The sequence below is a fragment of the Streptomyces sp. NPDC000348 genome (assembly GCF_042898795.1).
GTDB lineage: Bacteria > Actinomycetota > Actinomycetes > Streptomycetales > Streptomycetaceae > Streptomyces.
Genome location: NZ_JBIAZD010000015.1, coordinates 127,061 through 184,731 on the forward strand (window position 1 = coordinate 127,061; position 57,671 = coordinate 184,731).

Below are 57,671 nucleotides of genomic sequence, written 5' to 3' on the forward strand. Positions count from 1 at the left end.
GCCTCGGCCTTCTCCTTCTCGGCCTGGGCCTTGGCGGCCGCCGCTTCGGCCGCCGCCTTCTTCTTCTCGGCGTCGGCCTCCACCTTGGCGGAGATCTCGGAGAGGGGGCGGTCGTCCTTGTCGGTGATGCTGGTGTCGAACGCCTTCTCGGCCGCCTTGAACGCCTTGTGGATCTCGACGATGGCCTCGGCGCCCGCCGTGCTGAGCCAGTCCTGCACGGACTGCTCCCACCGGCGCACCGCCTCGTCGGCGATCGCCTTCCACGTGGTCATCTCGCTCGGCTTGCCGTACGACTTGCCCTCGATGACGATGTTGTTCTGGAAGCCGTCGGTCGACACCACGTAGTTGTGCCAGGAGGTGTACGGACCTGAGCCGCTGGAGACCGTCTCGATGTCCGTCTTGTCGTACTGGGTGTCGAAGAGGGTGAGCCGGGCGTTCTGCAGCATGTCGTAGAGCCAGCGCTGCGGATTGCTCTCGGCCTTCCACGCGTTCCAGGCGTTGTAGAGCTTCTGCGCCTGGGCGAGGAGGACCCCCTGGGCCTCGGCCAGCGCCCGGGCCGGCTCGGAGGTCACCGTCACGCCGTCGATGGTGACGGCGCTGCTGTCGCCGCCCTTGCCGTTGAGCTGGTCGGCGTAGCCCTCGTAGTTCCGGGCCAGCTTGTGGATGAGCGCCTTGAAGATGGCGGCCGACGTGCCGTCCCAGGCGTCGCTGCCCTCTCCGATGTTCTCGGTGTCCCACTTGCCGACGGTGACCGCGCTGTCCTCGAAGAACTTGACGACCCGGTCGAAGGCCTTGGCCGTTTCCGTGAAGGTGCGCAGGTCGACGTAGTCGGCGTCGTTCACCGAGTAGCTGCGGTTGCTGTACCCGTGGGTCGAGTAGGGCCACATGGTGAGCTGCGCGAGGGCGTCCCTGGATCCGTAGATGTACCGGACCAGCGCGTTGGTGTTCCAGTCGAGCTTCTCGCCCTCGTTGTTCCAGCCGCCCTTGTCCTTCAGGCGCTCGCTCGTCTTCGTGTAGTCCGGGATCACGTCGTCCCCGCCGGGCGGCCAGGACTGGCCGGACGCGAGGAAGGTGATGTAGGCGCGGTACCGGTAGAGGTACTTCCCCGGGGACACGTCCTGGGAGTCGTCGCTGGGGCGGTAGAACGGAATGGTGTAGTCGGTGTTGTGCGTCTTCCATCCGCTCGAGGACAGGAAACCCGACGAGTACTCCGGGCCGCCGTGATCGTCCAGCCGGACATGGATCAGCGGGATGCCGTCGTTACCCTTCAGATCGTCGAACAACGTTTTCCGCTCCGGCAGTACATAGCCGGTGAGCATGTCAACCGCTTTTTTCCAGTTGTCGTTGTTGTTGTCCTCGGGGCTGGCCATCGCCGAACTCCGCTACTCTTCCTCTTGGTTGCCACCGGGATTGCCGAGATCACTGTCGACATCCTCGAAGATGTCCATGAAATCGTCCGGGGTGATGTTTTCGAGATTCTTGCCCTGCGCCTTGGCGAGCTTGTCGATCGTCTCCCACAAGGCCTGTTCGAGGTCCTCGAAGAGGATCGTCTGGTCCTCCAGGATGCGCACGACCTCGCCCGCGCCCTGCTGGATGACCTTGTTCAGGGCGCCCCCGCCGGCCGCGCTGTTCTCGCCGGCCATGAGGCCGATGACGAGCGGCTTCGCGGAGTCGATCGTCGTGGTCGAGATGCTGTCCGCGATGAACGTGATGGCCGGGCCGGCGGTCGGGCTGTCCTTGAGGATGTTCTCCAGGGTCGTCCGGAAGCCGTCGACCTGGTTGTTGATGAAGTTCTTCAGGAATGTGCTGTCGAGGACCGTGACGGCCACGTGATCACCCTTCCGTCACCGGCCGGCGTCAGCGGCTGCCGATCCTGATGTCGCCCCACCGCTGCGACAGGTTCTGCTCCGTGTACCGGTAGTTGGTGGAGATGTCGGTGAGCAGGTGGGAGTGCTTGGCGAGCAGGTCCTTGATGTTCTGGACGGCGTTGTCCCACTTCGCCTGGACCTCGCTGTAGACGTCCCGGTCGTCACCGATCCAGCTGTTGCGCAGTTCGGCCAGCTCCATCTCCAGGTTGGCCAGGATGCTCATGATCGACTGGGACTGGCTGACCATGTCGTCCGCCGCGCCTTCGGCATGGTTGTAGTCGACGTAGATGTAGCCGTCGGAGAAGTCCATCGGATTCCTCTATTCACCGGGAGAACGAAGAGAGTGGAAGGGCTTGAGGTCTTGCCGGGTGCGCGGGGGTCAGTTCGACGACGTGTTGGTGCCGTTGAGCTCGTCGAACACCTGCGTGGAGCGCGAGTACTCCGCGTCGATGGCGTCGTTGCTGGATCCCTGCACCAGCCCGTGCTCCCGCAGGGTGCCGTTGAGTTCGTCGACCATCCGGTCCAGGTTGATCAGGATGGTGTCGACGTGCTCGTCCCACTGCTCCAGCAGCTTCTTGTACTTGCCGCCGTCCACGCCGCCGTAATTCGAGGCGAGCGTGTGCGACGTGGTCTGGACGTCCTGCTGGCAGCGCTGAACGCCGGAGAAGGCCTGCTCCAGCGCCAGGATCCCGTTGCGGGTAGCGCGTTCTTCGGACTGCTGCATGGCCATGAGAGAACTCCCTTTTCGGCGACACTCACCGGGCTGCGGCCCCCGTCCCACTCCGTGGGCAGACGGAGCGCCCCTTGGATCACGACTGACTCACCGGGGGCATGGGGTGGCCAGATGCTATGCAGGCCGCAACTTGTTTGGCAATTATCGGCGGAACCGCGAACTCCCCCATTCGTAAGCTCAATTGAGCAATGAACCGGAATTCACGCCGCTCAAGTGAGCGGCACGGTGATTCCGGTCGGACAGATCGGGCATCGGCGCCGTCCGCCGGAGGCCGCCGGGTGTCCGGCTTAACAGAGGGTGACCACGCGGGTGCCAAGAATTTCCCTTCCGGACTCCCGCCGGCGGGGCCCGGTCGTCCCCTCCCGCCCGCCGTCGCCCGCTACCGCCCGGGGCACCGCAGCGTCACCCGTGCCTCGCCCTCGGACGCCGCCTCGGGGGTCAGGTCCGGGCCGCTGGGCAGCATGGCCAGCATCGGGGACGGCATCGTCCGCGCCTCGACGCCCTCGTAGCCCAGCGCCTTCACCGCCTCCTGGGACAGCAGGCGGTACTTCACGCCCTCGTCCGTCACCAGGTACGTGGTGTCGCCCAGTGCGCTGCCGCTCGCGCTCAACGCCCTGACCAGCGCGCCCTTTCCGGCCCGTACGGCGATGGAGTCGACCTTCAGGCAGCCCGGTTCGACCTCGGGCGCCGGCGGCTGCACGGCCTGGGGCAGGGCGCTCACGGGCAGCACCGAGGTGCCCACCCGTACGCCGGAGTCCGCGGAGTCGACCTCGGCGCAGGCCACGGAGCCGGTGGCGACGGTGACCGCCGTCGGCGGCTTCGCGGGCAGCTTCGCCTGCTCCGAGCTCTGCGCGTCGGGCGCGAGGTGCCCGGCCAGGGTGTCCGCGCCGAGCGTCGCCACGGTCGCGGCGCCCCCGCCGTACGCCTTCTCCCGGGTCAGCGGGTCGCCCAGCAGAAGGGTCGCCCCGGTGTCGGTGAGGGGGACCAGCCCCTTCCGCGTGAGCAGGTGGTAGCGGGCGGCGGAGCCGGGCACGTCGACCTTGAAGAGCTGCCCGATCCTGGTGCTCCGCCCGGCCAGTTCGGGGCCCTCGGCGCCCCGGCCGGGCACCTCGGCGGGGGCCAGGTCGGGTCCCAGCGGGAAGGAGTCGAGGAACGCCGCGGAGACGGGCCGCGGGGTGACGTCGCCGTACCCGAGGGCCTCGGCCGCCTTCGCCCGCTCGTCCAGGCGCAGCCGGCTGCCCTGCCACAGCAGGTACGTGGCCTTGTCCGGTCCTGCGACCAGCACGCCCTCGTTCTCGCCCAGTTGCCTGCCGCCGGACACGTCCTGCGGGGCCTCGGCGCCGAGGGCGAGCGTCGTGGTCGCCGTGACGACGCCCGTCGTCCGCGGGAGGACGCCGGAGCAGACCAGCCACGGAGTGCGGTCCAGGTCACCCGTTCCCGGCAGCGCCTCGGGCCCGTCGGGGATGCCGACGGGCGTGCCGTGCGGGGTGCCGGCCAGCGAGGACGTGCCCACCGTGGTGACGCCGACCGCGCCGCCGGTGACCAGCCGGGCCGAGGCGTAGTTGCGCACCGGGCGCAGCCGCCCGTCCAGGTACAGGTAGCGCGCGCCGGTCTGCTTGTCGACGATCAGGTTCTCCCCCGAGCGCCACGAGTCGTTGCCGCCGGGCTTGATGAGTCCGAAGACGAAGGCGCCGGCGCACACCAGCACGGCGATGATCACGCCGATCGCGGCGCCGCGGTTGGTCCTGCCCAGCGGGCTCTCCGGGGCGTCGGGCTCCGAGCGCAGCATGGCCGAGGCCAGCCGCCCCATGATGAAGAGGTGCGCCTGTACTTGGTCGCGCTTGCTGTGCATGTCGCCGTTCTCCCGGGTCAGCCGTTGATGCCGCGGAGCCAGCCGTAGACGCCCATCGACCAGAGCGTCAGCGGCAGGATGCTGATGGCGGCGAGTGAGTGCAGCAGTTCGGCCGCGCGTCCCCAGTACGGGACGAGCCGCCGGCCGGGCACGGTCCACGACGCGATGGTGATCGCGGCGGCCAGCCCCATCAGACCGGCCGTCAGGGTCAGCCGGTCCGCCGGGCCGAGGGAGCGCGCGGAGACGAACAGCAGCAGGGCCACGCCCCAGGCCCCGGCGCAGGTCAGCGCCAGTCGCTGCCAGACGTTGCCCAGCCCCCGGCTGTGCAGCAGCAGGAGGAGGGAGAGGGCCACGACGGTGAGGACCTCGGCGAGGCCCGGCGCGGCCATGAGCGCCACCTGGCAGGGCAGGCAGACCAGGCCGATGGCGCCGTAGAGGGCGGTCATCCAGCCGTCCGCCAGGGCGGAGCGCGCGTCGACGTCCGAGGAGGAGTACGGGTCGATGCCCTGCTGCAGCTGCTGGACGTTGGTCGGCAGGGGCGGCATCCGCATGCCGGCCAGCCGGAACGACAGGGACGGGACGAACCCGCCGAAGAGCACCACCACGACGGCCACCACGCCGGCCGCCTGTTCCGGCGCCAGGTCCAGGGTCATCAGGGCGGCGCCGAGCGCGCCCGCCGCCGCGACGCAGGCCGCGCCGATGAACAGCGCCGGGTACACGCCGACCGCCGCCAGGGCGAGCACCGCGCCCGCGCCGCCGGCCGCGGACGCCGCCAGCAGCCGCGCGCCGAGGACGGCCTCGCCGTCGGCGCCGCCCAGGTCGCCGCCCGGCAGCAGCCAGCCGGCCAGGGCGAAGTAGGGGGCCGCCATCAGGCCGAGCACCGAGCCGGCCCCGGCGTCCCCGACGGCACGGGAGGCGGAGCCCGCTCCGGCGATCAGCAGCAGTCCGGCGGCCGAGGCGGCCACGGCCCGCATCCAGCCCGCCGTCCCCGGCATGGCCAGGAACACGATGCCCAGTGCGAGGGTGGCCGCGGCCAGTCCGCGCAGCAGCCGCCGGCCGGCCTCCGGGCTCCAGCCGTGCGGCCTGCGGCCCATGCCGTCGGCGATGCCGTCGACCAGGTCGTCGATGTGCACCTCGGGCAGCGCCTCGGTGCGCGGCCGCAGATAAAGCTCCTCTCCGTCCCGCAGACCGAGGGAGTCCAAGGTACTCTCGGGGTCGAGCGGTGGACCGCCGAGGCGTTGGAGCACCCAACCTCCGTGCTCCAGGCCGGACTCCTCCAGGTCGTCCCCTCCGTAGCCGATCACCGTGGGCAGCAGATCGGCGACGGGGACGTCGGAGGGCACGGCCAGGTCGACGGTCCTGGCCGGAGCACGTACGGTGACGCGGCACAGGCTTGCCGTCTGAATCTCACTCATGGGCTCGGGGTTCACACTTTCTGGCGGGCCACGCCATACACGGTGGCTGGAAGGTGGCAGCGGCACACCGGTCGGTCGCCGAACGCGACGGAAAAGCCGGACGGGGCATGCGCCGACGAGTTTGACCGTACACCGGGCTTTTCGCAACACCACTCAGGGAGTTCAGCGTTACGGAACCCCACGGCAATTCTCCCGCCGCCGTCGCGCGGGACTCTGACCCTTTACGGAAAACCCGCGACGTTCCCGCGAGGTTCCCCGGAATTCCTTCCGAAATCGTTGAGGAGGACGTTCGTTGAGCGTGATCCTGTTCCGCCGGCCGGCCCGCCGCAAAGGGCCGGAAATGCCGTCGGGGGAACTGAGTCTTCAGGAGCCGCCGACACTTCCGGAAGTCGTGCCGGACAGCTCCGCGGTGTGGACGTACCTGCCGATGGCGCTGATGTCGGTCTCCATGATGCTGATGTTCATGCGGCCGGGGATGAGCCGGGACAGCGGCGGATTCATCTACATCGCGCTCGGTGTGATGGTGATCGCGTCGGCGGGCATGATGCTCGGTCAGGTCATGCGCCGCAACGGCGAGCGCAAGCAGCGGATGAAGGGTGAGCGCCGCGACTACCTGCGGTACCTGCGGCAGACCCGGCGCATGGTGCGGGCGTCCATCGTCGAGCAGCAGCGCGCCCTCGCCTGGCGCCACCCGGAGCCCGACGCGCTGTCGTCGCTGGTGCGCAGCACCCGGCTGTGGGAGCGGCGGTCGTCGGACGACGACTTCGCCGAGGTGCGGATGGGCGTGGGCGACCAGCGGCTGGCGATGAAGCTGACGCCGCTGTCGACCAAGCCCGTCGAGGACCTGGAGCCGCTGTCGGCGCACGCGCTGCGCAGCTTCACCCGGGCCTACTCCACCGTCCGGGACCAGCCCATCGCGATCTATCTGCGGGCCTGGTCGAAGGTGCTGTTCCGCGGGGACGAGGAGCGGATACGCGCCCAGGTCAGGGCCCTGCTCGCACAGTTGGCGGTGTTCCACTCCCCCGACGACCTGTGGATCGCGCTGTGCGTCTCGGACGAGCGGCGCTCCGAGTGGGAGTGGGCGAAGTGGCTGCCGCACAGTCTGCACCGGCACGAGGAGGACGGCGCCGGACCGGCCCGTCTGATCGCCTCGGCCTTCACCGAACTGGAGAACCTGCTCGGCGCCGAGTTCCTGGAACGGCCGGGCGCCGACCCCGACGCGGTCCCGGGGCGTGAGGAGCCGTACACGGTCGTCGTCATCGACGGCTGCACGGTGCCGACGGGGCACCGCTTCGACGGCCACGGGTTCCGCAACGCGGTGGTGCTCGACCTCACCGGGGCGCTCGCCTGGAAGCCCGGGCGGACCACGCTGCGCCTGGAGGTGGACGAGGGCGGCGTCGCGCTGGTGCGCACCGACCGCGACCGCAAGGAGCAGTCGACGGTGCTCGGCCGGCCCGACCGGCTGGGCACGGCGGGGGCGCTGGCGCTCGCCCGGCTGCTGGCCCCGTACCGGATGAGTGTGGGCGGCGACGACTCCAGGCCGCTCGCCAACGACGTCGAGCTGACCTCGCTGCTGAACATCCCCGACCTGCACCGGCACGACCCCGCCACGCTGTGGGCGCGGGCGACCGGCAGTGCCCGGCTGCGGGTGCCGATCGCGGTGAGCGGCGAGGGCAGGCCGGTGGAGCTGGACATCAAGGAGTCGGCGCAGGGCGGTACGGGACCGCACGGCATGCTGATCGGCGCGACCGGTTCCGGCAAGAGCGAGCTGCTGCGCACGCTGGTGCTGGGACTGGCGCTGACCAACTCCTCCGAGACGCTGAACTTCGTCCTCGTCGACTTCAAGGGCGGCGCCACCTTCCTCGGGCTCGACGAGCTGCCGCACACCTCGGCGGTCATCACCAACCTCGCGGACGAGGTGGCGCTGGTCGCCCGGATGCAGGACGCCCTGCACGGGGAGCTGATCCGGCGGCAGGAGCTGCTGCGCGCCGCCGGGAACTACACCTCCGCGCTGGAGTACGAGAAGGCGCGGCAGTCCGGGACGCCGCTGCAGCCGCTGCCCAGCCTGTTCGTGGTGGTCGACGAGTTCAGCGAACTGCTGGCCTCGCACCGCGACTTCATGGAGCTGTTCGTGATGATCGGCCGGCTCGGGCGCAGCCTCGGGGTCCATCTGCTGCTCGCCTCGCAGCGGCTGGACGAGGGCCGCATGCACCAGCTGGAGAGCCACCTGTCGTACCGGATCGGTCTGCGGACGTTCTCCGCGATGGAGAGCCGGGGCGTGCTGGGCGTGCCGGACGCCTACGAGCTGCCCGCGCAGCCGGGTGCCGGTTTCCTCAAGAGCGGCGTCGACGCGCTCACCCGGTTCCGGGCCGCGTACGTCTCGGGGCCGTACCAGCGGCGCCGGGCCGTCGTGCAGGCGCAGGTGGCGCGTCAGGTGGTGCCGTGGACGGCGGAGTGGGTGGTGCCGCGCGCGCCCGCGGCCCCGGACCCGGCGGGCGAGCCCGACGCGCCGGAGCCCGAGCCGGGTGGCGAGGGGGACGGCGGGGAGACGCTGCTGTCGGTGGCGCTCGACCGGCTGCGCGGGGCGGGACCGCCCGCCCACCAGGTGTGGCTGCCGCCGCTGGGCCGGCCGGCCACCCTGGACCAGATCCTGCCTCCGCTGGCACCCGATCCGCGGTACGGCCTGACCACGGCGGACTGGCCGCTGCGGGGACGGCTCACGGTGCCGGTGGGCGTCGTGGACCGGCCCTTCGACCAGCTGCGCGACCTGCTGACCGTGGACCTGTCGGCGGCCGGCGGCCACGTGGCCATCGCCGGCGGGCCGCAGAGCGGCAAGAGCACGCTGCTGCGGACCCTCATCACCGCGCTGGCCCTCACCCACACACCGCGCGAAGTGCAGTTCTACTGCCTGGACTTCGGCGGCGGCACGCTGGCCTCGCTGGACGAGCTGCCCCATATGAGCGGGGTCGCGGCGCGGGTGGACACCGAGCGGGTGGGCCGTACGATCTCGGAGGTCACCACGCTGCTCGCCCGGCGGGAGCGGTTCTTCCTGGAGCACGGCATCGACTCCATGGCGACGTACCGCAAGCGGCGCGCGGCGGGCGAGTTCCCCGACGAGCCGCACGGGGACGTCTTCCTGGCCATCGACGGCTGGGCCACCGTGCGCCAGGACTTCGACCGGCACATCCCCACCTTCAACGCGCTGGCCGCCCGCGGGCTCAACTACGGGGTCCACCTGATCGTCACCACCGCCCGCTGGGTGGAGCTGTCGTCCTCGGTCCGCGACCAGACCGGGACCCGGCTGGAGCTGCGGATGGGTGATCCGATGGACTCGCAGATCGACTCCCGGAAGGCGGCGACGATCCCGCGCAGCGCGGGGCGGGGGCTGACCTCGGACAAGCTGCACTACCTGTCGGCGCTGCCGCGCGTCGACGGGGTCGAGGACGCCGACGACCTCGCGGACGGGGTCGCCGGGCTGGTCGCCGCGATCGGCGAGAACTGGACGGGGCCCACCGCGCCGCGGGTGCGGATGCTGCCGTCGAACCTGCCGGTCGAGGAGCTGCCGGAGCCGGAGGGCGAGAACGGCCTGCGGATCGCCATCGGCCTGGACGAGAACGAACTGGCCCCGGTGTGGCACGACTTCACCGAGAACCCGCACCTGATCGTGGTGGGCGACACGGAGAGCGGCAAGACGAACCTGCTGAAGCTGGTCGCGCGCGGCATCACCGAGCGGTACACGCCCGCCGAGGCGCGGATCATGACGGTGGACTACCGGCGGGAGCTGGTGGAGAGCGTTCCCGAGCCGTACCGGCTCGGACACGCGGTGTCCCTGGACATGCTGCGGGACCTGGTGGACGGGGCGGCGCGGGCGGTCAAGCAGCGGGTGCCCGGTGAGGACATCGCCCCGTCGCGGATGCGGCTGTGCGACTGGTGGCAGGGGCCGCGGCTGTTCATCCTGGTCGACGACTACGACATGGTGGGCGGCGGGCCGATGACGCAGCCGTTCGCTCCGCTGCTGGACCATCTGGCACTGGGGCACGAGGTGGGGCTGCACCTGGTGGTGGCGCGGTCGTCGGCGGGCGCCGGGCGCGGGCTCAACGAGGCGTTGCTGCGGAGGCTGCAGGAGGTCAACACGCCCGGGCTGCTGATGTCGTGCCCGCCGAGCGAGGGGTACCTCTTCGGGAGTGTGAAGGGACGGGAGCTGATTCCGGGGCGGGCGGTCCGGATCGCCCGCCGGAAGACCCTGCAGGTGCAGACGGGGTTCGTGGGGGACGCGTCGTGAGGCGTCCGTCCCTCACGGGTGAGGAGCTGCCCCCTGCGGGGCCGGCCGGTCACGGGGGTGGTGCGGCCCGGGGTTCGCGGGGTGCGGCGTGTCGGTGTGGGACGGGGGGTGGTCGCGCGGCCCGGGGCTCGCGGGGTGCTTCCCCCACTCTCGGCTCCGCTCGAGCGGGGGGACCCCCATCGCCCACCCTCCCCCGCTCTCGGCTCCTCCCCCACTCTCGACTCCTCCCCCACTCTCGGCTTCGCTCGAGCGGGGGGACCCCCATCGCCCCTGGGGGTGCCTCCCAGGCCCTTCAGGCACTGGGGGAGGCACGACTGCCCGCGGGAACGGGGCTGTGGCTGCCCGCGGGAGCGGCGGCGTGGCTAGAGGGCCGTCGGGGGGCGCCAGTTGCGGGCGCGGCCGCGGGGAATGACCGCGGCCAGGGCCGCGAGCAGGAGAACCGTCGTCAGGCCCACGGCCGCGATCGTCAGGGAGCGGTGGTGGGGGGCGGGGTCGGCGGGGGCCGGCATGTGGGCGGGGACCGCGCTCGGCGCCGGGTGTTCCGTGCGGTCCTGGATCAGGGACAGGGCGGCGTACGGGTCCAGGCGGGGGGTGTCCGACGGATAGGCGGTGTCGAGGAGGCGGCGGGTGACCTCGGCCGCCGTGAGGTCGGGGTGGTAGGCGCGGACGAGCGCGGCGGTGCCGGCGACGCCCGCCGCGGCCAGCGAGGCCCCGGAACCGATGTAGTGGCCGGTGCCCTCGGGGCCGACGCTGACCATCTGGCTGCCGGGCGCGGACAGGTCGGGCCGGTGGGCGGGCGGCGCGTTCTGCTGCCGTACGCCGCCGGGGCCGAAGTCCACGACGGCGAGCGCGCCGGGCGCGGCGGCCGGCCAGTACGGCCCCTCCGGCATCTCGCCGTCGGGCCCCTGCTCCTCGCGGGGCACGGCGTCCGGGGCGGCCGGCGCGACGACCAGTGCGTCGCGCCGGGTGGCGTGGGCGACGGCATCGGTGAGTTCGGCCCTGCCGGTGGACAGGACCTGGCCGACGTAGATGACCTGTGCGCCGCGGTCCGCCGCCGTCCGGATGCCGGCGGCCACGCGTTCCACGGAGGGGACTCCGCGGTCGTCGGTGCCGGACAGGGCGAGGATCTCCGCCTGCGGGGCGACCCCGGTGATGCCGCTGCCCTTCTGCGGCGCGGCGGCGATCAGGCCGGCGGCGAACGTGCCGTGGCCGACGCAGTCCTCGGCCGCCCCGCCGACGGCCTCCACCCTGCCGGACAGGCTGGGGACGCCGGTGGCGACACCGGTGTCGACCACCGCGACGGTCACACCGCCGCCCCGGGAGATCCGCTGGGCGCGGGAGAGTCCGAGCGCCGTCTGCGACCACGCCGCCCCGGTGGCCGTCTGCTCCGAGGCCCCGGTGCAGGGGTTGCCCTCGCCGAGCCGGACGGGCAGCGGGGGCAGCAGTGTGGCCCCCGGATCGCCGGCCTCCGGACTTCCCGACGGCGCGGCCGGGGCGGCGGGGAGGGCGAGGGCCGGCCCGCCGGTGACCGGCAGGACCACGGCGATCGCCAGCACGAGGCCCGCACCCCGGCCTTTCATGACATTCCGCATAGCCCGCATGATATGCACACAAGATGTACGGCGCACAACGCCAACTACCGCAGCAGCACAAGGAGGTTCGAGGCGTGGCACGGCAAATACTCACGGTCGGCCCGGAACGGTCGGACGGCTTCCAGACGATCGGTGAGGCACTGGCCCAGGCCCGCACCGGGGCGGTGATCCGGGTCCGTCCCGGCCGCTACGCCGAGAACCTCGTCATCCGGCACCGGGTGACGATCGTCGGCGAGGGCGAGCCGGGCACCGTGGAGCTCTGCCCGCGGGACGGCACCGCCGTCACCCTCATGGCCGACGCCGTGATGCTCAGCGCCCTGACCCTCCGGGGCCGCGACAAGGAGGCCGCGGTCGTGGACGTGCCGGCCGGTCAGGCCGCCCTCGACGGATGCACCGTGACCGGCGCCGGATGGACGGCGCTGCTGGTCCGGGGCAAGGGCTCGCTGGCCGCCCGCGGCTGCCGGATCGGCAACCCCGGCGGCGCCGGACTCGTCGACTCCTCGGAGTCCGAGAGCGTCGTCGAGGACTGCGTGTTCGAGAACTTCGGCACCTCCGCGGTGGTCATCGGCGAGAGCGCCGGCCCCCTCGTCCGCGACTGCCGCATCCGCGGCGCGCGGGCCAACGGCGTCCTGGCGAGCGGCGAGGCCCGGGGCACCGTGGAGGGCTGCGACATCTCCGGCACCGACAAGCCGGCCATCGCCCTGGAGGGTCACAGCTCGACGCGCGTGCTGCGGTGCGCCGTGCACCACACCTCGGTGGGCCTGCTGGTGACCAGCATGTCCCGCCCGGAGATCGAGGAGACCTCCTTCGAGTCCATCGCGCAGAGCGGCATCGTCATCTCCGGCGGGGCCGACCCGATGCTGCGCGGGTGCGTCACCCGGCGCACCAAGACCAGCGGGCTGCTCGTCCTGGACCGCTCGCGCGGAACCCTGGAGGGGTGCTCGTTCCACGGCTCCACCGAGGCCGCCGTGCGGGTCGTCGAGGGCAGCGCCCCGCTGCTGCGGGACACCGTGGTGAGCGACTGCGCCGACACCGCCGGGGCGGTGCAGCTCGCGGACGACTCCACGGCCGAGTTCGAGCGCCTGGAGGTCCTGGACGCGGCGGGCGTCGGCATCTCGGTGCGCTCCGCCGCCAACCCCCTGCTGCGCCGCGCCCGGGTCACCGGCGCGGGCGGTCACGGCATCGAGTTCACCGACGACGGGCGCGGCCGGCTCGAGCACTGCGAGGTCGAGTCCGCCGGCGGCTGCGCGCTGAGCATCGACGACGACTCCGACCCCGAGATCAGCGACACCGTACTGAGCTCCGCCGCCCGCTCGGGCCTGCTCGTCGGCGAACGCGGCCGGGGCACCCTGCGGGACTGCGAGATCGGCGACAGCGCCGACGCCGGGGTCGGTGTGCGGGACGGCGCGGAGATCACCCTGGAGCGGGTCCGGGTGCACGGCTCCAGGGCCCACGGCGTCCAGGTGTCGCGCGGCGGCCGGGCCGTCCTCAACGCCTGTGAGATCACGGGCAGTACGGGCGACGGCGTGCGGATCGACAGCGCCGAACCGGTCGACGTCACCCGGTGCGTCGTACGCGACAACCGCGGCGCGGGACTGCGCCAGAGCCGTGCGAGCGAGCGGCTCACGGTCGAGCTGCTGACCAGCGCGGACAACGGCCTGCCGGACAGCTGGGGCGAGTCGGCCGAAACGGCCGGCGAGGACGGCGCCCCGGGCGGGTCCGGCAAGGAGCCGGAGCCCCAGGGCCCGCTCGCCGAACTGGAGTCGCTGGTCGGCCTGGAGAACGTCAAGCACCAGGTGAACACGCTGGTCAACCTGAACCAGCTCGCGGAGCGCCGGCGCCGGCTCGGCATGCCGGTCCCCTCCATGAGCCGGCACCTGATCTTCGCCGGGCCGCCCGGCACCGGCAAGACCACCGTCGCCCGCCTCTACGGCAGCATCCTCGCGGACCTGGGCGTGCTCAGGAGCGGGCACCTGGTCGAGGTCGCCCGCGCCGACCTGGTCGCGCAGGTCATCGGCGGTACGGCCATCAAGACCACCGAGGCGTTCAACAGCGCGCTGGGCGGGGTGCTGTTCATCGACGAGGCCTACACCCTCACCGTCGAGGGGACGTCCAACGACTTCGGCCGCGAAGCCGTCGACACCCTGCTGAAACTCATGGAGGACCACCGCGACGACGTGGTCGTGGTGGCGGCCGGCTACTCCGAGCAGATGGAGTCGTTCCTGACCGCCAACCCGGGTCTCGCCTCCCGGTTCACCCGCACCATCGAGTTCGGCAACTACGCGGTGGAGGAGCTGGTGACGATCACCGAGAGCCTCTGCCACCGGCACCAGTTCGAGCTCGGGCCGCTGACCCGGGAGGCCCTCGCCGTACGCTTCGAGCAGATGACGCGCGACGCGACCTTCGGCAACGGCCGCGCGGCCCGCGGCGTGTTCGAGGACATGGTGGACCGGCAGGCGTTCCGGCTCGCGGCCATGACCGACCCGGCGGAGAACGACCTGACGCTGCTGCTGCCGCAGGACGTCGGCGACGCGGAGGCGGCGGCCGTCGGCGGCGGCGGCACGGCGCAGGACGCCGACGACGCGTCCGACCCGATGGCCGAACTCACCGCCATGGTGGGGCTCGCCGCCGTGAAGCGGGAGGTCGCCGACCTGGTCAGTCTGCTGACCAACGCCCGGCAGCGGATCGCCGCGGGGCTGCCCGCCCCCCGGATCAGCAACCACCTCGTCTTCAGCGGGCCGCCCGGCACCGGCAAGACCACCGTCGCCCGGCTGTACGCCAGGCTCCTGCACTCGCTGGGGGTGCTCCCCCGCGACTCCCTGGTGGAGGTGGCGCGGGCGGACCTGGTGGGCCAGTACGTCGGCCACACCGCCCAGCGCACCAAGGACGTCTTCACCAGCGCGCTGGGCGGGGTGCTGTTCATCGACGAGGCCTACACCCTGACCCCCGAGGGATCGTCCAACGACTTCGGCCGCGAGGCCGTCGACACCCTGCTGAAGCTGATGGAGGACCACCGCGACGAGATCGTGGTCGTCGTCGCCGGGTACACCGAGGAGATGGAGCGCTTCCTCGCCTCCAACCCCGGCCTGACGTCCCGGTTCTCCAAGTTCGTGACGTTCGAGGACTACAGCACGGACGAACTGGTCACCATCGTGTCCCGGCACGCGGCCGCCTCCGGGTACGAGTGCGCCGACGCGACCCTCGCGGCGCTGCGCGCCCATGTGGACGCCATCCCGCGCGACCGGTCCTTCGGCAACGCGCGGCTCGCCCGGCAGTTGCTGGAGACGATGATGACGAGCCAGGCCCGCCGCCTCGGCGGGCTGAGCTCGCCCAGCCTCGCCGACCTCACGACACTGCTGCCGGAGGACCTGCCCGTCCGGCAGGTCCTGGGACAGCCGCCGTCCCGGTGAGGACGGACGCCCGCCGGCCGGTGCCGGCGGGCGTCCGCTGCGCTGTCGCGTCCCTCAGACGTTGAACTTGACGCTCTCCAGCCACACGTTCGGATCCAGCGACCCGCCGAACCTCCAGCCCTCGGACGACTCGCACAGATAGGCGCCCCAGTCGTGCCCGCCGAGCTTGTGGTGGTGGCAGACGTTGCCGTCCGCGACGCCGATGGCGTAGCCGCTGAGGTTCGGCGCGTTCGGGGCGTCGCTGCCCAGCGTCAGATCCGTCCCGTCGGCCGCACTCGACCACGCGGTCGTCCAGCCGTCCTTCTGGACGAACTCGTTGGCGGACACCTTCGTGGCGCCGACCACCGCGATGTTGATGGCCGTGATCGGCAGCCCCTGGCCCGACATGGCCCCGTCGCACCTCGGGGTCGTCCAGCCGGCCCCCTTCCTGTGGACCCGGTAGCAGATGTGCCGGCCGGGGTTCGACGCGGCCAGCCGCTGGACGGCGTAGGCAGCGGTGTTCGGCGGGAGCTTGGGAGCCTCGCGCTCCTCGATCCGGGGCTCCGCCTTCTCCGTCTTCTTCTTCTCCGTCGCCTTGGGCGACTCGCTGACCGGGGCCGCCGAACTCACCACCGGGGGCGCCTTCTCGACGACGGGTTTCGGCTCGGCGGACGGCTTCTTCGTGGAGGGCTCCGGGGTGGGCTCCGCCGGGGCGTAGTCGCCCTTCGGCACCTCCAGGGGCTCCTCCTCCAGCAGCGTGTCGGACCCGGCGGCCACCGCCACGTTGTCCTTCTTCTGCCGCGAGTCGTCCGTGGCCCAGATCAGCAGCGGCACGGCGAGGAGGACGACGCCCGCGATGCCGGCGGCGGCGAGCAGGGGCTTCTTCGGGTTCCCGGACGGCGGTCCGTCCGCACCGGCGGCAGCGGCGGTTCCGCCGGCCCCGCCGGCTGCGGCGTCCGGGACGCCCCGGACGGCGGCGGCCGCTTCGGCGGCGCCCTCGCTCTCCGCTTCCGACCGCTCCTTCGAGGCGGCCGCGACCGGCGCGGCGGCCGTCGCGGCCGGCTCCTCGGCCGTGGCGGTCGCGGCGGCGGGCTGCTCGGGGGTGGTTCCGCTCTCGGCGGTGTCCGGGGCCGGTCGTGTCGTCTCGGCTCCCCCGGCCGCGCCCTCGCCCGGCTCCGGTGCGGCCGTGCGCCGCGCGGCCGGTGCCAGCATCGGGCCCGGGTCGGCCGCCGCCGACCCGAGGGAGACGGCCCGGCGGACGGACGAACCGCCCGTGCCGTCGGGCCCGTCGGGAGCGGGCGGCTTCTTCTGACTTGCCATCGTTCTCCTCGATCTGTGGGGACTGTGGGGTGATGGGTGGTCGTGCGGCGCGGCCCCGCCCGCTATCCGTCCTGGCCCACGGGCCCGGAACAGCGGTCCGGCCAGAGCGGGTCGTCACCGGCGCGGAAGCCCTTGGCCAGCGCCTCCTCGAGGTGCGTGAGGGCCTTGAGGTCCAGCCCGCTCAGTTCCTGCGACCCGTCCATGTAGGCGGTCGCGTTCCCGGGGAGCTCACGCAGCAGGACGACGGAGGGGCCCGCGGGCGCGGTCCGTACCCCCAGCACGCGGAAGCCGGTCCCCGGCACGAAGACGATCTCCTCGTACGCCTCCGTGGAACCGCCCGGCCGGTCCAGCAGTTGCCGTGCCTTGCGTCCGGTGACGGACCAGATGGCGTAGCGCACGGGGCCCCCGGCGGGGAGCGCCGAGGACCCGGCCAGGGCGCTGACCGGGGCGGGGTCCTGCAGCAGCGTGCCGACCGCCGGTTCGGGGCCGTCGGCGTCCCCGCCGCGCAGGGCCACGCCCCGGTAGGAGGGCAGCCGGCGCAGAGCGGACGCCAGACAGCCGGCGTAGGGCAGCAGGCGTCCCTCGCCGCTGTGCAGGTCCCGGATCAGCTCGCGGTGGTGCAGCGGCCCCTCCTCGGCGGTGAGGTAGGCGTGCGCGGCGATGAGATCGGTCCGCGCCGCCTCCAGTTCGTGACCGCGCAGGGCGGGCATCCGGGTGAGCACCCGCGACACGGCGGCGGCGTGCCCCTCCCAGGCACCGCCCGCCGCGTCCCGGAACGCGGCACGCTCGGCGGCCCCGCTGACGTGTCCGGGCACGAACGGAAGGGCGACACGGTTCGGGGCGGGTGCCTCACCGCTCCGGCTCCGCGGCCCGCTCCCCGCCTCGGCACGCCCGGTCCGGCCGCCGTCCGGCCCCGGGCCGCCCCGCTCACCGGCGGCGCGCCCCGCTCCGCCGGCTCCGGGGTGCGCCCCGGCCGAGGAGGCGGACAAAGGCCCCGCGGCCCCCGGACCCGCTCCGCCGTCCGGCGCCGCGCCTGGCCCGGAAGCCCTCCGCTCGCCCCCGGCGCCGGCTCCGGCTCCGGCTCCGGTCTCCGGCGACGCGGCGGGCCGCCCCTTGGGACGGGGCTCCGAGGACGCGGGGGGCACGGACACCCCGGGCTCCGCTTCCTCCGGTCCGGCGTCCTCCGACGAGGTCCCCGGCGGCGTCCCCGCCGCTCCCCCGGCACCGGCGGCACCGCCGACCGGAGGGGAATCCGACGACGGAACGGACCCGCCCCCACGGAGGACTCCCTGCGACGTCCCCGCCTCTCCCCCGGCACCGGCGACACCACCGACCGGAGGGGAATCCGACGACGGGGCGAGCCCGCCCTCACGGAGGGCTCCCGGTGTCCCCGCCGCTCCTCCGGCACCGGCGACCGGCCGGCCGGGAGCCTCGGCATCGATGTGGGCATCCGGGGACGCAACGGCCCCGGCGGCCGAAGGCCCGTTCGCTTCGGCCGCCCCACCGCCCCCGGGTCCGTCCGGGGACGCGGCAGGCGGGGGCACCGGTACCCCGGGCTCGGCAGCCTGCGGATCGGTGGCGGCCACACCGTCGGGTCGGGTCACCCCGGCACCGGGCCCGGCGGCCGGCGGACCACTCACAGCCGCACCGGCCTCGCCGGCCCGCGGGCCGGCGACAGCCCGGCCGGACTCCTGACTTGACGTACCGGCCGACGACGCCTCACCGGACCCGGTGGCCGACGGACCACCGGCGTCCGTGCCGGGCTCCCGGCCCGGCGCACCGGGCGGCACAGCCCTGCCGGGCCCGCCGGCCTGCGGGCCGGCGCCGGCCCTGCCGGGCCCGCGGCCCGTCCCGGCGGCAGGCGGGGCAGGGGCTGCACCGGGACCGTGGGAGACGGTCGGCAGGACCTGACCGGGCCTGGCGGCCGACGGGCCGACGACGCCCGTGCCTGGTCCGGCCGCGGGCGGCGCGGCAGCCGGACCGGGCCCGTGGGCCCCCCGCCCGGGCGGGGGGACACGGCCGGGCGGGGGGACACGCCCGGGCCCCGCCGCCGTCCCCGGCCGGCCGGCCGCCGTGCCGGACCACGGGGGCCGGGCGGTGGTGACGTAGCGGATGTTCGGTATGCCGTGTTCGGCGGCCAGGCGGCGCAGGGCGCCGTCGCCCGCCAGGAGTCTGCCGCGGACCAGCAGGGTGGCGCGCGACCGGACGTCGGTTCCGAGGCCGCGCACGAGGTGGGCGAGCGCGGGCAGCAGGGTGTCGTCCAACGGCTGCCCCGGCATGCCCAGTTCGATGGCGCACACCTCCGGGTCGACGGCCGGTCCGAGCGGCCCGGGACGGGGGCCGTCCGGCGCCCACAGGGCGAGACCGGCCCGGGTCACCGTCGCCTGCCAGCGGTCCGTCAGCCGTACCGTCCCCCGTTCGCTGCCGCCGAGGATCCAGTCGGGCGGGTGGAGCTCCGTCGGCCTGGGTACGGGAGCCCGTCCCTCCGAGTCGACCGGCCCGCAGACCACGGACGACACGAACGGCCGCCAGCTCGGCCGCCCGTCCAGCCCGACGAGCGTCGGCCGGGGAGGCGTTCCGGGCGGTGCGTGGTCGTCGAGCAGCGGCAGCCCGGTGAGCACCTCCACCTCGGTGCCCAGCAGGTCGGCGACCGACTGCCCGAGCCGCAGCAGGTCACGCCGGCCGCCGGGGGCGAGCCGGGTGCGGGCGCGCTCCGCCTCCGGCAGCCCCGCGAGGACGGCGGCGACCTCGTCGGCGGCGACGTCCTCCGCCTGCGGGGCCCCGACCAGCACCGTCAGGCGCTCGAAGTCGACGGGCACGGAGAAGCACAGGTCGTCGGGGGCGGGTCCGGGCGCCTCGGCCGGGCGGATCACCACGCCCGCCGGGACCCGGTCCACGACACAGCCGCCGGCCGTGCGCGCGGGCACCCCCTCCAGCGCCTCCTCCCAGGCGGGCGCCGGCGCCCGCCGGCCCACCTTCCGGGGCTCCGCGCCGGGCGTGAAGCGCCACCACGCGCAGCCGGGGCGGGAGTCGCCGTGGACGAAGAGCGCGCCCCCGGGCGTGATCAGCACGGCCCCGTCCGGAGCCGTCACCTCCAGTTCCCAGGCGTCCGCGATCCTGCGGGCGACGCTGGGCCGGTCCGGCCGGTCGTCACCGGCGCCGGACATCACGAGCCGGACCCGGTCGGTGCCCCGCGCGCGGAGGGAGTCGAGCAGCGCGCCCAGCCGTGCCCAGTGGTCGGCGTCGGGCGCCCCGCCCCCGGCGGCGGAGCCCACGATCACCGTGACGACGTCCTCCTCCCGCCCGACGGCGCCCGCCACCTCGGCCACGACGTCCAGCGGGAACGAGTCGTCGTCGACCGCGCGCACCAGCAGCACGCCGTCGACGTCCTCGACCGGCGGGCCACCGGCGTTCCGGTTCCCGGTGCCGCTCGCGCCGCCTGCCGGGCCCGCCGTGCCGCGGCGGCCCGTACCGGAGCCGGACCTGCGCCCCCGGCCCGGCATCACGGAGGACCAGCGGCTCACGCGTCCGTCCCCCGCACCGGGTGAACGGCCTCGGTCAGCACCCGCGCGGTGCGGCCCGCGGGCGCGGCGGCGGGGGGCCGCTCCCCCGCGCCGCCCCGGACCGCGTCGCGCACGGCGTCGGGGTCCAGCAGCATGCTCACCGCGGCCGAGGGGTTCAGGTACAGCACGTGTCCCTCGGGGACGCGGGTCACCAGGTCGTCGACGCCGACGAGTTCGAAGGCGAAGCGCCCCGCGGTGTGCAGGAACACCGACGAGGTGAACACCGGCACGACCGGCGTCCCGTCCGGCGCCGCCGCGCTCAGCGGACCGCCGCCCGGTGCCGTCAGCACGGCCACCTCGCGCCCCGCCAGCGCGGCCGGCACCGCCTCGCCGGGCCCGTATCCGGTCGACGCGAGCTGGACGGCGCGGTCCACCTCGTCCTCCGGTTCGGGCCAGCCGAGCGCACGCGGGGACGGCCGGTACCCGGGGTTGTCCTCCCACTCGACGATCTCGCCGTCGAGGCCGGACCGCCACCGGCCGGTCATCGCCCACTCCGGGGGCTTCCCCTCCCCGGACCACATCGGATCGACCACCCCCAGCCAGTGGTCCGGGGCGAGGCGGCCCGCCTCGCGGATGTCGTCCGGAACGGGCGGAAGCGCCTCGTCCTGCTGGCTCATCGCTGTCCTCATTCGGTGGATCGGGACGACGGTGCGGTCCGTGCCAGGTCGTCCGGGTCGTCGTGCCGGAGGAGGCGGCGCGCGGTCGTGGCGTCCGTGACGACTCCGGTGAGCAGTCCGGACCTCAGCGCGGCGCGGACCGCCCCGGTGCCGCGGCCACCGGCCGTGACGCCGATCAGCTCCGCGACACCACGGAGTTCGGCGGCGCTGACGGCGATCGTGCGGGCGTTCAGCTCGGTGGGGAGCACCCGGCCCGCGGCGTCCAGGACATGGCCGGCCATCTCGGCGCACGCTCCCGCCTCCCGGAGCGTTTCCCGCTCCCGCTCGGACAGGGCGTCGTACACCGTGGAGTGCGGGGCGTCCCACTCCGCGACTCCGACGACGGCCTTGGTGACCAGGCCGAACCGGTCCAGCGTCTCGGCGGTGGCGGGCTGGCTGCGCAGCACGGCGGCCGTCACGGCGTCGGGGAGCAGGAACGGGGTGTGCAGCGGGTACGCCCGGCCCCCGCCCGCCGCGGCCGTACGGAGGACCGCGGTGATCGCGGCGTCATGGGCGAGGTCCCGCCCGTGCACCCCGGTCAGCTGGACCACGTCGCAGAGCGGCAGCCGCGTGACCGCCTCGCTGAGCGCGTCCACCGGGTGGCTGCCGTCCAGCCCGAGGACGTCGCCCTCCTCGGCGATCTCCGAGATCAGCCGGGCCGCCGCCGTGCCGAGCCAGCGGTCGGTCTGCCGCTGGTCCGCCGGCGCCGCCGCACCGCCTTCGCCGCGGCCCAGGGTGACGACGATGCCGTGCCGGAGCCCGAACCGTTCGGTCAGCGCCCGCCCGAGCGGGACGTCGATCTCGGCCGGGACGGTGATGTCGATCCGCACGATGTCGTGGGCCACGGCCGCGTCGAGGAGGCGGGCCACCTTGAACCGGCTGATGCCGAGCTCCTTGGCGATCTCCACCTTCGACCGCTGCTCCAGGTAGAAGCGGCGGGCGACGGCGGCGGCGAGGAGTTCGTCGACCGGTGCGGCCGGAGCCGCCGGCCCACCGGGTCCGGCCCCGGCCAGGTCGTGCCTGTGCGTCTTCATCGGTCGGTCCGCTCCGCGGCGAGGAGGAAGTCGTAGAGCTCCCGGGGCGTTCTCTCCCCGCCGTCCCTCCCGACGGCGGTGTTCCACTTCCGGGTCAGCCGCCGGTGCTCCGCCCACGCCTCCCGGTTGCGTTCCAGGTCGCGCCGGTACGTGGCCAGGTCCATCGCGGCGAGGTTCCACGCGTCCGGTCCGCAGACGGTGTCCTGGCGGATCCCCACCGCACCGCGTTCGAGGGTGGTCGGGAAGTTGCTGCACACCAGGGGGCGGTGGGCGTACACGCCGCAGCGGGCCTTTCCCGCGTCGAGCTCCATCAGGAACACGCAGCCGCCGCTCCCCGGTCTGCGCACGAGATAGAGGTCGAGGGTCGGCCCGCCGGGGCGCAGCCGGAAACCCGTGTCGTCCTCGAGCAGGGTGACGAACTCCTCGGGGTGCAGGGACGTCCCGGCCGCGACCCTGCGGACGTCCGCGGCGGTCACGCCGACCTTGTACCTGCGGCAGCAGTCACCCGTGCAGCTCGCGCACCCCGCGACATTGACTCCGCTTCCGTTCACGGCGTCCCCTCCCCGTGCCGTGCCGTCCCCGCCTCGCGGACGGCGTACGCCTCCAGGAGGTAGCGCTGGAAGTCACGGATGCCGGACTCGCCGTCGGAGTCGGGATCCCCGGCCAGCGCGTTCCATCGCTCGACCACCTCGAACCAGTGGTCGCGGTCCGCCGCCCAGTCGCGTCTGGCCTCCGCCAGCAGTTCCTGGTCGAGGTCGTCCTCGGTCCACCGGCGCGTCCCGCCGGAGGGCCGCGCGGGGCGGTTCCCGGCTCCGGCCGGGTCGGCGCCGTCCCCCAGACGCGCGGGGAACGCCCGGCACGACAGGGGGGCGAGCTCGCCGAGTCCGCAGTGGCCGAGCCCGCCCGCGGTGCGCAGGAGGAAGAGGCAGCCCTGCGGGCCGTTCGCCGGCCTGAGGTTCACCCGTCGCCGTCCGCCGTCCGTGACGATCCCGGTCGGATCGTCGGCCGCCGCGGGCGCGGTCTGCGTCAGGTGCCACGGCTCCAGGGCGAGGGCGCGGGAGATGCGGACGATGTCCGCGCCCGTGACGAAGCGGGGCCCGCGGGTGCAGAGCGCCTCCGTTCGGGAGGCATGCCAGTCGGCGCGCTCACCCAGCGCGCCGTCGTTTAACAACACGTCGCTCCATCCACCTACTGCCCGGGCGCCAACACGCACCCTCCATCTGCGTAGTTGAACCGTACAAGATGATTAATACATGACGGGAAAGCGACTTCGAAGTGACACAGGTGGTCGGAGTGACCTCCGAAACCACCACGGCCGGAGCGCGGCCGCCCGAGATGCCGAGGTTCCCCCGCCTTGGGAGGGTCGCCGGTGTCACGGTGGGGAATGAATCATCCGACTCCCCTCCCCACAAGCACTCCAGGGAGCGCGCATGCTGCGTGGCATCGACGTGAGTTCGTACCAGCCGGCCTCGTACGACACCGACGGCCTGTCCTTCGTCTTCATCAAGGCGACGGAGGGCCGTTCGTACACCAACCCCAAGCTCCCGGCCCAGACGGAGCGGGCCCGCGACGCCGGTCTGGTCGTCGGCTTCTACCACTTCCTCTGGCCGGGCGACCTCACGGACCAGGCGGAGCACTTCGTGGGCAGGACCCCGGAGAAGCGGGGCGACATCCTCGCGGTCGACTGGGAGACGACGGGCGAGGGGACGCGGGCGAGCAACGCGGAGAAGGACCGCTTCCTCCGCAAGGTGCGGAGACTGCGGCCGCACCACCGGGTGATCCTCTACACCAACCGGGATTTCTGGCTGAACGTCGATACGACGTCCTACGCGGGCGACGGCCTCTGGATCGCCGACTACGTCACCGCCGGAAAGCCCCGCATCAAGGCGAGGTGGCGTTTCCACCAGTACACCGACGACCCGCTGGACAAGAACGTCGCGGACTTCTCCAGCAGGTCGGCGCTGAGGGAGTGGGCCGAGGACGCCTAACCCCGGAACTCCGGCTTGCGCTCCGGCGACGCCTCGGCGAGGGCCCTGGTGACGACCTCGGTGCCCGCGCGCAGGCCGTAGACGGGGGTGTCGGGCTGCTGGCGCCAGGAGTCGTCGATGCCGCCCGCGTCGACGGTGTCGAAGCCGAGCTCCTCGATCAGGGCCCGGACCTTGCGCTTGGCCGCCTCGTCGTCGCCGGCGACGGGCAGGGCCGGCCGGTCGGGGTCGCCGGCGGGGCGGTGGCGGTCCAGGATGTCCTGGGCGTACGTGCCGTTGAAGGCCTTGATCACGGGGTGGCCGATCTGCCGTTCGGTCCAGCGGCTCTCGGTGATGCCCTCGTCCTCGATGCCCGCGATCCTGCCGTCGCGCTGCCGCGGGTAGTAGTTGCCGGTGTCGATCACGGCCACGCCGTCGGCGGCCTCGTCGAGCAGGCCGGACGGCAGGTCCGGTACGGCCTTCAGCGGGACGGCGACGACGACGATCTCGGCGCCGCGCGCCGCCTCCTCGACCCGTACCGGGGTCGCGCCGGTCTCCTCGGCCAGCTCCGTGAGCGTGTGGGGCCCGCGGGAATTGGCGACGGAGACGTCGTGGCCGAGGGCGGTGAGCCGCCGCGTGAGATTGCCCCCGATGTTGCCCGCGCCGATGATGCCGATCCTCATGTCCGCTCGCCTCGCCCTTCCGGGGATCGATGTCCGCTCCGGTTCCCTCCTGGGAACCGCCATGACCGGCGTCAACCCCCGGACCGGGCTGGCTATTCCGGACCTACTTGCTCAGGTGCACCCAGAACTCGTCGAAGGACAGGACCTTGTCGCCGTTCAGGTCCCGGGACCCGATCACGGCCTCGGCGACCGACTCGGTGACGTTCCAGTCCCCGCCCTGGGCCAGGGCGGCCTTGAACTCGGCAGCGGTGATGAACCCGTCCCCGTCCGTATCGATCCGCTCGAACTGCTTGCGCGCTTCCTCGATGTCCGCCACCGATCCGCCCCTCATCTCGTGCTGTGCCGTCGTACTGACGCAGGCCAGATTATCCGGCCGCCCGGGACTCCAGTGCGGCGACCACCCACCCGAACTCCTCCTCGAAGGAGGACGGCGGCTCCAGGCCGTTCACGATCGCGGAGAGCGCGCGGTAGCGGGCGAGGCGTACGTTCGCCGCCGCCGCGAGGCGTTCCAGTACGGCGGCCGGGTCGGCGTCGCCGATCAGCTCGCGCAGGACGTCCGCGGCGCGGGGCGAGCCGGGGGCGACGCCGTCCTCGATCGCTCCGCCCGCGAGCCGCACGAGCCGGCTCATGAACCACAGGGAGCCGCCGGAGGGGACGTCCGGCCCCCGGTCCGCCGCGTTGAACTCGATCATCCTGCGCATCGTCGCCCGGAACTCCGGGTCCCGGATCAGCTCGGCCAGCTCCACCCAGGCGTCCACCTGCTCGGGGGTGGGGTCCTCGGGCAGGTCGGCCGCGGCGAAGCGCAGACGGCGGCGGATGTCGGGGTCCGCCGTGTCGATGCCGTCGAAGACCTCCGCCATGAAGTCCTCGATGATGCGCCTGCGCCCGGCCGTCGACAGTCGGGCCAGCTTGTTCATGAGCGTCGTCTCCTCCGCGGTCGAGCCGCGTCGTGCCACGGTCGACAGCACCGCGCGGGTCACCCTCAGCGACCGGATCTGCGCGTCCAGTGCGGCCACGTGCGCCGCCGCGACCTGCGCGACCGTCGTCTCGCCGGTCAGCACCCGGCGGACGTCGGCGAGGCCGAGACCCAGCTCGCGCAGGGTGCGGACCAGCTCCAGGCGGGCGACGGAGCCGGCGTCGTAGAGCCGGTACCCGCCCGCCGAACGGGCCGCCGGGGGCAGGGCGCCCTCGTCGGACCAGTAACGGATGGTGCGTACGGGCAGTCCGGTGGCCCGGGCGAGCCCGCCGATGGTGAGAAGTCCGGTGCCGTCGTCGGTCATGTCCGGGAGTCTGGGCCTTCCAGTGGGTGGAGACTCAAGCCACGCGGGCCCCCGGGGCCCCTCAGCGGTCCGTCACGCGGATCTCGAACCAGGTGGTCTTGCCGCGGGGCAGCAGGTCGACGCCCCAGCGGTCGGCGAGCGTGTCGACGAGGAAGAGGCCCCGGCCGCTGGTGTCCGTCTCCTGGACCGGCAGGAGACAGGGCAGTCCGCGGGACGGGTCGCGGACCTCGATCCGGATCCAGCCGCGCCGGCGGCGCATGCGGAGGCCGAAGACCCGCGCGCCGGTGTGCCGTACGGCGTTGCCGACCAGTTCGGAGACGAGCAGGACGGCGTCCTCGGCGGTCCTGGCGGCGAGGCCCCACTCCCGCAGGACGATCACCTGGACGATCCGGCGGGCGGTGGCGGCGGACTCGGGGCGGGACGGCAGCGGAACTTCCGCCTCCGTCGGGTTGCCGTACAACTCCAGCGCCTTCAGGGCGCGTTCGTCCTCTACCGTCGGCGACCAGCGCGACGCGGTCGCACGTCCGTCTCCCCGCGGCTGTTCCATGCCCTCCAGCCCCGCCATGCCCCCATCATGGCCGTCCGGGGATGCCCCGGGGGCCGTTCCGGGGGAACACGCCCCCCGTGGACCCCGGCCCGACAAGGGCCCGTCGGCATGTGCCGATGGCACTTCGGAGTCCTCGAATGCCCGCCCGACCTGGTGAAACGGCTCACGCTCAGGCAATCGACGGGCTCCCTCGACATGAAGGGCTTAAGGGTGCACCAAGGCTCCCATAAACCGCCCCATCGAGGGACCCGGATCAGACATCGTGTCAATTGCAAGGCATCGCACGAGTTTTCACATGAACTTTGCCTTGCCCGGCCCCTCCTCCACGAAGCTGCGCATCCCCCGCTCGCGGTCCTCGGTGGCGAACAGGCCCGCGAACCAGTTCCGTTCGACGGCGAGACCGGTGTCGATGTCCGTCTCGAGACCGGTGTCGATCGACTCCTTCGCCGCGCGCAGCGCGATCGCCGGTCCCTGGGCCAGCTTCGCGGCCCACGCGTGCGCCTGCGCGTAGACCTCCCCGGCGGGCACCACCCGGTCCACCAGGCCGAGCGCCAGCGCCTCGTCGGCCCGCACCTGGCGTCCCGTGAAGATCAGGTCCTTGGCCTTGGAGGGGCCGATCAGCCGGGACAGCCGCTGGGTGCCGCCCGCGCCCGGGATCAGGCCGAGCAGGATCTCGGGCTGGCCCAGCTTGGCGTTCTCCCCGGCGATGCGGTAGTCGGCGCAGAGCGCCAGCTCGCACCCGCCGCCGAGCGCGTAGCCGGTGACGGCGGCCACGACCGGCTTGGGGATGCGGGCCACGGCCGTGAAGGAGTCCTGGAGGGCGCGGGCGCGCAGGACCATGGCCGCGTGGTCCATGGCCTGCATCTCCTTGATGTCCGCGCCCGCCGCGAACACCTTCTCGCCGCCGTGGATCACCACGGCACGCACGTCCTCGCGCCGCGCGGCCTCCTCGGCGAGCTCCTTCAACCGGTCCTGCGTGGCGATGTCCAGCGCGTTCATGGGCGGCCGGTCCAGCCGCAGCGTGCCGACGCCTTCGGAGACTTCGAGATGTACGGTCATGCCCGCAGGTTAGCGGTCGTTCACACCCGGGGGTACCGCGGGCCGCCCGGCCGACCTCCACCGGGCCGCAGTGGGCCTTGCGCCACCACGCACGGTCTCGTCCTCGATTCCGTCACGGTGATTCGACGGCGCGCGTGAAGCGGTGTGATCACCCTGATCCAGCGGCAGAACCCGAACAGCGGATCGGAGCCCTTCACACGGACTCCAGGATCACCTCCCACCAGGCATACTCCTCCGGGATCGGCCTGGTGGCGGCCCGGGATGGCCACTTTCCGGCGGTGCGGCAGCGGGATAGGAACCCTGAGCCCTGGTTCTACTCCACCTCGATGCCGAAATCCTGAACAAGCTCCTCCAGGCCGCCCGTGTAACCCCTGCCGCCCAGGACGAAGTCCCAGTCCCCGTTCGACCTGCGACGGAAGGAGCCGAGCACCAACGCGGTTTCGCCTGACCGGCCGTCGGAGACCTCCAGTTGTCCCAGCTCGGCCAGCCTCGGGTCGAGCAGGCGGATGCACGCGTCCGTGAAGCCCGAGAGGTCGGCGTCCGGGTTGACCTCCGGGTCGATGGCGGCCACGAGTACGAAGCGGTCGGCCTCGTCCGGCAGCGCGTCGAAGGAGACACAGATCGCGGCTTTGTCGGGTGCGGTGGCGGGAAGGGCGCGCACGGAGCCGTCCGGTGTCTGTGGGTTGTTGAAGAAGACGAAGTGATCGTCGCTGAGGACGTGGTTGCCGTGGCAGACGAGAGCGCACACGTCCAGGGCGACGCTTCCGGTCCACGACATGCCCAGGACGTTGTAGTCGTCGGGCAGGCGAGTGTCCGGGACCGTCGGCGTCGGCTGCGCAGCGGATTGACGGACACCGTCGCCCAGGCGTCCACGGAGCCCATGCCGATGCAACAGGTCGACGAGTTCGGGTCCCGAGATCAGTTCCAGCGGCTTGCCGTTGGCGAAGGTGTGTGAGCCAGGGCCGAACCGTGACGTCGTCACGAGGACGCCCTTGTTGGCGCCGGCGTCCTGTACGGTCCCGTACAAGTCACGTACAGCGGTGGGCGGCACGGTGTTGCGGTAGCGCTTCACCTGCACGACGATTTTGCCGCCTCGGATGGGCGTCGGATCGAGTGCGTCGACGTCCACCCCGCCGTCGCTCGAGCGTTGGGTGGTGACGGCCTGCATTCCCATGGCCCGGAAGAGATCGGCAACCAGGTTCTCGAAGGCGATCGGATCCATCTCGTACAGGTCGGGTTCCTCGTCACTTCCGTGCGTGACGACACGGTTCCCGACCTCCTGCGGCCGGCGGCTCGGCCGTACCGGAGTGAGTTGGTCGGGACGAGCCGAGAGCTGCCCGCGCAGTGCGTCGGCCAGGCAACTGCAGGCGTCCACCTGCGCCAAGTGCAGATCGCGGAACGTCGAGCGCGGAACCATGACGGTCGCCAGGTAGATGTGACCCGGTCGGCCCGTCGTAGGGTCGTGCCCATCCACGAATCCGTTCAAGGTCACTGACTCGAGCGCACCCGGTTCATCCGCGGCGAAGAGTTCGTGCAGGACGAGCAACATGCACTGTGCGAGGACCTCCCGGTAAAGAGCCCGACGCTGGTTTACCGGCCGGGGACTCTCCTTGTACTGGTCCGCCGCGTACATGTACCGAACGGATTTGGCCTCAGGGGCGATGCTGTAAGCGGGCAGCTCCCAATCCAGCACCAACTGTCCGGCTGCCGAGTCGTAGGCCGCCGCCACCTGGCGTGGGAAACCCTCCGGCCACGCGGTCGACGCGTAGAGGGCAGCGGAGAAGTACTCGACCACAGCGTCGGGATCGCGGCGTCTCACTCCCTCGGTCAGCTCGACGATGTTGGCGTTGTGCCGCCGCACCTCGGCCAGCTGGGCATCAGCCCACTGCTGGTACTCCCGCTGGTACGCCGCCAACTGTTGCTGCCGTTGCGCCTCGGCCGCCTGGGCCGCGTGCCAGTCCCGCTCGAAGCGCGCCCGGGCTTCGGCCTGCGCCTGTGCTCGGCGACCGGCAGTCCATCCGCTCTGCGCTTGGTAGTGATCGAAGTTCGGCATGGTCACGGGCTGCGCCAGTGGCCCCGGGGCGAACGGCTGGACCTCTTCAGGACGCATGAGGGAGGAGGCGCGGAAAGCCGGAGCCCGGCAACCCGAGGCGAGGAGACCTTGCAGCGACGCAACCTGTGCGTCCAGTTCTTCCGTACGACGTAGCGCCTCTGCCTGCATGTACTCGCGGTGGCTCTGGGCGGCTCGCCGCTGGTAGGCACGCGCTTGCTGCGCTTCTTGTCTCCGTCGCCTGGCGTCGGCCTCCACCTGGCGCTGCTGCTGCCTCTGCATCTCAGCCCAGACGCCGACCAAGCCCTGAGAACGACGACTCATATGCTGCATGCCCTCCCCGTGGCAATCCGGTTGTCCCCACAACCATGTGTAACGGGGCGACTCTATCCAGCGAGGACGATCTCGCATATCCGCTCAGCAAAAGGGACCTGCTCAGTCGTCTCCGTGGATGATGTACCGCTGCGGGTGGGACACCAAGGAAGGCCGGCAGAGTGTCCTCGCGGCCGAGATCACCCGAGAAGGCTTCGAGTGAGCACTGTGACACGCTTGCCCGTCTCCTACGAGTATGGACTCCACGGTGACCGCGCCACGTGGAAGCGCCAGCCGAAGTGGACTCCTGCCCGGGTGCAGGGGGACCCGAACACGACCTGTACCTTCAGCCGCTCACTGCACGCAGACCCGTGTCAGCGCAGGGCTTCAATGACGCGTCGGCGCAGCACCTCGTCCTCGATGGTGTCGGCGTACCGCCATGCGGCGGCCGTGACCTCCTCGGTCTGCAGCTCGACGGCTTCGGCCGAGGTACGGAAGACGAACCGGAAGTCGACATGCCGGTGGGCCGGCTCGCCCTTGCCGGGGTTGGCGGGGATGGGATGAACATCGATGTGCACAAACGGGATGAGTTGCATCTGATGCAACATTCCGTCCGGTGGTGAGGATGTCATTCTGGCTGCTCCAGCGCGTCGATGGAACGGGGGGCGGCTGAGTCCGCATGACCTTGACCTGGGGCGCCGTGTATTGATTCAACAATGTTGCGCCTGATACAACAGCGGCGTGAGTGCGACAGCGCCGGGTTCGGCCTCCCTTGTCCTCGCCCGGAACGTGGCCCATCTGGACCCGGCGGCCGCGGTGTTCAAGGCCATGCTCGATGGGTGGGCGAGGCAGCAGTCGGCTCGCTTCCTGAAGAGTTCGACGATCGATCCGCGGCGGCGGCTGATCGAGCGGTTCGAGGAGTTCACCGGGCTCTACCCGTGGCAATGGACGCCAGCGGAGGGCGAGGCATTCATCGCAGACTTGCGCAGCGGCCAGACGCCGATCCAGATGTCGACCGCCCGCGGCTACGAAGTCATCATCAGCCTCTTCGTCGAGTACCTGAGGGACAGTCGCTACGACTGGCTCAAGGTCTGCGAAGAGCGGTTCGGCGAGGTGCCTCAAGAGGTCTTCCACGAAGGTAACTCGGTGATGCACACGGTCGAGTACGAGGGAGACCCTCGGCGCCGGCCGCTGACCTACGACGAGCTCCAGGCCCTGTTCGACGCCGCTGACGCCCTGCCGTCCAAGATCCGCGGACAGGGACGCAAGGGCGCCCTGACAGCGATGCGGGACGCGGCCGTCATCAAGACCGTCTACGCCTTCGGCATACGGCGAACCGAAGCGTCGCGTCTGGACCTCGTGGACATGCGGCGCAACAGACAAGCGCCGGACTTCGGGAACTTCGGTTCCATGATGGTGCGCTTCGGCAAGTCGTCGAAAGGTGCTCCGCCGAAGCGGCGCATGGTCCTGACCGTCCCGGAGATGGACTGGGTGGTCGAGGTCCTCAAGCACTGGCAGACCGAGATACGCCCGCGCCTGGTCCCGGGACGCCACCCGGCGCTGTGGGTCACCGAACGTTCGGGGCGCCTGTCGCCTCGGTCGATCAACTCCGCCTTCACCGCCGCACGCGAGGCGGCCGGGCTGGATCCCGATCTGGACCTGCACTGCCTTCGCCACAGCTACATCACCCATCTCACCGAGTTCGGATATCCGGCACGATTCGTCCAAGAGCAGGTCGGGCACTCTCACGCATCCACGACGGCGATCTATATGGGAGTGTCGAACGAGTACCGCAACAACCTGCTGGAGGCGGCGTTGAAGAACCGACTAGGCGACGTCTGGGACGTGACCGCGTGATCAAGAAGATGGGATACCACTGGCAGCTGCGTCAGCTGATGGCCGAACGCGGCATGTTCCAGACCACCGACCTGGTTCCCCTGCTCGCCGAACGCGGCATCCAGCTCTCGCGCGAACAGGTCTACCGCCTGGTCACTCAAGCCCCGCAGCGCATGAGCATGGACACCCTGGTAGCCCTCTGCGACATCCTCGACTGCACACCCAACGACCTCATCAAGCCCGAAGTCGTCAACGTTCAGGTCCGCAAGACCGCTGGTGGTGACTCCGACGTCGCCCCGCCCACGCAACCGCGCCGGACGGTCGTCCGCCGCCCGGGCACGTGAGCGCCCCAGTGAGCCGGCCCAGCCGGGCCAACGCTCGGGTGCGTCGCAGCCGAGCCGAACTGGCAGGCTACAGAGCCGACTTGGTACGCCACGTCCAGGCCGTTGCCGGATCACAACTCACCTTCAGCGACGCTCAGCGCATCCTGGAAGCAGCCAACGCCTGGGAGCCTCGGCCCGCCCGAGCTCTGGTCGCCCACCTGGCCGAACACCCTGACGCGCTCACCGCACCGATATCTCACAGCCCGGCAGCTCTTCCCAGGCTCCTGCTGGAACTGGCCGCGGCAGGCTTCGCCGTCACCAGGCTCGCCTGCGCACGCTGCGGACGCACCGATGACCCGTTGCCTCGCAACTCGCCTGTCGGGCGTCTCTGCAACTGGTGCGTCGAACGTGACCGCCTTCAGCAGTGCACCCGATGCGAACGTCAAACGCACATCCACAGCCGTACGGCAGACGGCCCGGTCTGCCGCTCCTGCTTCCAGAAGGACCCCGCCAACCACCGTCAGTGCGACCGCTGCCAGCGACTTCGCCCCACCAGCCGACGCCCGGACGGCACGAACCTCTGTTCCTCCTGCAGCCCCCGCCCCAAACGCTCCTGCATCCACTGCGGCACCGTCGCCCGCGCCAGCACCATCACAGACGCCGGCCCGATCTGCCCCCGCTGCTACGAACGGCCGACGCGACCATGCGGCATCTGCGGACAGACCACCACCATCAAGATCCGCGCCACGGACACGAGCCCCGACATTTGCGAGCCGTGCTCGCGCCACCACATCGCGACATGTGAGGCGTGCGGCCATCAACGCCGAGGCGCTGTTCGCAGAGGCGGCACCTTCCTCTGCCACAGCTGCCAGCCACGGACGCCAAGGACCTGCGCTGACTGCGGCAAGTCCAAGCCTGTGACCGCGACCTACCCGGTCGGCGCCCTCTGCAGCACCTGCTACCACCACCGCCGACGCAACCCCCGAACCTGCGTCGAATGCGGCAACACCCGTATAGCCGCGGGACGCACCTCGGAGGGCGGGGACCTCTGCGGCCCCTGCAGCGGACGCCCTGACCTGCACACGACCTGCAGACAATGTGACTACCCCGGAGACATCTACGCCAACGGCCGATGCACCCGTTGTGCTATCACCGACCGAGTCACCCACCTTCTCGCCGGACCCGATGGCACGATCGCCCCACCGTTCCAGCCCCTTGCCGACGCGCTCACCCAGGCGGAGAAGCCCTGGTCGGTCATGAGCTGGCTGCGGATCAGCGCCGCGGCTGCACTCCTCGACGAACTCACCACGGAGTACACCGAGATCAGTCATGGGCTCCTCGACCGGCTGCCTCAGACCACGGTCACACGCAACGTCCGGCACCACCTCGTCATGACCGGAGCCCTCCCCGAACGCCACGAGACCTTCGCCCGGCTCGAGCTCTGGGCGAAAACCACCCTCGAAGCCCTGCCCCCACACCAGTCCCGGATCGTCAGCCCCTTCGCGGAATGGCACGTCATCAAGGACGCACGCCGCCGAGCGGAGCGCGGACGCTACACTCCCGGCGCCGCGAAGGCCGACCGTGGCAACATCCGAGCCGCAATCCGCTTGCTGAACTGGCTCGACCAGCACCAGCTCACCCTCGCGGACCTGCACCAAGAGGATCTGGATCTGTGGCTCACGCAGAACCCCACCCGACGGCAAGCCGTCCACTCCTTCGTCCGATGGCTCACGAAGCGAAAACTGACCCGACCGCTCGATACACAACTCGCCCGCAAGGGATTCCCTGCGAACTTCCAGACGGACGACGAGCACCAGCAACAGCTGCGGAGATGCCTCACAGACGAGGCTGTGCCCCGAGAGCTCCGCATCGTGGGAGCCCTGATCCGCCTCTACGCACTCCCCATCTCGCGCATCAAAGAGATCACCACCTCCCAGTTCCAACTGAACGACGCCGGTGCTTTCCTCACCATCGATCGCCACCCTGTACTGCTGCCTCCGACGCTGGCCCGGCTCATCAAGGCCCACATAGCCAGCCCGCAGGCCAGCTCGATGCTCAAGCCCCGCGCGTCCTCCGAACCCGACTACCTTCTCCCTGGTCGACACGCAGGTCGCCCCCTGAGCGCCGGCCACCTCATCAAACGGCTGCGGAACCACGATCTCCCCACCCGTGCGGCACGCAACACGGCAATGATCACCGCCATCACCGAGCTGCCGCCGATCGTGGTCAGCGACCTCTTCGGCCTCTCGGCCGCCACGACCTTCCAGTGGGCCAAGTTCGCCCAACAGAACTGGACCGACTACCTCGCGCTCCACGATTAGTGCAGGCATCTGGTCCCTTCTCCAGCCAAACGAACTATTCCGAGTGCGTGTGCGAGTGTGGCGTTGCACTCTCAGGTCTTCCTCAAATCGCGCCCAGCGTTCAGCGTGTGCCTGCATGATCTGGTCTATGGCATCTTCACAATGGAGTGTCGGTCGCGTGCTTGCCCGCTGGAAACTTGCTCTAGTTCCTGTGGGCTTCTCGATGATCGGGTATGGGAACTCTCTTTATGGCGGCCCAAATCGGCGTCTCGGTTGGGTTCTATTTCTCGCTGGCTGGGTTATCACAGTCAGCGGTATGCCGGCCTGGAAGCGGTTTGTGGATGAGGACCCACTTCGTGCGGGGTATGAGAGATATGTCTGGGTGGTCTTCTTCCTGATCCTATTCCTGGCGGGACCTGCCCATGTTGTTTTCATGGCTGCCGTCGGAGCGGCCCATGCGGGCAACTACCGCACTGCCGCAACATCGCTGGGCCTGATCTACCTCATGCTTCCATTGATCGTGCGGTGGGCTGAGCCGAAGGACTACACCTTTGCGCGGCTCCCCAGTCGTATTGGGCGAGCCACATTCTTTCGCACCGTCGCCAACGCGGCTGGTATTGGCGCAGTCGGGGCGTTCCTTGGTGCACGCTTTATCGCTACCTATCCGGCGCCGCTTATTTCTACGGTCTTGACTCTCATGGTCACCATGGTTGTGGTCACGCATAAGACTTTTGCGCGGGCACGGAAGCTCTGCACGCAGACTTGTATTGACGTGCAGGCTCTGCTTTGGGTAATGGACGAGCTCGATGATGCGAAAAGGCGGGACAAGCCGGCGAGCGGACTGATGGATTGGCGGCGCTGGCGACGCAGCCGTCAGGCGACGGGCGCAAAGCACGCTGATAAGCAGATGGCGGCTCACCAGAGTTGGCACACTCTCAAGCTCGACCTCTGTACCACCGTAGACAGCGGCTACCGCCTGTTCGGGCTGCCGCTCCTTACCAAGGGTGAGGTGGACGAGTTGGAGAGAGAGGTGCTGGCTGAGATCGAAGCCGCCGGTCCCACGGACGCTGCCTCGACGCGTAAGAACCTGCACGCCATCCTGAAAGCGTGTGCTGGACGCATCGACGTCTTGGCCTAGCTCCATGCATCGGCGCCCCTTCCCGACGGCCTCCCTCACTTGCCTGCGGAAGCCGGACAGGACTACAGAGTCGATCACGTCACCTCGCCCCTCGAATACTGCAGGGTTGGAACACCGGCTCTTCCCCAGTCCGGCCGATGCCCGACCGGGGCGACAGCCGACGCCGGAATACCGGTCTCCTCGACCAGTTCCCGCTGCGCGGCCGCGAGCAGGCTGCCGTCCTCGGCCTCGACGTGTCCACCTGGCAGGAGCCAACGGTTCAGAGCGCGGTGGCGGACGTGGAGCACTCGGCCCTCGGTGTCGCCGAGAACCGCACCGGCGGTCACATGGCCACGGAGCTCCTTGCGGCTGACGAGGTCCGCGGACTCGTCCAGCAGTTCGGAAAGGATGGTCAGTCGCTCTTTCTCCTCCGGGTACGCAGCGAGGTAGTCGTCGAGGGTCGCGCGGATGTGGCCGGCCGTGACGGGCATGGGGGTCTCCTCACTTGTTGAAGTAGTCGAGCCATGTGACAGCGATGGCAGCCCGGTCGGCCGCGCCGAGTTCGTGCATGCCCGGTTCCAGCCCGCCACCCGCGAGCACGGCGGAGGCGGCGATAATCTCGCCCTGCACGAGGAAGATGAACGGTCCGACACTGGCTCCGTGCAGGAAGTTGACAGCGTTTCCGCCGTTCAAGAGGTAGAAGTAGTGCCCGGTCGTCGAATAGCGAGTGATGTGCTGTCCGACGTGAGTCCGCTCATACACGTCGTTCACCCCCGCCAGCTCGAGTTCGTCCTCGCTGCTGGTCACAGTGGCGATGTACGCACCGTTGCGCAGCCGCCCGAAATTCTCGCTCCGGAGCGAAAGCGCGCCACTGGCGCACAGGACCAGCCCCGCGTCCTCAAGTCCCTTCTCCAGCGCGTGCACCACCGCGAAGCCCTGGGAGAGGGCCTGCGTGCGCCGTACGGGGTCGATGTCGTAGACCGTGACGCGAACGCCCTTCGCATGCAGCAGACGCGCGATACTCGAGCCCAGCTTCCCGAACCCGATGACGAGTGCGGTACGGCCGTGCAGGATGTCACCGCGGCTGCGCAGGAGTGCCTCGGTCGAGAACACGACGGACTGCCCGACCAGGAAGTCTTCCGGATCTTTCAGGGGTGAGCGGGCCACCGAAACAACCGGGCAGGGAAGCTTGCCCAGGTCGGCGTATCGACGATGGCCGTTCTCGGTGTCCTCGACCACGCCAATGATGCTCCCGGAGAAGCGTTCGCACAGTGCGTGAAGGGACGGCGCGAAGTAGCCACCCACGTCGAGCAGGACGACACGCAACCCTGCCGCCCTCGCCTCGATGTACCGCACGGCACGATCAGGCTCGGCGAACAGCTCCCGCGACAGCCTGTCGCACACGTACCCGCTGCTCTCGACCAGTCCCATGGCCTCGGCGTGCACGGACTTGGGTTTGGGCAGCACCGCCCGGAGCTCCGTCACCTCCGCCACGCCGCGGACGAACGCCGGACGCTCGGGCAGCAGATGCGTGATCAGCACAGAGGCCGGCCTTTCGACCGGAACGAAGCGGGAGGCGATACGCCCGAAGTAGGCGTTGAGTCGCGCGTGCTCAGTTGCTTCCATCACTGTCCTCCATGTTTACGGAGTCCATCTTGAGCACCGCCCAGACGGTTTTTCCGGGATGGTGCGGTGTCACGCCGAAGTCATCGGCGAGGGCCATGACGAGGTGAAGTCCTCTGCCTCCGCAGTCGTCCGCCTCCGCGTCCCTCACCTGCGGGCTCCCGCCGCCGCTGTCACGCACCTCGACGCGGACGAGGGGTCCGTCGCCGGTCAGCCCCAGGGAGAATTCGCGCCCTGGCGGGGCTCCGTGCAGCAGGGCGTCGGTCGCCAGCTCCGACACACAGAGACGCACATCGTCCTGCCGGTCCCGGTAGCCCCACTCCATAAGCGTTTCGAGAGCGAACGTGCGCGCGGCGGGCACGGAGCGGCGCACCCGCGGAAATCGACGTTGTCGTGACAGAGGCACGGTGAGCCACCGCCTTGGTCCAGTGGTGTACGGTCCGGCAAACCGTACCACTATTCACGAAAAGCAGATAGATAAGGGATGAGAGCGGCGCTCTCCGGCGACTCGCTTAATGTGTAAAGCGGCAAGCTCGAACACCCGCCCCTCTGGAGGAGACAGTGAGCGACAGCACCTGGGTCAGCTCCTCGCTGCCGTACCTGACCGCACGGGAGAAGAGGCGGCCGGACGCCTGGGCGGCCGAAGCCGAGTCCCGTGGAGGCAAGGGCACGCAGCGCATCGCGTACGCCGGTGAGACGGCGGCCCCGGAGGAGGTCGCCGCGCTCCTCGAACTGCCTGCGAAAGCGACGGTGATCGTGCGCCGCCGGGTGATCGAACTCGATGGACGACCGTGCGAGTTGACGAACACCTACTACCCCGTGCACATCGCCCGGGGCACCCGCCTCGCCGAGGCGAGGAAGATTCCGGGCGGCGCCGTGACCTTCCTCGCCGAGCACGGGCACGTCGGCGCCCTTGTACGCGAGGACGTGACCGCGCGGATGCCCGACGCGCAGGAGCGCGAAGTCCTGCGCCTCAGCCCGGACGAACCGGTCCTCCTGCTGAGCCGGGTCACGCTCGACGGCGACGACCGGCCCTTTCAGGTCGACATGATGGTCATGCCGGCCCACCGGCAACGCCTGCGCTACGAGATCCGGATCGGATGACAGTGCCCATCACCCACACCGACTCGCCGGACCGACGGTCGCTCCATGAGCGGATCGCCGCCGATCTCCGCGACGAAATCATGAGCGGCGACCTGGCACCGGGCGCCAAACTGCCCTCCACGGCGCAGCTCAAGGAGAGGTTCGACGCCTCGAACGCGACCATCCAGAAAGCACTGCAGCTCCTCAAGGACGAGCAGCTCGTGGTGGGCCGCGCCGGGTCCGCCGTGACCGTTCGCGAGCACCGGCAGCGAACGGTGCGCCCGGCCGCGTACATGGCTCCCGCGGAGCCGGGAAAGCCGTACCGCTGGCTGGCCGAGGCCGCGAAACTCGGCGCCCCGGCGCACAGCACGCTGCTCGACGTGGTCGAGACCCGTCCTCCGGTCGATGTCGCGTCCGCGCTGGGCCTCGACGGCGCCGAGACCGCGGTACTACGTCATCAAATCCTGTCGATCGACGGGGAACCGGTCGAACTGGTCAAGTCCTACTACCCGCTGTCCATCGCCCGGGACACCGACCTCACGGCCAAGCGGAAGATCAGGGGCGGCACCCCGACGCTCCTCGGCCGGCTGGGGTTCCCACCACGCCTGAGCGTCGACCGGGTCTCGGCCAGGGTCCCCACCCAGGAGCAGTACCAGGCCCTGAACCTGCCCAGTGATCTCCCCGTGCTCCGCACCCTGCGCGTCGTGTACAGCGACGACGAACGCCCCGTGGAGGCCACCGTCATGGTCAAGGCGGGCCACCTGTACGAGCTTCAGTACGAGTTCACGCCTGACTGAGTTCGTCTCTTCCCGTTGGCGGCGCTGCCGCTGTGGGCGGCGGCAGGGTCCGTCCCAGGCGGGCGAGTGGGGAGAGTGCCATCAGTGCGGGGGACAGCAGCATGCCGACCGCCGTGGCGAGGAGGGCGGTGCGCAGGCCCCACCGCTCCGCGAGGAGGCCGCCGAGCAGGGAGCCGAGCGGGGTCGGGCCCATGCCGGCGAAGGTAATCGTCGCCGCGACGCGGCCCTGCATCCCGTCCGGGGTGACGGCCTGCCGGACGGCCATGACCGTGACGTTGACCAGCTGGCCGCAGGCGCCGAACACGAGGTTGACCGCCACGAGCGCGGGGACCGTCACCGCGGCGGGGCCGTGCAACGCGGGCACGCACAGCAGCACGCCGTCGCCGAGCGCCGCCGCGGACACCAGCACCGCGCCGTGACCGAACCGGCCCGGCAGACGGGCGGCGAGCAGCGAGCCCAGGAGGGCGCCCGGCCCGGTCGCCGCGAGCGCCAGCCCGACGGCGGTGCCCGACAGGTGCAGTTCCCTGGGCAGGAAGAGCAGGTAGACGGTCATCATGGCCGCGAAGGAGAACTGGAAGGCGGCCGAGGCGAGGCCCACGGTCCGCAGCAGGGGGTCACCGGCGACGAAGCGGAGGCCCTCCTGGATCCGCCGCCGGACCCGAGGGGGCCGTTCCGCGCGCCCGGGCACCGCTTCGGGGCGGCGGATCCGCCGGATCGACAGGAACGACAGCACGAAGAACAGCGCGCCGGCCGCGAGGGCGACCGACGCCGACAGCAGGGAGACCAGCGCGCCGCCGAGAGCGGGACCGCCGATCTGCGCCGCGGACCGGCTGCCCTCCAGGGCGCTGTTGCCCGGCAGCAGCCGATCGCGTCGCACCAGCCGCACCAGGGAGGTCTGGTACGCCACGTCGAAGAGGACGGACAGGGCCCCGACGGTGAAGGCGACCACGAGCAGGGACGGCAGTCCGAGCACGCCGAGGAGGCCTGCCACGACGGCCGCGCCCAGCACCACGGCCCGGCCGGCGTCCGCCAGCACCATCACCGTACGGGCCCGCCACCGGTCCACCCACGCGCCGACGAAGAGCGAGAGCAGCAGGACCGGCGCCTGCCCCACCGCGCGCAGGACGCCCAGCCGGCCGGGGTCGGTGTGGAGCGTCAGGACGGCGATCAGCGGCAGCACCACCAGGCTCGCGTGCTCGCCCAGCTGGGAGGCGCTCTGGCCCACCCAGAGCCGGCGGAAGTCGGCGTCCCGCCACAGGCCGGACGGGGCGGGACGACGGGGGACGGAGGAGGAACCGGACGGCACGGGGACCCCTTGGGTTGCCGAGGACACGGCCCGCCGTCCGGCGCACGGCAGGGCGCACCGACGGTTCGGGCGGGGGAAGGGCTCGCTGTGCCACGGCTCGAGGGCGGCACGCGATGACGGGCCGACGACGGCCCACGGCGTCAACGCGCGCTCGGACGACCGACCATGTGCTCAGCTCCTCGTGGGTCACTCACTGCCCGCACAGTAGCCCGCGGCGCTCCGGCGGGAAACCGGTTAAGCGCCGGCGCGGGCGGCCCCGTGCCCCGCGGGGCCGGACGGGGCGCGGGCGTGGACGACAGCGGCCCCGGTGCGGTACCTCGCACCGGGGCCGGACGCGTCGCGCGCGGAGGGCTACGCCTTCCACTTCTCCCAGGGCATGTTCCAGCCGTTGAGGCCGTTGTCCGGGGCGATGGTGGCGTCGTCGGAGTTCTTGACCTCCACGACGTCGCCGAGCAGGGAGTTGTCGAAGAACCAGGCGGCCGGTGCCCCCTTGTCCCAGCCGCCGCGGACGTCGCGCAGGCCGACGCAGCCGTGGCTGGCGTTGCGGTTGCCGAAGGCGTCGCCGCCCCAGTAGTTGCCGTGGATGAAGGTGCCGGAGGTGGACAGGCGCATGGCGTGCGGGACGTCCTTGATGTCGTACTCGCCGCCGTAGCCGACCGTATCGCCGTTCATCCGGGTGACCGCCAGCTTCTCGCTGATGACCATCTTGCCGTTCCAGGTCTCGTAGCCGGGCGCGCCGGTGGTGACCGGGATGGTCTTGAGGAGCTTGCCGTCCCGCATGACCTTCATCGTGAGCTTCTTGGCGTCGACGACGGAGACCTGCTCGCGGCCGATGGTGAAGGAGACCGTCTTGGACTGCTCGCCGTAGACGCCGTCGCGGCCCTCGACGCCGTCGAGGTTGAGGTCGACGGTGACCTTGGTGCCGGCCTTCCAGTACTTCTCGGGACGGAAGTCGAGGCGGTCGTTGCCGAACCAGTGGCCCTCGACCTCGACGGCCGGCTCGGTGGTGACGCGGACGGCCTTCTCGACGTCCTCCGGGTTGGTGATGCCCCGGGTGAAGCGGAGCGAGAACGGCATGCCCACGCCGACCTTGGAACCGTCCTCGGGGGTGAAGTGACCGATGAAGGTGTTCTTCGGCGTCAGCGTGGTGAAGCTGGAGTCCTCGGCCGCGGTGCGGCCCTCGGAGTCCTTGGCGACCGCGTGCACCGTGTACTTGGTGGAGGCGGCCAGGTGGGTGGACGGCGTCCAGGTGGCGCCGTCGCCGGATATCTTCCCGTCGATCGTGTCGCCGTCCGGGTCCTTGACGACGACCTCGGTGAGCTTGCCCCTGCTCGCGTTCACCTTCAGCGCGCCACTGGTCTCCACGGACTTCGCGCCGTCCTCGGGCGCGATGCCGACCACGGCCTCGGACTGCTTGCTCTGCGCGGCGGTGGAGTCCTTGCCCTTGCCCTTGCCGTCGCCCGAGCCGGAATCCGTCCCCCCGCCGCCGCAGGCGGTCACCGCCAGCATCACGCCGAGCGCCAGCGCCGCCAGCTTCCTTCCGCCTCGCCCCCGCGCGCCGACCGGCGTCGCCCCCGATATGGGCCCCACGTTCACTTGTTTCTCCCCTCGGCGGACCCAGTCCCTGCCGGACCCGCGCCCCCGCGCGCCCCTCGCGCGCTCGGGCATAGTAACCACAGGCCAGAGCGGTTCGAGGCGGCGGGTTTGTCACCGTTCCGTTCCAAGTTCGACGGCCCGCCGGGGGAGTCACTTCACCGCGCCGCCCGCCTTCCACCTCTCCCAGTTCATGTTCCAGCCGCCGAGGCCGTTGTCCGGTGCGACCTTCCTGTCCTTGCTGTTGACGACCTCGACGACGTCGCCGACGAGGCTGCGGTCGAAGAACCAGCCCGCCGGGGTGTCCGCCCCGCCGCCCTTCACGTCGCGCAGACCGATGCAGCCGTGGCTGACGTTGGAGTCGCCGAAGACGTCGGCGTCGGCCCAGTAGTTGCCGTGCAGGAAGGTGCCGGAGCCGGTCAGGCGGATGGCGTGCGGGACGTCGGGGATGTCGTACTCGCCGCCGAAGCCGACCGTGCGGCCGTCCATGCGGGTGACCTCGAGCATCTCGGTGATCACCATCCTGCCGTTGTACGTGGGCGTCTTCCGCGCCCCCGCCGTGATCGGCACGGTGGCCAGCAGCTCCCCGTCCCGCCGCACGCGCATGGTGTGCGCGGCGGCGTCGACCACCGACACCTGGCTGCGGCCGACGGTGAAGGTGAAGGTGCGGTGCTGGAGGCCGTAGACGCCCGGCGCCCCCTCGACGTCGCGCAGGTTCAGGTCGACGCTGACCTCGGTGCCGGGCTTCCAGTAGTGCTCGGGGCGGAAGTCGAGGCGGGAGTCGCCGAACCAGTGCGGGCGGATCTCGACGGCCGGGCGGGAGGTGACGCGGACGGCGCGTTCGACGGCCGCGCGGTGGACGATCTTCCGGTTGAACTCCAGGGAGACGATCATCCCGGTGCCGACGGTGGAGCGGTCCTCGGGGGCGACGTAGCCGATGAAGCGTTCCTCCGGGACCTGGGTGGTGAAGGTGGTGTGCCGGGCGGAGCGGCGGCCGTCGCCGTCCACCGCCACCGCGTCGACGGTGTACTCCGCGGCCAGCGCCAGCCGTTCGTCGTCGGGCTTCCAGGTCAGCCCGTCGCCGGAGATCCGCCCGGGGACCGGTGACTCCCGCGCGTCCTGCTCCACGACGACCTTCACCGACTCCAGCCGCCCGTCCGGCACGCGCACCCGCAGCGCCGAGCCGGGGCGTACGCCCCTGCTGCCGTCGTCGGGCGACACCCGGATGACGTCCCCGGCGGCCGGGGGCCCGGACGCCCCGCCTACGGTGCCGTCCGCGGTGCAGCCGGCGGCCCCGGTCAGCAGTCCTGCCCATGTCACTACGGCGGCCAGCGCGGCCCTCGCGCGCCGTGCGCGCCCTTGTACGTACCTCACGCGGTGCCCAACGACGGGCCTCGCCTCCGGGAAACGACCATGCCGCCCCCCGGGGAAACGTGAGTGCGAGGCACGCTCTGGGCAGAACAGGGGGGAGGACGACGCGCCGGGGAGCCGCGGCCGAGCCGATCGACGGGCCGTGCCCCCTGTCCGCCGTCGTCCCCCACGAGCCGCGGGAGGCTGACAGGTGTCCAGCGCAGCCGAGCAGGAGGCGGTGGCCTCGGAACGGGCCACCGGGGACGGGCGCCCGGCCGTCGTCGTGAACGGCGCGCGGCCGGCGCCGCCCGTGCCCACGGTGCCCGTGCGGCCGGGCCGGCCGACGCCGCTGGGCGCCCGGTTCCGGGTCGGCCCGGACGGGGTGGCGGGGACCGACTTCGCGTTGTGGGCGGGCGGGGCGGAGGGGGTCGAGCTGTGCCTGTTCGACGAGCGGGGCAGGGAGAGCAGGGCCCCGCTCACCGAACTGACGCACGAGATCTGGCACGGTTTCGTGCCGGGGGTGCTGCCCGGGCAGCGCTACGGCTACCGGGTGCACGGCCGCTGGGACCCGTGGACCGGCGCCCGCTGGAATCCGGCGAAGCTGCTGCTGGATCCGTACGCCCGCGCGGTGGACGGGGACTTCCGGCTGCCGCCGGAGGTGTACGGGCACGTCCGCGACTGGCCGGAGCAGCACGTCGCGGACACCGTGCGCGACGACCGCGACTCCGCGCCGTACGTCCCCAAGGGCGTCGTCGTCCACGACGACGACGACTGGGCGGACGACCGCCGGCCGAAGACGCCGTGGGCGGACTCGGTGATCTACGAACTGCACGTCCGGGGCTTCACCCGGCGGCACCCCGGCGTCCCCGAGGAGCTGCGCGGCACCTACGCGGGTCTCGCGCACCCGGCGGCCGTCGAGCACCTGGTGAGGCTGGGCGTCACGGCCGTGGAACTGCTGCCGGTGCACCAGTTCGCGCACGAGGACCACCTGCTGCGGCGCGGGCTGCGCAACTACTGGGGCTACAACTCCATCGGCTACTTCGCCCCGCACGCCGGCTACGCGGCCTCCGGGACGCGGGGGCAGCAGGTCGGCGAGTTCAAGCGGATGGTGCGGGCGCTGCACGCGGCCGGGATCGAGGTGATCCTCGACGTGGTCTACAACCACACCGCGGAGGCGGGCGAGCTGGGCCCCACGCTCTCCCTGAAGGGCGTCGACAACCGCGGCTACTACCGCCTCCAGCCCGACGCGCGCAGGTACGCCGACTACACCGGCTGCGGCAACACCCTCCACGTCGTCCAGCCGCACGTCCTGCGCCTGATCACGGACTCCCTGCGCTACTGGGTGACGGAGATGGGCGTCGACGGCTTCCGCTTCGACCTGGCGGCGGCGCTGGCCCGCTCGATGCACGACGTCGACATGCTCTCCCCGTTCCTCGCGGTGATCGCCCAGGACCCGGTGCTGCGCCGGGTGAAGCTGATCGCCGAGCCGTGGGACGTGGGCTCCGGGGGCTACCAGGTGGGCGCGTTCCCGCCGCTGTGGACGGAGTGGAACGACCGGTACCGCGACGCCGTACGGGACTTCTGGCGGCACGCGCTGCCGGACGTGCGGGAGATGGGCTACCGGCTGTCCGGGTCCAGCGACCTGTACGCCTGGGGCGGGCGGCGGCCGTACGCCTCGGTCAACTACGTCACCGCGCACGACGGCTTCACCCTGCGGGACCTGGTGTCGTACGGGCGCAAGCACAACGAGGCGAACGGCGAGGGCAACCGGGACGGCACGGACGACAACCGCGCCTGGAACTGCGGCGCGGAGGGGGAGACCCAGGACGAGGGCGTACGAGCCCTGCGGCGGCGGCAGCTGCGGAACCTGCTGACCACGCTGCTGCTGTCGACGGGCGTGCCGATGCTGGTCGCGGGTGACGAGATGGGCCGCACCCAGCGCGGCAACAACAACGCCTACTGCCAGGACAACGAGATCGGCTGGGTGGACTGGACGCTCGTGGACGACCCCGACTGGCGGCCCCTGCTGGAGCTGACCTCCCGGCTGATCGCCCTGCGCCACCGGCACCCGGTGCTGCGCCGCCGGGCCTTCTTCTCCGGCCGGGCGCACTCCGCGGACGGGCTGCGCGACCTGGCCTGGTTCACCCCGCGCGGCACGGAGATGACCGAGGACGACTGGTACGCGCCGGCCGCCACGCTCGGCATGTACCTCTCCGGGCGGGACATCCCGGGGCGCGACGAGCACGGGGCGCCGGTCCTCGACGACAGCTTCCTGGCCGTCCTGCACGCGGGGCACGACCCGGTGGAGTTCGAGCTGCCGGGGCCGCCGTGGGCGGAGCGGTACGAGGTGGTCGTGGACACCGCGCGGGAGGAGCAGGACCGGGCGCCGGGGGTGGAGCACCGCGCGGAGACCCGGGTCACGGTGCCGGGCCGGACGGTGCTGCTGCTGAAGGCCGTCGGCTGACGTCTCGTTGCGGCTCCGTGAAATCGGCGGCGATCTTCTTGACCGGCCTGCGGCGCGCCTGGGAACGTCCCTGGTCATGAGGACTGCCACTGCCCGCCGGTGCGTGCGCGTCGCGCTCGTGCGGCGACGCCACGTCGACCTGTGCCGGCAGTCCGGCGCGCTCTGTCGCTGACGCGTGCCCGCTTTCCCCTCACTCCTTCCTCCTCTCCACCGCCTCTTTCCTCCCGGGGATCACGCATGCCTGAAATATCCCGTCGTGCCTTCACCGGCCTGGTCGGCGGCGGCGCGGTGACGGCCGTCGCCGGCGCGTCCGCCGACGCCCAAGCCGCCACGCCCGCCGAACGCCCCTTCAGATCCCGCGCCGCCGGCCGGCCCGGCAGACGCCCCAACATCCTGTTCGTCCTCGGTGACGATCTCGGCTGGGCCGATCTGTCCTCGTACGGCTCCCCGCACATCAGGACCCCGCACCTGGACCGGCTGGCCGCCCAGGGCGTGCGGTTCACCCAGGCCTACTCCGGCTCGGCGACCTGCTCCCCGACCCGGTTCAGCCTCTACACCGGCCGCTTCCCGGGCCGTACCGAGGGCGGGCTGGCCGAGCCGATCGGCAACCGCACCCAGGGCCTGGAGCCGGGCCACCCGACGCTCGCCTCACTGCTGAAGGAGGCCGGGTACGCCACCGCCCTGATCGGCAAGTGGCACTGCGGCTTCCTGCCGGACTACAGCCCCACCAGGTCCGGCTGGGACGAGTTCTTCGGCAACTTCGGCGGCGCCCTGGAGTGCTTCTCCAAGCTCGGCCAGCTCGGCGAGTACGACCTGTACGAGGGCGACGCCGAGTACGAGGACCTGCGCTACTACACCACGATCCTGACCGAACGGGCCGTCGAGTACGTCTCCCGTGACCACGACAGGCCCTGGCTGCTCAACCTCAACTTCACCACCCCGCACTGGCCGTGGCTGACCGAGGACGACGCGGAGACGGGTGCCGAGATCGCCGCGAAGATCCGGGACGGCGGCGGGGTGCGCGCGCTGCTGCACAACGACGGCGGCTCGGTGGCGAAGTACAAGGAGATGGTGGAGAGTCTGGACGCCGCCGTCGGCCGGGTGCTCACCGCGCTGCGCCGCGCCGGGCAGGAGGAGAACACCGTCGTCGTCTTCGCCAGCGACAACGGCGGCGAGCGCTTCTCCTACCAGTGGCCGCTCAGCGGCGGCAAGTCGGAACTGCTGGAGGGCGGCATCCGGGTGCCGACCCTCCTGCGCTGGCCGGCCCGGATCGACAGCCGCCAGGTCAGCCACGAGCCCCTCTACACTCCGGACTGGACAGCGACCCTGCTGGAACTGGCCGGCGCCCGGCCCGACCCGGCGTACCCGCTGGACGGGACCAGCCTCGCCGGATACCTGCTGCGCGGCGAGGACCTGCCCGGGCGCGACCTGTTCTGGCGGGTGCGGCGCAACCGGGCGCTGCGGCGCGGCGACTGGAAGTACTACCGCGGCGCGGACGGCGGGGACCACCTGTACGACCTCGCGGCCGACGCCCGTGAGCAGGCCGACCTCGCCGCCGCCCGGCCCGCGCTGCTGGCCGAGCTGCGGGCCGCGTGGGAGGAGGTGGACGCCGCTCTGCTGCCCTACCCGGCGTCCTGACCCGGCCGGACGGGAGGCAGCCGCAGGACCCGCGCGCATCGGCTGACGGAGTGATACGGCTCCCGGGGCCCGGACGGTGCGACCGGCCGTCCGCGCAGGTCGTAGGACCTGCGGTGGAGGGCGGTCCGGCCAAAACTCGGTGGGCAGGGCCGGTGGCGATCCGTAGGCTCGCTGCTGATGCCCACTACACCTTCTCCCCCGGAATCCCGCTCCACCGTGCGTACGCTGCTGCGGCTGTGGCCGTACGTGCGGCCCGTGCGGGCGCGGCTGTTCAGCGCCGCGTTCGTCGCGGTCGTCGCCTCCTGCATCGGGCTGGTCATCCCGCTCGTCCTGAAGTGGATGGTGGACGGCCCGATCGCCGACCGGGATCCGGCGGGGGTGTGGCTGGGCGCGCTGTACCTGCTGCTGCTCGGGCTGGCGGAGGCGCTGCTGTTCGGGTTCCGGCGGTGGCTGGTGGCGCGTCCGCTGTCGCACGTCGAGGCGGAGATGCGGGCGGGTCTGTACCGGCATCTGCAGCGGCTGCCGGTCGCGTTCCACGACCGGTGGCCGTCGGGGCAGTTGCTGTCGCGGGCCACGACGGATCTGATGCTGCTGCGTATGTTCCTGGCCTTCCCGCTGACGTTCTTGCTGGTCAACGGGGTGACGATCATCGTCGGCGTGATCATCATGCTGGTCCAGGACTGGACGCTGGGGCTGGTCGTCCTGGTGCCGGCCGTGCCGGTGATGGTCACGTGCGTGGTGTTCGAGAAGCGGTACTCAGGCGCGGCGCGGCTGGCGCAGGACCAGGTGGGTGATCTGACGACGGTCGTCGAGGAGGGCGTGCTCGGCATCCGGATCATCAAGGGGTTCGGGCGGCACCGCAGTCAGGCACGGGCGTTCCGGGAGCTGTCGGGGGAGCTGCGGGGGACGGAGCTGCACAAGGCGCGGCTGCTGGCGACGATCCTGGGCGTCATCGTGACGCTGCCGGAGCTGGCGATCGGGGCGGCGCTGGTGCTGGGGGCCGTGCGGGTGGCGGACGGGTCGCTGTCCGCGGGGACGCTGGTGGCGTTCCTGTCGACCGCGCTCGCGCTGCGCTGGCCGGTGGACTCGATCGGCTTCCTGCTGGCGATGAGCCAGGAGGCGGCGACGGCGACGGAACGGTACTTCGAGGTGATGGACGCGGAGCCGGAATCCTCCGCGGCTGCGGGCAGTCGTGCCGCTGGGGCGATGGGGGTCCGCCCGCTCGCGCGGCACGACCGCCCGCGGAAGAGCGGAGACGGGCTCGTCTTCCACGGCGTCACCTTCCGCTACCCCGACGCGCCGTCCGGGTCCCTGCCCGTGCTCGACCGCGTCGACCTGCACATCCGTCCCGGCGAGTCCCTCGCCCTCGTCGGCGCCACCGGCAGCGGCAAGACCACGCTCACCGCGCTCGTGCCGCGCCTGCACGAGGTCACCGAGGGGCGGATCACCCTCGACGGGACGGACATCACCGAGATGTCCCGCGAGGAGCTGCGCTCCCGTGTCGCCGTCGCCTTCGAGGAACCCACCCTCTTCTCGGCCAGCGTCGGCGAGAACGTACTGATGGGCGGCGGCACCGGGGACGAAGACCTGGAGCGCGCCCTCGCCGTCGCCCAGGCCGACTTCGCGCACGCGCTGCCCCAGGGCACGGACACCCAGGTCGGCGAGCAGGGGCTCAGCCTCTCCGGCGGTCAGCGGCAGCGGCTCGCGCTGGCCCGCGCCGTCGTCGGACGCCCCGACTTCCTGGTCCTCGACGACCCCCTGTCCGCCCTCGACGTCCACACCGAGGCCGCCGTCGAGGCCGCGCTGCGCCGGGTGCTCGCGGACACCACCGCCCTCATCGTGGCCCACCGCCCCTCCACGGTCCTGCTCGCCGACCGTGTCGCCCTGCTCTCCGGCGGCCGGATCACCGCGGTCGGCACCCACCACGAACTGCTGCGCGGCAACCCCGAGTACGCGCACCTCATGTCCGGCGCCCCCGCGGGGGAACAGGAGGACGAGCGATGACGGCGGCCACCACCGCACCCGCCCGGGACGAGGACGACGACCGGACCCCGCCCTCCGACGACCCCTTCGACCGGGACCAGCTGCCCGCTCCCCCGGGCGCCACCGGCGCACTGCTGCGCTCCCTGCTGTCGCCCCTGCGGGGCAGGGTCGCCGTCACCGCGCTGTTGCTGCTGCTCCAGCAGGCCGCGGTGCAGGCCGGCCCGCTGCTGGTGGCGTACGCCATCGACCGGGCGGTGCCCGCGTTCCGCGGCGACGACCACGGGCCGCTGATCGCGGTGGCGGTGGGCTACCTGCTGTGCGCGGTGGCGGCCGGCGCCCTGCAGTACGCCTTCGTCACCGCCTCCGCCCGGGTCAGCCAGGACGTGCTGCTCGATCTGCGCGGCCGCATCTTCCGGCACGCGCAGGCGCTCAGCGTCGACTTCCACGAGCGCTACACCTCGGGCCGGCTGATCTCCCGCTCCACCACCGACGTCGAGTCCCTGCGGGAGCTGCTGGAGGAGGGCCTGCAGGAACTGGTGATGGTGATCCTCTCCGCCGTCTACATCTCGGTGCTGCTGCTCTGGCTGGACCTCGGCCTCGGCGCCGTCGCGGTGGCGTCCTTCGTGCCGCTGTACCTGCTCGTACGGTCATACCGGCGGCGGGCGGGGCGGGTGTACCGGAAGCGGTCGACGGTCATCGCGGCGGTGATCGTGAAGTTCGTCGAGACGATGAACGGCATCCGGCCGGTGCGCGCCTTCCGCCGGGAGGCCGCCAACGACGCCGAGTTCGCGGTGCTGAACCGTCGGCACGAGCGGACCAACGGCGACGCGCTCCTTGAGATGGCCCGCTACGTCGTCGGCTCCCGGATCACCGCCAACACCACGGTCGCGCTGATCGTGCTGTGGGGCGCCTACCGGGTCGCGGACGGGTCACTGGAGCTCGGTGTGCTGGCGGCGGCGGTGCTGTACCTGCGGCGGCTGTACGACCCGATCGACCGGCTCGGCATGTTCCTGAACTCCTACCAGTCGGCGGCGGCCTCGCTGGAGAAGATCGCCGGCCTGCTGGCGCAGACCCCGTCCGTGCCCGAGCCGTCGGCCCCCCGCGAACTGCCGGAACGGCGTTCCGGGCTCCCCGGCCGCGAGGTCGTCTTCGACGGCGTCCGTTTCGCCTACCGCACCGGCGGCGAGGTGCTGCCCCGCTTCGGCCTCACCCTCCCGGCCGGGCAGACCGTCGCGGTCGTCGGCTCCACCGGCGCGGGCAAGTCGACCCTGGCGAAGCTGCTCGCCCGCTTCTACGACCCCACCGACGGCTGGGTGCTGCTCGACGGGGTGGACCTGCGCGACCTCACCGGACGCGGTCTGCGGCGCGAGGTGGTGATGGTGACGCAGGAGGCGTTCCTGTTCTCCGGCACGGTCGCCGAGAACATCTCGATCGGGCGGCCGGACGCCACCCGTCAGGAGATCGAGCAGGCGGCCAAGGAGATCGGCGCGCACGACTTCATCACCGCGCTCCCCGACGGCTACGACACCGACGTACGCAAGCGGGGCGGCCGTATCTCGGCCGGTCAGCGCCAGTTGGTCGCCTTCGCGCGGGCGCTGCTCGCGGACCCGGCGGTCCTCATCCTCGACGAGGCGACCAGTTCGCTGGACGTCCCCGGCGAGCGGGCGGTGCAGCGGGCGATGGCGACGGTGCTGAAAGGGCGTACGGCGGTGGTGATCGCCCACCGGCTGTCGACCGTGGAGATCGCCGACCGGGTGCTGGTGATGGAGCACGGACGGATCGTGGAGGACGGCAGCCCGGCCGAACTCATCGCCGGGACGGGCAGGTTCGCCGATCTGCACCGGGCCTGGCGGGACAGTCTGGCGTAGCCGCGACGGCGCACAGGGGGAGAACGAGCGGTGATCGACGCGTACGAGGACCCCGGCACGCCCGTCCGCCGGGGCGGGGTCCGGTACCTGTGCCGGCTGGTGCTGCGGCAGCCGGGGCGGTGGTGAGCGCGGCCCTGTACCTGCTGCGGTGGAGCGGGCCGCTGGACGAGGTGCCGATGCGGGTCGAGCAGGTGCGGAGCGGCGGCGCGTCCTTCGCCCGGGTGGAGGGGCCGGCCCGGGCGCCGCGCGGCGGAGCGGGGCGACGGTCCGGATCCCTCGGCACGCACGACGCCCCGGTCGCGGCCGGCGGGGCGTACGCGGCGCTCTGGCACTCCTGGCACGGGGACCGGGGCCCGGCCCTCCCGTAACGGTTCGCATATCGAACGTGAACTCCCGGACAACGAACGGTTTCCGGCCAAATTTCTGACGCGCCCCTGACAGAAACCGCGATCCCCTGCCACTCTTCCCACGGCCGCTCCACAGCAACCCCACCACACCGTCCACCGCTGTCCGGCGGCCACGGCTCAGAGCACTTCCGTTCTGCCCGGCCGGCCCACCCGCCGTCCGGTCTCCCCAGGCCGCGCGATCCGCGGCCACGCAGAAGGAGTCAGCGTTGAGAAGCAGGTCGTCCCACAGACGCACCCCCCGCACCACGCACCGCCGCGCCGCCGCCGTCGCCCTCGCCGGGGTGGCCGCGCTGATCGCCACCGCCGTGCAGTCGGGCAGCGCCACCGCCGCCCCGGAGCGGACGCCGGCGGCGGCGAGCAAGGCGAAGCCGGGTTCCGAGTCGGTCCGGCTCACCCCCGCCCAGCGCGCCGAGCTGATCCGCGAGGCGAACGCCGCCAAGGCGCGGACCGCGAAGGACCTCGGTCTGGGCGCGAAGGAGAAGCTCGTCGTCCGTGACGTCCTCAAGGACCGCGACGGCACCGTGCACGTCCGCTACGAGCGCACCTACGACGGCCTGCCCGTCCTCGGCGGCGACCTGGTCGTCCAGGGCGACACGGCCGGCGCGGCCGACTCCGTCGTCAAGGCCACCCGGGCCGCGGTGAAGCCCGCGACCACCACCGCCGGGGTGCCGGCCGCGAAGGCCGAGCGGCAGGCCCTGTCCGCCGCGAAGGCCGAGAAGGCCGAGGGCGCCGACGTCGACCGGGCCCCGCGCAAGGTGATCTGGGCCGCCGGGGGCGAGCCGGTCCTGGCGTACGAGACGGTCGTCGGCGGCCTCCAGCACGACGGCACCCCGCAGGAGCTGCACGTCGTCACCGACGCCACCACGGGCGAGAAGCTGTACGAGTGGGAGGCCGTCCGGAACGGGACCGGCCACACCGTCTACAGCGGCACCGTCGGCCTGACCACCACCCAGTCCGGGTCGACGTACAACCTCACCGACGGGGCGCGCGGCGGGCACAGGACGTACAACCTCAACCGCGGCACCTCCGGCACCGGCACGCTCTTCTCCGGCTCCGACGACGTCTGGGGCGACGGCAGCCCGTCCAACCTGGAGTCGGCCGCCGCCGACGCCCACTACGGGGCCGCGCTGACCTGGGACTACTACAAGAACGTGCACGGCCGCAGCGGCATCCGCGGCGACGGCGCGGCCGCCTACTCCCGGGTCCACTACGGCAACAACTACGTCAACGCCTTCTGGTCCGACAGCTGCTTCTGCATGACCTACGGCGACGGCTCCGGCAACGCCAACCCGCTCACCTCGATCGACGTGGCCGCGCACGAGATGACCCACGGTCTGACCTCGAACACCGCGGGCCTCAACTACAGCGGCGAGTCCGGCGGCCTGAACGAGGCGACCAGCGACATCTTCGGCACGACCGTCGAGTTCTACGCCGACAACTCCTCCGACGTCGGTGACTACCTCATCGGCGAGGAGATCGACATCAACGGCGACGGCACCCCGCTGCGCTACATGGACAGGCCGAGCCGGGACGGCGCGTCCAAGGACAGCTGGTACTCCGGCATCGGCTCGATCGACGTGCACTACTCGTCCGGCCCCGCCAACCACTTCTTCTACCTGCTGAGCGAGGGCAGCGGCGCCAAGACCGTCAACGGTGTCGCCTACGACTCGCCCACCTCCGACGGCCTCCCGGTCACCGGCATCGGCCGCGCCAAGGCGGAGAAGATCTGGTTCCGCGCGCTGACCACCAAGTTCACCTCCACCACCACCTACGCGGGCGCCCGCACCGGCACCCTGGCGGCGACCGGTGAGCTGTACGGCACGGACAGCGCCGAGTACAAGGCGGTGCAGGACGCCTGGGCGGCCGTCAACGTGGGCACGCGCTCCGGCGGCGGCAGCGGTGGCGGTACGTCCTTCGAGAGCACCACCGACGTGTCGATCCCGGACGCCGGCTCCGCGGTGACGTCCCCGATCACCGTCTCCGGGCGGACGGGCAACGCGCCCTCCAACCTCCAGGTCACGGTGGACATCGTGCACCCCTACAGCGGTGACCTGGTCGTCGACCTGCTGGCCCCGGACGGCACGGCGTACCGCCTGAGGAACCGCACCGGCGGCTCGGCGGACAACATCAACGAGACCTACACGGTCAACGCCTCCTCCGAGACCGCCAACGGCACCTGGCAGCTGCGGGTGCAGGACGCGGCGCGGTACGACACCGGCTACCTCAGCGGGTGGAAGCTCACCTTCCCGTAAACCGGGAGCGAGTGGCGTGCGCGGCGCCCCGCCTTTCTCCGAGGCGTGGGCGCCGCCCTACTCTTGGGTCCCATGTCTTCGGCGGACTTCACCTACGACCACGTCGGCGGGACCCGGGAACCCGGTTTCTGTCCCCCCGGCTTCCACGCGATGCACGTCCGCACCCGCCTCGGCGAGGGCGAGGCGGTCTTCCGGCAGGCGGCCCGGGCGCTGCTCACCTGGGAGCTGCACCGGGAGCTGGGGGTCGGTGTCGAGACCGCCGCCGACCGGGCGGCCCCGGACGTCGACGTCACCATCACCCTCGCCGGGGTCGTGAAGGCACCCTGCCGTGTGGTGTGGACGGTGGAGGAGCGCCGCAGGGCCGGCTGGGCGTACGGCACCCTGACCGGGCACCCCGAGTGCGGCGAGGAGTCGTTCGTCGTGGACCGCACCGGCGACGGGACGGTGTGGCTGACCGTCGAGGCGTTCAGCAGGCCGGCCCGCTGGTACGCCCGCGCGGGCGGCCCGGCCACCCGCGGCCTCCAGCACGCCTACGCCCGCCGCTGCGGCAAGGTCCTCCGCCGCCTGGCCACCCGGGACACCGAGGAGAACTGACACCCCGGCAGCCCGCGGGCAGTCGCCCCCTCACCCCACCCACCCCGGCAGCCTGCGGGCAGTCGTGCCTCCCCCAGAGCCCAAAGGGCCTGGGAGGTGCCCCCAGGGCGGCACGGGTGGGCGCTGGGGGTGCCCCCTCTGGGGGAGGCACCCCCAGCGGGCCGCACCGCACCGCACCACCGCACCGCACCTCCGCACCGCCCCCAGCCAGTGCACACGTCACCGCATCAATAACCCCGCCGCCTCCGCCACATCCTCCGACGGCACCGCCACCAGCCCCAGCTCCGCCCCGGACGCCAGCAACCGGTGCCCGGGCAGGATCCGCACCGTGTACCCGAAGGGCCCCGTCCGGTCCAGGGCGAGCGGCCCCTCGTACACCCAGCGTCCCTCCGGATCGGGCGCGCCCACCGGCTTCAGCGGCACCGCCGTCGCATCGGTGATCCGGTCCTCCCCGTCCACCCGCCCGGAGACCGCCTGCACCTCGACGTCCTCCGGTTCCAGAGCGCCCAGCCCCACCCGCACCCGCAGCGCGAGCGTGGTGCCGAGTTCCGCGGTGGCCGCCGTCACGGACGTCTCGACGTGGTCGACGGTCACACCGTGCCAGGCACCGCGCACCCGCGCCTTCCACGCGGCCAGGGAGCGCGCGGAGTCCGGGTCCATCGCACGGTGGGCGCGGGCGGCGGGCGCGTACAGGCGCTCCACGTACTCCCGGACCATCCGCCCGGCCAGCACCTTCGGCCCGAGCAGGCTCAGCGTCCGCCGCACCATCTCGATCCACCGGTCCGGCAGCCCGCCGCGCCCCCGCTCGTAGAAGCACGGCGTGATCCGCTGCTCCAGCAGGTCGTACAGCGCCGCGGCCTCTATGTCGTCGCGCCGGTCCGGGTCGGTCCCGGCCCCGTCCGCCGTGGGGATCGCCCAGCCGAAGTCGGGCTGGAACCACTCGTCCCACCAGCCGTCGAGCACGGACAGGTTGAGGCAGCCGTTGAGCGCCGCCTTCATCCCGCTGGTGCCGCACGCCTCCAGCGGCCTGAGCGGGTTGTTCAGCCAGATGTCGCAGCCCGGGTAGAGCTTCTGCGCCATCGCCATGCCGTAGTCGGGCAGGAACACGATCCGGTGCCGCACGCGCGGGTCGTCGGCGAAGCGGACCAGTTCCTGGATGAGCCGCTTGCCGCCGTCGTCCGCCGGGTGCGCCTTGCCCGCGACCACGATCTGCACCGGCCGCTCGGGGTGCAGCAGCAGTTCCGTCAGCCGGTCCCGGTCGCGCAGCATCAGCGTCAGCCGCTTGTACGACGGGACACGCCGGGCGAAGCCGATGGTCAGCACGTCCGGGTCGAGGACCCCGTCGATCCAGCCCAGCTCGGCCGTGCCGGCGCCGCGCTGCCGCCAGGAGGCGCGCAGCCGCTCGCGCACCTCAAGGACCAGCAGCTCCCGCAGGGACCGGCGCAGCTCCCAGACGTCCTGGTCGGCGAGGTCCGCGACGGAGTCCCAGCGCTCGGAGTCGCCGACGCTCAGCGCCTCCTCGGTGCGCCGGGCGCCGATCTGCCGGGCGCCGAGCCGGAGCACCTCGGGGGCGACCCAGGTGGGCGCGTGCACACCGTTGGTGACGGAGGTGATGGGCACCTCCTCCGGGTCGAAGCCCGGCCAGAGTCCGGCGAACATCTCACGGCTGACGTCGCCGTGCAGCAGGGAGACGCCGTTGGCGCGCTGGGCCAGGCGCAGGCCCATCACGGCCATGTTGAACAGGTGGGGATCACCGCCGGGGTAGCTCTCCAGGCCGAGCCGGAGGATGCGGTCGACCTCGATGTCCGGCAGTTCGGCGTGCGGGCCGAAGTGCCGGGCGACCAGTTCGCGGTCGAAGCGGTCGATGCCGGCCGGGACGGGGGTGTGGGTGGTGAACACGGTCCCCGCCCGGACCGCCTCGAGCGCCGCGTCGAAGTCCAGCCCCCCGGCGCACAGTTCGGCGATGCGCTCCAGACCGAGGAAACCGGCGTGGCCCTCGTTGGTGTGGAACACCTCGGGCGCGGCGTGCCCGGTCAGCTCGCAGTACGCGCGTACCGCGCGGACGCCTCCTATGCCGAGCAGCATCTCCTGCAGCAGCCGGTGCTCGCTGCCGCCGCCGTAGAGCCGGTCGGTCACCCCGCGTTCGCCGGGGTCGTTCTCCTCGACGTCGGAGTCCAGCAGGAGCAGCGGGACCCTGCCCACCCGGGCCACCCAGATCCGGGCGCGCAGCGAGCGGTCGCCGGGCAGGGCGAGGGCGACCTGGGCGGGGGTGCCGTCGGGCTCCTTGAGCTGGTCCAGGGGCAGCTCGTTGGGGTCGAGGACGGGATAGTGCTCCTGCTGCCAGCCGTCCCGGGACAGGGACTGGCGGAAGTAGCCGTGCCGGTAGAGCAGTCCGACGCCGATGAGGGGGACGCCGAGGTCGCTGGCGGCCTTGAGGTGGTCGCCGGCGAGGATGCCGAGTCCGCCGGAGTACTGCGGCAGGGCGGCCGTGATGCCGAACTCCGGGGAGAAGTAGGCGACGGCGGCGGGCAGCCGGTCGGTCTGCGCCTGGTACCAGCGGTCGCCGGTCACGTAGGCGTCCAGATCGCCGGCGACCGCGTCGAGACGGTCCAGGAAGTCACGGTCACCGGCCAGCTCGGTGAGCCGCTCGGCCGCCACGCCGCCGAGCAGCCGTACGGGGTCGCTGCCGGCGGCGGCCCAGCCTTCGGGGTCGACGGAACGGAACAGGTCACGGGTCCATGGGTGCCAGGACCAGCGCAGATTGCGGGCCAGGTCACTGAGGGGGCGGAGGGGTTCGGGGAGCACGGGTCGGACGGTGAATCGACGGATCGCCTTCACAAGCCACCTCGGCGCGTTCGTGAGAGACGCGGTGTGCGTCCGGGCATCGTTGCCGACAGTACCCGCGCGGGCACGGTCCGCGCGGGAAGCCGGGGGACACGGGTACCTCCCTACCCGCGACCAAACGATTCACCCCATGGCGGACATGGCCGATTCCGCCCCCATGGGTGTACTCGTCGCGCTTCGCACCCCCCACGGAACGAGGGCGGCCGACCGCCCCGTGCTCACCGGCGGGCGTGAAACGGGCCGTCACGGTCGGCGCGACCGGCCGACAGGACAAGAAACCGGCCTTTTCCCACCTCCGTTCCACCCCCGATTCGTCCGCTCCGGGGGCCTCGGTGGCCCCGGCCTCCGCCGCGGGCGCCACCGCGCGGGCCGCCCGCCCGGGTACGCCGGCGGCACCCCCGCACGCGGCGGGCGCGGCGGCGCCGCATCCCGCCGAGCACCGGCGGGCGGACCCGGCCCGGGCGGCGGACGCGCTGGCCAGGGGCACGGTGAGCGGGAAGGCGGCCGGGCGCGGGCCCGGCTCGCCGAGCCGGCCGCTCCGGGTTCCGCGCGCATGACGGCACCCCCGCGGGGTACCAAGTCCCGGACGCCCGGGACGGCGCCGGGGACCGTGGGAGCGGGCCCACCGACGACCGGCTCCGTCCCGTGCGGAGGGGGCCGGTCTTGTGTGTCGACATACGCGTGAGTAGTTAAC

Annotated in this window: 45 protein-coding genes; 18 read left to right on the forward strand and 27 right to left on the reverse strand. The window is 72.0% G+C overall.

Annotated elements, in window-relative coordinates; all coding sequences use genetic code 11:
* The 6 genes from ACFY3N_RS26610 to eccD all read right to left on the reverse strand — a co-directional run.
* Positions 1-1,370, reverse strand: a 1,370-nt coding sequence (locus tag ACFY3N_RS26610) for an AAWKG family protein (RefSeq protein WP_390819256.1), incomplete at its 3' end; no start/stop codon positions are given.
* Positions 1,371-1,382: 12 nt separating this feature from the next.
* Positions 1,383-1,829 (reverse strand): type VII secretion system-associated protein, encoded by a 447-nt coding sequence (locus ACFY3N_RS26615; protein WP_390819257.1) that lies wholly within the window; start codon positions 1,827-1,829, stop codon positions 1,383-1,385.
* 28 nt (positions 1,830-1,857) lie between these two features.
* Positions 1,858-2,178: a WXG100 family type VII secretion target gene (locus ACFY3N_RS26620; RefSeq protein ID WP_390819258.1), complete on the reverse strand. Its 321-nt coding sequence runs from the start codon at positions 2,176-2,178 to the stop codon at positions 1,858-1,860.
* 69 nt (positions 2,179-2,247) lie between these two features.
* Complete coding sequence (locus ACFY3N_RS26625) at positions 2,248-2,598, reverse strand: hypothetical protein (RefSeq protein ID WP_390819259.1); 351 nt, start codon at positions 2,596-2,598, stop codon at positions 2,248-2,250.
* 382 nt (positions 2,599-2,980) lie between these two features.
* The gene (eccB, locus tag ACFY3N_RS26630) at positions 2,981-4,453 is read right to left on the reverse strand and encodes a type VII secretion protein EccB (RefSeq protein WP_390819260.1); all 1,473 of its coding nucleotides are present in this window, start codon (positions 4,451-4,453) and stop codon (positions 2,981-2,983) included.
* Between the two features lie 17 nt (positions 4,454-4,470).
* Complete coding sequence (eccD, locus tag ACFY3N_RS26635; protein WP_390819261.1) at positions 4,471-5,868, reverse strand: type VII secretion integral membrane protein EccD; 1,398 nt, start codon at positions 5,866-5,868, stop codon at positions 4,471-4,473.
* A gap of 340 nt (positions 5,869-6,208) precedes the next feature.
* On the opposite strand from eccD, the gene eccCa reads away from it, so the two are divergent.
* Positions 6,209-10,150 (forward strand): type VII secretion protein EccCa, encoded by a 3,942-nt coding sequence (eccCa, locus tag ACFY3N_RS26640; RefSeq protein WP_390819300.1) that lies wholly within the window; start codon positions 6,209-6,211, stop codon positions 10,148-10,150.
* Positions 10,151-10,512: 362 nt separating this feature from the next.
* Here the strand turns inward: eccCa and ACFY3N_RS26645 are convergent, their stop codons facing one another.
* On the reverse strand, positions 10,513-11,742 hold the full coding sequence (locus ACFY3N_RS26645; protein ID WP_390819262.1) for a S8 family serine peptidase: 1,230 nt from the start codon (positions 11,740-11,742) through the stop codon (positions 10,513-10,515).
* Between the two features lie 74 nt (positions 11,743-11,816).
* Between ACFY3N_RS26645 and ACFY3N_RS26650 the strand changes: the two genes are divergently transcribed.
* Entirely contained in the window at positions 11,817-15,152 is a 3,336-nt protein-coding gene (locus ACFY3N_RS26650; RefSeq protein ID WP_390819263.1) for a right-handed parallel beta-helix repeat-containing protein, read from the forward strand.
* 54 nt (positions 15,153-15,206) lie between these two features.
* Here the strand turns inward: ACFY3N_RS26650 and ACFY3N_RS26655 are convergent, their stop codons facing one another.
* The 6 genes from ACFY3N_RS26655 to ACFY3N_RS26680 all read right to left on the reverse strand — a co-directional run bounded on the left by ACFY3N_RS26655 (position 15,207) and on the right by ACFY3N_RS26680 (position 22,878).
* A complete protein-coding gene (locus tag ACFY3N_RS26655) occupies positions 15,207-16,451 on the reverse strand; it encodes a hypothetical protein (protein WP_390819264.1) in 1,245 nt (414 codons plus the stop codon).
* A 62-nt stretch (positions 16,452-16,513) separates the two neighbouring features.
* A complete protein-coding gene (locus ACFY3N_RS26660) occupies positions 16,514-19,975 on the reverse strand; it encodes a hypothetical protein (RefSeq protein ID WP_390819265.1) in 3,462 nt (1,153 codons plus the stop codon).
* Entirely contained in the window at positions 19,972-20,631 is a 660-nt protein-coding gene (locus ACFY3N_RS26665; RefSeq protein WP_390819266.1) for a type VII secretion system-associated protein, read from the reverse strand. The genes ACFY3N_RS26660 and ACFY3N_RS26665 overlap by 4 nt, the downstream gene beginning before the upstream one ends.
* A gap of 8 nt (positions 20,632-20,639) precedes the next feature.
* Positions 20,640-21,704 carry a sugar-binding transcriptional regulator gene (locus ACFY3N_RS26670; RefSeq protein WP_390819267.1) on the reverse strand — a complete coding sequence of 355 codons (1,065 nt, stop codon included), beginning with the start codon at positions 21,702-21,704 and terminating at the stop codon, positions 20,640-20,642.
* Positions 21,701-22,255 carry a YkgJ family cysteine cluster protein gene (locus tag ACFY3N_RS26675; RefSeq protein ID WP_390819268.1) on the reverse strand — a complete coding sequence of 185 codons (555 nt, stop codon included), beginning with the start codon at positions 22,253-22,255 and terminating at the stop codon, positions 21,701-21,703. Before ACFY3N_RS26675 ends, ACFY3N_RS26670 begins: the two co-directional genes overlap by 4 nt.
* On the reverse strand, positions 22,252-22,878 hold the full coding sequence (locus ACFY3N_RS26680) for a hypothetical protein (protein WP_390819269.1): 627 nt from the start codon (positions 22,876-22,878) through the stop codon (positions 22,252-22,254). Before ACFY3N_RS26680 ends, ACFY3N_RS26675 begins: the two co-directional genes overlap by 4 nt.
* Positions 22,879-23,134: 256 nt before the next feature.
* On the opposite strand from ACFY3N_RS26680, the gene ACFY3N_RS26685 reads away from it, so the two are divergent.
* Entirely contained in the window at positions 23,135-23,692 is a 558-nt protein-coding gene (locus ACFY3N_RS26685) for a glycoside hydrolase family 25 protein (RefSeq protein ID WP_390819270.1), read from the forward strand.
* Here ACFY3N_RS26685 and ACFY3N_RS26690 read toward each other — a convergent pair.
* The 6 genes from ACFY3N_RS26690 to ACFY3N_RS26715 all read right to left on the reverse strand — a co-directional run bounded on the left by ACFY3N_RS26690 (position 23,689) and on the right by ACFY3N_RS26715 (position 29,611).
* The gene (locus tag ACFY3N_RS26690; RefSeq protein WP_390819271.1) at positions 23,689-24,414 is read right to left on the reverse strand and encodes an NADPH-dependent F420 reductase; all 726 of its coding nucleotides are present in this window, start codon (positions 24,412-24,414) and stop codon (positions 23,689-23,691) included. The two genes, ACFY3N_RS26685 and ACFY3N_RS26690, sit on opposite strands and share 4 nt — an antisense overlap.
* Positions 24,415-24,454: 40 nt before the next feature.
* The gene (locus ACFY3N_RS26695; protein WP_390819272.1) at positions 24,455-24,667 is read right to left on the reverse strand and encodes an EF-hand domain-containing protein; all 213 of its coding nucleotides are present in this window, start codon (positions 24,665-24,667) and stop codon (positions 24,455-24,457) included.
* Positions 24,668-24,716: 49 nt separating this feature from the next.
* Positions 24,717-25,631, reverse strand: a complete 915-nt coding sequence (locus tag ACFY3N_RS26700) for a MerR family transcriptional regulator (protein WP_390819273.1) — start codon at positions 25,629-25,631, stop codon at positions 24,717-24,719.
* Between the two features lie 61 nt (positions 25,632-25,692).
* Complete coding sequence (locus tag ACFY3N_RS26705; RefSeq protein WP_390819274.1) at positions 25,693-26,301, reverse strand: ATP-binding protein; 609 nt, start codon at positions 26,299-26,301, stop codon at positions 25,693-25,695.
* Between the two features lie 168 nt (positions 26,302-26,469).
* Entirely contained in the window at positions 26,470-27,237 is a 768-nt protein-coding gene (locus ACFY3N_RS26710) for an enoyl-CoA hydratase/isomerase family protein (protein WP_390819275.1), read from the reverse strand.
* Positions 27,238-27,550: 313 nt separating this feature from the next.
* A complete protein-coding gene (locus tag ACFY3N_RS26715; RefSeq protein WP_390819301.1) occupies positions 27,551-29,611 on the reverse strand; it encodes a restriction endonuclease in 2,061 nt (686 codons plus the stop codon).
* 130 nt (positions 29,612-29,741) lie between these two features.
* On the opposite strand from ACFY3N_RS26715, the gene ACFY3N_RS26720 reads away from it, so the two are divergent.
* Complete coding sequence (locus ACFY3N_RS26720; protein WP_390819302.1) at positions 29,742-29,822, forward strand: hypothetical protein; 81 nt, start codon at positions 29,742-29,744, stop codon at positions 29,820-29,822.
* A gap of 151 nt (positions 29,823-29,973) precedes the next feature.
* Here ACFY3N_RS26720 and ACFY3N_RS26725 read toward each other — a convergent pair whose 3' ends face one another.
* Positions 29,974-30,195, reverse strand: a complete 222-nt coding sequence (locus tag ACFY3N_RS26725; RefSeq protein ID WP_390819276.1) for a hypothetical protein — start codon at positions 30,193-30,195, stop codon at positions 29,974-29,976.
* A 232-nt stretch (positions 30,196-30,427) separates the two neighbouring features.
* On the opposite strand from ACFY3N_RS26725, the gene ACFY3N_RS26730 reads away from it, so the two are divergent.
* The 4 genes from ACFY3N_RS26730 to ACFY3N_RS26745 all read left to right on the forward strand — a co-directional run bounded on the left by ACFY3N_RS26730 (position 30,428) and on the right by ACFY3N_RS26745 (position 35,196).
* Entirely contained in the window at positions 30,428-31,456 is a 1,029-nt protein-coding gene (locus tag ACFY3N_RS26730; RefSeq protein WP_390819303.1) for a tyrosine-type recombinase/integrase, read from the forward strand.
* The gene (locus tag ACFY3N_RS26735; protein ID WP_302000680.1) at positions 31,453-31,779 is read left to right on the forward strand and encodes a helix-turn-helix transcriptional regulator; all 327 of its coding nucleotides are present in this window, start codon (positions 31,453-31,455) and stop codon (positions 31,777-31,779) included. Before ACFY3N_RS26730 ends, ACFY3N_RS26735 begins: the two co-directional genes overlap by 4 nt.
* Positions 31,780-33,014: 1,235 nt before the next feature.
* Positions 33,015-34,079 carry a hypothetical protein gene (locus tag ACFY3N_RS26740; RefSeq protein WP_390819277.1) on the forward strand — a complete coding sequence of 355 codons (1,065 nt, stop codon included), beginning with the start codon at positions 33,015-33,017 and terminating at the stop codon, positions 34,077-34,079.
* A 295-nt stretch (positions 34,080-34,374) separates the two neighbouring features.
* Positions 34,375-35,196, forward strand: a complete 822-nt coding sequence (locus tag ACFY3N_RS26745; protein ID WP_390819278.1) for a hypothetical protein — start codon at positions 34,375-34,377, stop codon at positions 35,194-35,196.
* Between the two features lie 74 nt (positions 35,197-35,270).
* Here ACFY3N_RS26745 and ACFY3N_RS26750 read toward each other — a convergent pair whose 3' ends face one another.
* Genes ACFY3N_RS26750 through ACFY3N_RS26760 form a run of 3 tightly spaced genes read right to left on the reverse strand, consistent with a single transcriptional unit; the run spans position 35,271 to position 37,159 of the window.
* Positions 35,271-35,666 (reverse strand): NUDIX domain-containing protein, encoded by a 396-nt coding sequence (locus ACFY3N_RS26750; protein WP_390819279.1) that lies wholly within the window; start codon positions 35,664-35,666, stop codon positions 35,271-35,273.
* Positions 35,667-35,676: 10 nt separating this feature from the next.
* Entirely contained in the window at positions 35,677-36,801 is a 1,125-nt protein-coding gene (locus ACFY3N_RS26755) for an adenosylhomocysteinase (RefSeq protein WP_390819280.1), read from the reverse strand.
* On the reverse strand, positions 36,788-37,159 hold the full coding sequence (locus ACFY3N_RS26760) for an ATP-binding protein (RefSeq protein WP_390819281.1): 372 nt from the start codon (positions 37,157-37,159) through the stop codon (positions 36,788-36,790). The genes ACFY3N_RS26755 and ACFY3N_RS26760 overlap by 14 nt, the downstream gene beginning before the upstream one ends.
* Positions 37,160-37,359: 200 nt before the next feature.
* Between ACFY3N_RS26760 and ACFY3N_RS26765 the strand changes: the two genes are divergently transcribed.
* Together ACFY3N_RS26765 and ACFY3N_RS26770 are read left to right on the forward strand one after the other, a co-directional pair.
* Positions 37,360-37,902: a GntR family transcriptional regulator gene (locus tag ACFY3N_RS26765; protein WP_390819282.1), complete on the forward strand. Its 543-nt coding sequence runs from the start codon at positions 37,360-37,362 to the stop codon at positions 37,900-37,902.
* A complete protein-coding gene (locus ACFY3N_RS26770) occupies positions 37,899-38,678 on the forward strand; it encodes a GntR family transcriptional regulator (RefSeq protein WP_390819283.1) in 780 nt (259 codons plus the stop codon). Before ACFY3N_RS26765 ends, ACFY3N_RS26770 begins: the two co-directional genes overlap by 4 nt.
* Here ACFY3N_RS26770 and ACFY3N_RS26775 read toward each other — a convergent pair.
* From ACFY3N_RS26775 to ACFY3N_RS26785, 3 genes are all read right to left on the reverse strand, one after another.
* Positions 38,665-39,984, reverse strand: coding sequence for an MFS transporter (locus ACFY3N_RS26775; RefSeq protein WP_390819284.1), 1,320 nt, complete (start codon positions 39,982-39,984; stop codon positions 38,665-38,667). The two genes, ACFY3N_RS26770 and ACFY3N_RS26775, sit on opposite strands and share 14 nt — an antisense overlap.
* Positions 39,985-40,335: 351 nt before the next feature.
* The gene (locus ACFY3N_RS26780) at positions 40,336-41,493 is read right to left on the reverse strand and encodes an Ig-like domain-containing protein (protein ID WP_390819304.1); all 1,158 of its coding nucleotides are present in this window, start codon (positions 41,491-41,493) and stop codon (positions 40,336-40,338) included.
* Positions 41,494-41,730: 237 nt separating this feature from the next.
* Positions 41,731-42,951, reverse strand: coding sequence for an Ig-like domain-containing protein (locus ACFY3N_RS26785; protein WP_390819285.1), 1,221 nt, complete (start codon positions 42,949-42,951; stop codon positions 41,731-41,733).
* A gap of 187 nt (positions 42,952-43,138) precedes the next feature.
* Here ACFY3N_RS26785 and glgX point away from each other — a divergent pair, with 187 nt between their 5' ends.
* The 8 genes from glgX to ACFY3N_RS26825 all read left to right on the forward strand — a co-directional run bounded on the left by glgX (position 43,139) and on the right by ACFY3N_RS26825 (position 54,133).
* Positions 43,139-45,391: a glycogen debranching protein GlgX gene (gene glgX, locus ACFY3N_RS26790; protein ID WP_390819286.1), complete on the forward strand. Its 2,253-nt coding sequence runs from the start codon at positions 43,139-43,141 to the stop codon at positions 45,389-45,391.
* A 76-nt stretch (positions 45,392-45,467) separates the two neighbouring features.
* A complete protein-coding gene (locus tag ACFY3N_RS26795; RefSeq protein ID WP_390819288.1) occupies positions 45,468-45,563 on the forward strand; it encodes a putative leader peptide in 96 nt (31 codons plus the stop codon).
* Positions 45,564-45,628: 65 nt separating this feature from the next.
* Positions 45,629-47,029: a sulfatase gene (locus ACFY3N_RS26800; protein WP_390819289.1), complete on the forward strand. Its 1,401-nt coding sequence runs from the start codon at positions 45,629-45,631 to the stop codon at positions 47,027-47,029.
* Between the two features lie 177 nt (positions 47,030-47,206).
* The gene (locus ACFY3N_RS26805) at positions 47,207-49,033 is read left to right on the forward strand and encodes an ABC transporter ATP-binding protein (protein ID WP_390819290.1); all 1,827 of its coding nucleotides are present in this window, start codon (positions 47,207-47,209) and stop codon (positions 49,031-49,033) included.
* Complete coding sequence (locus ACFY3N_RS26810) at positions 49,030-50,880, forward strand: ABC transporter ATP-binding protein (protein WP_390819291.1); 1,851 nt, start codon at positions 49,030-49,032, stop codon at positions 50,878-50,880. The genes ACFY3N_RS26805 and ACFY3N_RS26810 overlap by 4 nt, the downstream gene beginning before the upstream one ends.
* Positions 50,881-51,002: 122 nt before the next feature.
* The gene (locus ACFY3N_RS26815; protein ID WP_390819292.1) at positions 51,003-51,248 is read left to right on the forward strand and encodes a hypothetical protein; all 246 of its coding nucleotides are present in this window, start codon (positions 51,003-51,005) and stop codon (positions 51,246-51,248) included.
* Between the two features lie 245 nt (positions 51,249-51,493).
* A complete protein-coding gene (locus tag ACFY3N_RS26820; RefSeq protein WP_390819293.1) occupies positions 51,494-53,539 on the forward strand; it encodes a M4 family metallopeptidase in 2,046 nt (681 codons plus the stop codon).
* A gap of 72 nt (positions 53,540-53,611) precedes the next feature.
* A complete protein-coding gene (locus tag ACFY3N_RS26825; RefSeq protein ID WP_390819294.1) occupies positions 53,612-54,133 on the forward strand; it encodes a DUF1990 family protein in 522 nt (173 codons plus the stop codon).
* 219 nt (positions 54,134-54,352) lie between these two features.
* Here ACFY3N_RS26825 and ACFY3N_RS26830 read toward each other — a convergent pair whose 3' ends face one another.
* Positions 54,353-56,971 (reverse strand): glycosyltransferase family 1 protein, encoded by a 2,619-nt coding sequence (locus tag ACFY3N_RS26830; RefSeq protein WP_390819295.1) that lies wholly within the window; start codon positions 56,969-56,971, stop codon positions 54,353-54,355.
* Between the last annotated feature and the right edge of the window lie 700 nt (positions 56,972-57,671).

Bases quoted from the DNA above. Each gene is read 5' to 3' on its own strand.
- ACFY3N_RS26700 (WP_390819273.1), bottom strand. From the start codon at position 25,631: ATGACCGACGACGGCACCGGACTTCTCACCATCGGCGGGCTCGCCCGG.
- ACFY3N_RS26665 (WP_390819266.1), bottom strand. From the start codon at position 20,631: ATGAGCCAGCAGGACGAGGCGCTTCCGCCCGTTCCGGACGACATCCGC.
- ACFY3N_RS26770 (WP_390819283.1), top strand. From the start codon at position 37,899: ATGACAGTGCCCATCACCCACACCGACTCGCCGGACCGACGGTCGCTC.
- ACFY3N_RS26800 (WP_390819289.1), top strand. From the start codon at position 45,629: ATGCCTGAAATATCCCGTCGTGCCTTCACCGGCCTGGTCGGCGGCGGC.
- ACFY3N_RS26825 (WP_390819294.1), top strand. From the start codon at position 53,612: ATGTCTTCGGCGGACTTCACCTACGACCACGTCGGCGGGACCCGGGAA.
- ACFY3N_RS26780 (WP_390819304.1), bottom strand. From the start codon at position 41,493: ATGCTGGCGGTGACCGCCTGCGGCGGCGGGGGGACGGATTCCGGCTCG.
- ACFY3N_RS26710 (WP_390819275.1), bottom strand. From the start codon at position 27,237: ATGACCGTACATCTCGAAGTCTCCGAAGGCGTCGGCACGCTGCGGCTG.
- ACFY3N_RS26795 (WP_390819288.1), top strand. From the start codon at position 45,468: ATGAGGACTGCCACTGCCCGCCGGTGCGTGCGCGTCGCGCTCGTGCGG.
- ACFY3N_RS26655 (WP_390819264.1), bottom strand. From the start codon at position 16,451: ATGGCAAGTCAGAAGAAGCCGCCCGCTCCCGACGGGCCCGACGGCACG.
- eccD (WP_390819261.1), bottom strand. From the start codon at position 5,868: ATGAGTGAGATTCAGACGGCAAGCCTGTGCCGCGTCACCGTACGTGCT.
- ACFY3N_RS26715 (WP_390819301.1), bottom strand. From the start codon at position 29,611: ATGAGTCGTCGTTCTCAGGGCTTGGTCGGCGTCTGGGCTGAGATGCAG.
- ACFY3N_RS26740 (WP_390819277.1), top strand. From the start codon at position 33,015: ATGAGCTGGCTGCGGATCAGCGCCGCGGCTGCACTCCTCGACGAACTC.
- ACFY3N_RS26670 (WP_390819267.1), bottom strand. From the start codon at position 21,704: ATGAAGACGCACAGGCACGACCTGGCCGGGGCCGGACCCGGTGGGCCG.
- ACFY3N_RS26730 (WP_390819303.1), top strand. From the start codon at position 30,428: ATGCTCGATGGGTGGGCGAGGCAGCAGTCGGCTCGCTTCCTGAAGAGT.
- eccCa (WP_390819300.1), top strand. From the start codon at position 6,209: ATGCCGTCGGGGGAACTGAGTCTTCAGGAGCCGCCGACACTTCCGGAA.
- ACFY3N_RS26685 (WP_390819270.1), top strand. From the start codon at position 23,135: ATGCTGCGTGGCATCGACGTGAGTTCGTACCAGCCGGCCTCGTACGAC.
- ACFY3N_RS26645 (WP_390819262.1), bottom strand. From the start codon at position 11,742: ATGCGGAATGTCATGAAAGGCCGGGGTGCGGGCCTCGTGCTGGCGATC.
- ACFY3N_RS26810 (WP_390819291.1), top strand. From the start codon at position 49,030: ATGACGGCGGCCACCACCGCACCCGCCCGGGACGAGGACGACGACCGG.
- ACFY3N_RS26690 (WP_390819271.1), bottom strand. From the start codon at position 24,414: ATGGCGGTTCCCAGGAGGGAACCGGAGCGGACATCGATCCCCGGAAGG.
- ACFY3N_RS26625 (WP_390819259.1), bottom strand. From the start codon at position 2,598: ATGGCCATGCAGCAGTCCGAAGAACGCGCTACCCGCAACGGGATCCTG.
- eccB (WP_390819260.1), bottom strand. From the start codon at position 4,453: ATGCACAGCAAGCGCGACCAAGTACAGGCGCACCTCTTCATCATGGGG.
- ACFY3N_RS26620 (WP_390819258.1), bottom strand. From the start codon at position 2,178: ATGGACTTCTCCGACGGCTACATCTACGTCGACTACAACCATGCCGAA.
- ACFY3N_RS26725 (WP_390819276.1), bottom strand. From the start codon at position 30,195: ATGCAACTCATCCCGTTTGTGCACATCGATGTTCATCCCATCCCCGCC.
- ACFY3N_RS26745 (WP_390819278.1), top strand. From the start codon at position 34,375: ATGCCGGCCTGGAAGCGGTTTGTGGATGAGGACCCACTTCGTGCGGGG.
- ACFY3N_RS26750 (WP_390819279.1), bottom strand. From the start codon at position 35,666: ATGCCCGTCACGGCCGGCCACATCCGCGCGACCCTCGACGACTACCTC.
- ACFY3N_RS26755 (WP_390819280.1), bottom strand. From the start codon at position 36,801: ATGGAAGCAACTGAGCACGCGCGACTCAACGCCTACTTCGGGCGTATC.
- ACFY3N_RS26720 (WP_390819302.1), top strand. From the start codon at position 29,742: ATGTACCGCTGCGGGTGGGACACCAAGGAAGGCCGGCAGAGTGTCCTC.
- ACFY3N_RS26805 (WP_390819290.1), top strand. From the start codon at position 47,207: ATGCCCACTACACCTTCTCCCCCGGAATCCCGCTCCACCGTGCGTACG.